Origin of the sequence: Pseudoalteromonas sp. SR43-5, from assembly GCF_014163835.1 — a bacterium.
GTDB lineage: Bacteria > Pseudomonadota > Gammaproteobacteria > Enterobacterales > Alteromonadaceae > Pseudoalteromonas > Pseudoalteromonas distincta.
Window position 1 is genome coordinate 115344 of the sequence record NZ_JACJEA010000005.1, and the last position, 51370, is coordinate 166713.

A 51370-nucleotide genomic window follows, 5' to 3' on the forward strand; every position below is an offset into this window, starting at 1 on the left:
AAGCATGGGAAAAAAATAATTTTATTACCAATTGGATATGCTTCAGGGCATGACGATTATCAGTATTTATCTAAATTAAGTAGAGAACTAAACTGTGATCATAAGCTTTTATATAATCTAAACATTTGGGAAATTATGTTTGTGATTAAAGAATCATCATTATTTATTGGGACTAGCTTACATGGTGTAATTACTGCAATGGCATTTGCAAGACCTCATATAGGTTTAAATCCTAAAATTAGAAAGTTAGATAGTTTTATTAAAGATTGGAGTATAAAGCCGTTTAATAAATGTCAAGATATAAGCTCAGCAGATAATATTTTAAGAAATGTCGACAAGAGCACTTTTACATTGTTAGAAGAAAATAGAAATAGAATCAATAAAATGATATTAGAAAACAATAATAAAATAATTGATGTAATTGTCTGTAAATAAGGCCTAAAATAAAGACTTAGCCAAAATGAAGATCAATCTGTGGTTGATGCTTTCATTAAATTATATGTGATAATCTATTTATTGATTATCCCATATGGCTAGTTTTCGTATTTTTAGCTTTTAAAGTTCAGAAGTAATTGTAGCGATAGTTTATCTAGCCCGTAATAATTCAGTCTGTTCGCAGCAATTCTTGAGGTTTTGTATATCTATATTTCTTTCACTGGTGGTGTTTTTTATCCCAGGTTGTTTAGAAGGTAAGAGTAAACGATATACACAACAAAAAACTGCCACTCATATGTAATGAGTGGCTCAATTTTTCCTCGGGTGAATGTGCAAACCAGTATCTTTGTTTGAGTCATTGGTTGTTATGCTTGCTTATCCTGCAGTTGTGAACTCTTATCAGGCTGTAATAACAATAATGTATTTAAATAATATATTTTTAGCTTGGATAAATTAAAACCTATTTCTGATATTCATTCTATCCTAGACTTCTTGAAAAGTGGTACATTTAGCTATTGTCCCAACAACCTCTACTAGCCCATTTTCGCTGGAATCTGATACGGAATAACATTTGCTATATACTTATCTCTCTGCAAAGAAACCCATAATAAATTCCAAGTGCATCTTATACCAATTCCATTAATTAGTTGGTCATATTAATCCATGATCTTGAACAGAGTGAAATGACTCTATTAATATCATTTCTAAAATTGTTCCAAGCGATTGAGAACTTTTCTTCAATATCTTCATAGTTTGCGAAAGCACGGTTGGCAATTTCATTTTGTCTCATCCAAGACCATACTTGCTCAATTGGATTTAACTCTGGCGAATAAGGCGGAATATGAGTAATACTGATATTCGGAAATTCTTTATCTAAGTACTCTTGATGCCAATTTGCACCATCCATTACCACTACAGCATGACGCCCTGCCGCTGTTGCTTTTGAAATGAGTGCTAAGTGCTCTTTCATTACTTCCATGTTACTAAAGGGAGCAATAATCGCTTCAGTTTTACCATTAGTTGGGCAAACCGCCCCAAAGAGATACGCATAAGTATATTGTTGTTGCTTTACAACACGTGGCCTTGAGCCTTTTTCAGCCCAAATTTTAGTGGTGGTATTTTGCTGACCAAAACGCGCTTCATCTTGAAACCATACGTCGATACGGTCTAAAGCAACATGACCAGGGATCTTAAGGAGCGTTTTTATTTGGAATTTTTTTAAAATCTTCTTGCGCTTCAACTGACTGTTTAGGGTGCTTCGAACGGGTTGTTATCCAACTTAAATTTAATGCATGCAAAATAATGTAGATATTTGATTTTTTATATTGAATACCAAACTCAGTAAGAATATATAATGCTACATCTTTCCCCTGAAGCCTTCCACCATCAGGCTTTACAGAAGAATCCATGATAAATTCTTTTAGTTGTTGTAGCTGCCTATCACTCAATGCTTTTCTGCGGCAAGTGTGCTTTTTTTCTTTTAGTCCTGAAATACCGTTATTTAAATAAGCTTGAACCCACTTATTAACACTTGTCCGACTTACCTTTAAGTATTCAGATATTTTGGCTCTACTTTTCCCACCTAAGAAATGAGAAATAGCTAATAAACGAAGTCTCAATCGGGCATCTGATGTTGAAGTAATCATTTTATCTAAGTCTTGTGTCATATTTCACTACCTATAAATAGAAACTTACTAGATCACAAAATTAATGGAATTGGTATTATTATCTACAACCTTAATAAAAGTAATATTAAAGTAAGAAACTTGACTCGGTTTGGTACTGTAAATTGTTGTTCTTGTATATTTTTATCGGTGTGTACTCGTGAGTGGTCTTTATATTGATGATCAAAAAAATGAACGTTTTTTAACTTTTATTTTTCTTCAACAAGTGAGTTGGCATTAATCTTCTCGCTTAAGAAATACCACATATGGTTCTAGCATCCGGAGAACCTTTACCTTCTTCGTAAATGATTTTACTACAGGCAATATTTCAACCTTTCTTGGCTTAATACTCGTATTTACTTTGTCCAATTCTCTCCACTTAAAATGCATTTTTTAAGCTCAAAAATCTCTAGTTTTTCTGGCTCGATCAATTTTTTTTACTTGTCACGTCATTACGTTAATCATTTAACTGAGGCAAGCCCTTTATCTAACGAGGACTTCCCGATATTCGTGTCTCTGCCGTTTCTCGTATTGACTGTTTTTCACCGACTACTATAGTTTGCACTCAATTTTTAAATTGTATATAAAACTGGGGCTTCTTCTTTTAGTCAAAATTGCATCTAACTCCAATAAATTCCAAGATAGTAACTGGGCAAATGAACTATAGTATTACAATTGTTTACTTTTGTTTGAGCGAATTAAATTATATAAGATCGATATTTAAGTATAAAAATCGTAAAAATATTAATAGCCTCTAGTAATTTATATTTAAATTCTTCTAAATGACAAGATAATGTTTCAGGGGATAATTAATTTAATACTTAGATAATTGCAAAAATTGCTTTTCCGGGTCAGCATATTTTAACCCCAACTTATTAGCTGCGTATTTTGCACTAGATCTCGGGGTAGTGAGTTTTTGATCTTATCCTTTTTCATTCCTGCCGCCTACGAGGGTAACTATACCGCGTTAAAGCCATCTTACTATTTAGTCATAAACGACAAGTTCTCCTACTTAATGAGGAATATAATTATAATTCAGAGAGTAATATCTTCCATAGTTTATGATGAAACTAGTCTAATAATGTTTATTCAGTTTTTCCTCAGCCTTAACTATTCCTTTTCTGAGCTTTGATTTATTCCTAATTGTTCATGAATACTTCATCAAATACAGGCGAAATAATTTTAGTCCCATACAAATTTAAATGATCATCGTCGAAATAGAGTGGTTTTCCATCAATGTCTCCATGGCAAAACTCTGAGTCACATAAAAACGGGATTGGGTTTAATATTTTAGCTCCGCATTTTTGAACCGCTTTATTTTGCATCTCATACGCTGTTTCTTGACGAGTGTCATACTCTAATTTAGGAAGTTTTACTCTTTCCATTTGGTTTTGAGTTAGCGTTGATCTAAACATAGATCTAGGTACATTAATTTTTAACTCAGGTACTGGCCTCAATAAATATACAGGATTATTTTCTGATAACTCACAAATAGTATCGACCATGTGCGATACCAAATTTTCTCTATAAGCAACACTTCTTGTTTGGAACCTTTTATCAACAAAACTGTCTGGGGGAGTACTGATTTTATCTTCGTTACGACCGATTAAGTTTAATGATGTTCTATTAATAATTATTATGGGTATACCGGTAAACTCATTACCAGCACGTATGATTAATTTACTAATTAGTTTACCGCAAGAGTCATCTATAACGTTACCTAGCCTGTCTGTAGTATAAAGCCCCTTTATGGTATTACAGGCGCTCAATCCCCAATCGATCACAGAACCATTATGTAGTTTTGCTTTAACACCAATACCCTCAATTAAGGCTTGTGCATGGCTATCACCTAAAACGATAGCCTTAACTTCACCGTCACCATATCTACAAGACGGAGAATCTCCATCGATAAGTGAACCACAATAATGCTCTCGGTTATTTCTATGCATACCATTAGTAACTATCAATTGTTCAGAGGTTAGCCTAACCTCACTATCAAAACCGTTATTTGAAATAACTATGTATCCAGCTATTCCAACAGTTAATGCTAAATATAGCGGTTTACACTTTAAATAATCTAAACGTTTATTAAAATCACTTTTGAACTTAATTTTTTCAATATATTTGTTACTTAAAAATCCAAGTAGTACTGACAATGCAATGCCGATATAAATATAATTATCATTTAAAGAAAAATAATAAATGATTACAACTAGAGGCCAATGCCATAAATAAATCGAATACGACCATGCACCTAGTTTTTTAAAGACAATATTACTTGTGACGATACTATTGTTGCGTTGTGCTTGAATAACAAGAAATGCACCTAAAACAGGGAAAAAAGCAAAGTAACCAGGCCAAGGTGTATCTTTTGAAATTAAAAAGTAAGAGCCTAAAATAAGTACAATACCGGTCCATTCAACTAACTTTTTTTGTTTGTCTTTAATGCTAAATGGGTACAGGTATGCAACCCCACCTAGCAACATTTCCCACACTCTTGTGGGTAATAAAAAGTAAGCGCCTTTGGACCATTTATAAGTGACCAGAACACAAAATACAAAGCCTAAAATAGTGCTAAATAACACTACCTTTTTCATCATGTCTATAGATATAAATTTATATAGTGCAACAAGGACTAATGGGTAAATAAGATAAAATTGCCATTCAACAGATAATGACCACGTATGTAATAACCATTTTTCGCTTGCTAAGGCATCAAAGTAGCCTGATTCTAGCCAGTATGTTACGTTTGATACAAATGTTACACTGCTAGCGGCATGTTTTCCTAATGCTTTATAGTCTTGAGGGGTAAGGTAAAACCAACCTAAAATTAATAATATAATGCAGAGAATGGCGAGCGCTAGAATAATCCTATTTGCACGTGCAACATAGAACCTTAAAATAGAAAATTTTGTTGTTCTAATCCTTTAAATATTATCCCTGTCATTAAAAAACCGGAGATAACAAAAAATACATCTACGCCTGCAAATCCACCAGGCATCCAAGATGAGTTAAAATGAAATAAAACAACAGCAATAACTGCTATGGCCCTTAAGCCATTAATATCTTCCCTGAACTGCAAACTATTATTCCTTATTTGATATACATTCTTTGTAAATGAGACCTATTAATAACGCTAGTAAATTAATCATCATTAATTTTATGTACTGGCCCAGCTACGTACAAAGTTCATTTAAATGCTTTACTATTATATGGTTAATATATTGTAAAGTATATCGATTAAACCCAGCTTATTAACTGTGTATTTTGCACTAGATCTCGTGGTAGTGAGTTTTTAATCTTATTTTTTTGCCATTTGCCTAGCCCGATAGGGCAACCACACAGTGTTAATACTACTTCACCAATTGTTTGAGTTGCTTCAGTTAAGCGTATATCTTTACCTTGAAAATAATCATTGGCTTGCTCGTTATTTAACGCGTAAATATTAGTTTTACACTCATTGCCAAATACGGTTGCATACTCGTGCGTTAGTCTCACGCCATTTTTATGAATAATGCCAATTTGAATACCTAAACGTGCGTACTTAATCTTATTTTGTATGGCTTCAAATCCTTCAGGAAATAACCACAGCTCTTTATCGCGCTGCATTAAGCTGCCAGGTAGGTTAGTTAACCCAAAGTGCTTTTTAAGCGATTGCATAAACGCGGCACTTTGTTTTTTATCAAACTCGTTAAATGGGAATGCACCTTTTTTAACAGTTTGATTTGGATTATTACAGCTGGTGTGCTTTTTAAATTTAGCAATAAAAAAGCCTTCGCTATCGAATGTTTGCGGCCAAACATGTAAATAGCCCTCATTAGTTGTGGCTTTACTTGCACCTTCAAATAAATCACTTAGTGACTCAGGCGTTATATAGTCGCCAAATTCACTGAGTAAATAATCGCACACTTGCTGGTTTTCGAGTGGAGTAAGTGTGCAGGTTGAATACACTAATGTGCCACCTGGCTTTAATGCGTAAAATGCGCTTTTAATTAAGTCTTTTTGTACTTGGGCTATTTGTATGTTTGATTCTATTGACCAATTTTTTAGTGCGTCGGCGTCTTTACGTACCGTGCCTTCGCCAGAGCAGGGCGCGTCTAGCAATATGCTATCAAAGCATTCAAACATGTAGTTGCCAAATATAACGCCATCAAAATGCGAGAGCGCACAGTTGCCAACTCCCATGCGTTTTAATGTAGCGCTAAGTACTTTTAGGCGCGATGACGAAAGCTCGTTTGCAACAAGCACACCTTGGTTATCCATAAGTGCTGCAAGTTGCGATGTTTTAGAACCCGGTGCTGATGCCATATCAAGCACGGTGTTATTTTGAGAGTCTGCGAGTTCAATACTTTGTTTTAAGGCAATAGGCGGCAGCATTGAACTTGCCTCTTGCACGTACATAGCACCGCTTAGATGTAAGTCGGTATTACCTAGGGCTAGGTTTTGCTCTTCATCGCATGGGCGTTCTAACCAAAAGCCTTCACTGCACCATGGGATTGGGGTTAGCAGCCAATTTTTTTCAGTGGCACGTTTTACAAATTCTTCAATGCTAATTTTTAATGTATTAACGCGGATAGATTTTCTGAGGGGCCTACGACACGCATTTAAAAAGTCATCTAAGTTTAGATGCCCTGGTAAATAGGTTTTAACGTCATCAATAAAGTGCTCAGGAATAAAAGTGTTGGCGTTCACGCGTTAGCTCATACTATAAAAATAAAGCGTGATAATAGCATTTATATAACGCATTTTCAGTGCTTAAAAACGTAACATCCAATTTATTGCTATGTCGACACTTTATTGGTTTGGCCTATTTTAAAGCGTATTTTATACGACGTTAGATTAATAGTGTCGACAATGAGTGTGTTTTTTAGCCGTTTTGATAGGTTTAAGGGTTGACATGATTTTTTAATAAGCCCATAGTAACCACATTAATTGTCGACAATCTAAAAAATAACTTATGACACACACATTTATAAACGAAGCGCCTATAACTACCGCATCAGATCAAGTATTTGTAGATATGCGCCGTGAGATTGTTGAAGGAAGCATAGTTCAAGGCAGTAAAATATCAGAGCCTGAGCTTGCCAAACGTTATGGTGTAAGCCGTGCAACGCTTAGAGAGGCATTGAATCGCCTAGAAAGTTGCTACCTTGTTGAGCGTAAAGCTAACGTAGGTTGCCGAGTAGTTGCCCTTACCGCTGAGCGTTTGATTGAAGTTTATCAAGTTCGCAGCTCACTTGAAGGCTTGGCATGTAGGCTTGCTGCCGACAATATGGAACCCGAAGAAGTAAAAGGCTTAAAGCAATTACTTAATCAACACCTACAAACACAACGTGTTAAAGAAGGCGAATCTTATTATCAAGAAGCCGGCGATTTAGATTTTCATTACCGTATTATTCAAGGCAGTAAAAACGCGCATTTAATTCATTTACTGTGTAATGAGCTTTATCAATTAATACGCATGTACCGTGTACAAATGGGCATGGTGGGGCCGCGTGTATCAAAAGCGTTTGATGAGCATTTAGCGATTATTAACGCCATTGAAAACCACGACGGTGAACTGGCCGAAATGCTCATGAAGCGCCATATCAGTGCATCGCAAGCAAATATTCAAACCAAATTTGATGTATACCAATCAATATGAGTATTCGAACAATTTAACGGATTAAATCGCTCCGTAACGTCGTTAAAAATTTTTTGTTTAGAACCACTAAACATAAAAATTATTGCCTAGTTACAGAACGATTTTCTTATCGTTAAATAGACCTTATACGCATACAGATTGATATTAGTCGCAAAAAACAGAAGCTGCTAAAAGCTAAAAGTTAAAATCTAGCAAGAGCAGTTAAACAGTCACAATTACAGATTAAAACTACAAGTTACTCCACGTAGCAACCGTTCAAAGTGAGGAGAAAGTAATGTCAGCAGGATTAAAGTTTAAACACGCTATTGCCAATAACCGCCCGTTACAAGTGGTAGGTACTATTAACGCCTACACAGCGATGATGGCTGAAAAAATGGGTCACCAAGCTATTTACCTCTCAGGTGCCGGTGTTGCAAACGCCTCGTTTGGTATGCCTGATTTAGGTATGACAAGCCTTGATAACGTGCTTGAAGATATTCGTCGTATTACAGGTGCTAGCGACTTACCATTACTTGTTGATGCCGATACCGGTTGGGGTGGGGCGTTTAACATTGCACGCACAGTAAAAGAAATGACTAAAGCGGGTGCGGCGGGTTTTCATATAGAAGACCAAGTAGCGCAAAAACGCTGTGGTCATCGCCCTAATAAAGAAATTGTAAGCCAAGGTGAAATGGTTGACCGCATTAAAGCGGCGGTTGATGCAAAAACCGATAGCGATTTTTACATTATGGCGCGTACTGATGCATTTCAAAAAGAAGGTTTAAACGCCGCGATAGACCGTGCAGCTGCCTGTGTTGAAGCCGGTGCTGACGCTATTTTTGCAGAAGCCGTACACGACCTTGCTGATTACCAAGCGTTTGCAAAAGCGATTAACGTTCCAATTTTGGCAAACATTACTGAGTTTGGCCAAACACCTATTTACACAAAAGAGCAGTTAAGCAATGTAGGTGTTGAAATGGTGCTTTACCCACTCAGTGCATTTAGAGCCATGAACAAAGCAGCACTAAACGTGTATTCAGCAATTTTAAATGAAGGTTCGCAACAAAGCCAAATTGAAAATATGCAAACGCGCTCTGAACTTTACGACTTTTTAGATTACCACACGTACGAGAACACACTCGACACACTTTTTTCATCAAAATCTGACAAATAATAAAATCACACACAAATTTAAGATAGGAGAAGATCATGGTAGATAAAGCATTAGGCGGCGCGGGTTTACGCGGACAAGTGGCTGGTCAAACAGCATTGTGTACTGTTGGACAAAGTGGTTCTGGTTTAACGTATTGTGGTTACGATATTAGCGAACTTGCCGAAAAAGCGCAGTTTGAAGAAGTGTCTTTTTTACTTTCACGTGGTGAGTTACCAACCACAAGCGAATTGGCAGAATATAAAGCAAAGCTAAAAAGCTTACGCGGCTTACCAGATGCACTTAAAACCGTGCTTGAAAATATTCCTAAAGACGCGCATCCAATGGATGTAATGCGCACGGGCTGCTCAATGTTAGGTAACCTTGAAATGGAGCTTGATTTTAGCCAAGCTAATGATGCAATTGATCGTATGGTTGCTGTGTTCCCAAGTATTATTTGTTACTGGTACCGCTTCACACACGACGGCGTACGCATTGAAACACAAACAGATGACGACTCTGTTGGCGCACATTTTTTAACGCTGTTACACGACAAAGCACCTAGTGAATTGTTTGCACAGGTAATGAATGTATCACTAATTTTGTACGCAGAGCACGAGTTTAACGCCTCTACCTTTACAGGGCGTGTGTGTGCATCAACGCTTTCTGATATTCATTCTTGCGTAACGGGTGCGATTGGTACGCTGCGTGGTCCATTACATGGTGGTGCTAACGAAGCGGCAATGGATATGATTCAAGGTTTTACAAGCGCTGAACATGCTGAGCAAGAAATTATGGGCATGCTTGAACGTAAAGACAAAATAATGGGCTTTGGTCATGCGATTTATCGCGAGTCTGATCCGCGTAATGTAATTATTAAAAAGTGGTCTGAAAAACTAGCGGCAGAGGTGGGCGATACCGTGCTTTACCCTGTGTCTGTTCGTTGTGAAGAAATTATGTGGCGCGAGAAAAAACTGTTTTGTAATGCCGATTTTTTCCATGCATCTGCTTATCACTTTATGGATATTCCAACTAAATTATTTACGCCAATATTTGTAATGAGCCGTGTTACGGGTTGGACTGCCCATGTAAAAGAGCAGCGCGCTAACAACCGTATTATTCGCCCAAGTGCCGATTACACAGGGCCTGATGCACGCAGTTACACACCAATAGAGTCACGTTAAAAATGGGTGAGCACGCATGTGCTCACTTTTTTATTGCACATAGCCACTAGCGAGTAGTTTTTCTCAAACTTTTTATTAAACACGCTAGCTGTGAGCAAACACCGTCACCAAATTAGCGAATCCTTACCATGACCATAATTAATAACACCCAATACCGTAAACCTTTACCTGGCTCAAACGTCGACTATTACGATACGCAAGAAGCCGTAGATGCAATTAAGCCAGGTGCATACGCCACACTACCTTATACATCGCGTGTATTTGCCGAAAACCTAGTACGCCGATGCGACCCTGCTATGTTAACCGATGCACTTAACCAGCTAATTGAGCGAAAGCAAGATTTAGATTTTCCGTGGTATCCGGCGCGCGTAGTGTGCCACGATATTTTAGGCCAAACAGCGCTTGTTGATTTAGCTGGGCTTCGTGATGCAATTGCAGCTAAAGGCGGCGATCCGGCTAAAGTGAATCCGGTAGTACCTACGCAGTTAATAGTGGATCATTCACTGGCGGTAGAGCATGCCGGTTTTGATCCTGACGCATTTGAAAAAAACCGCGCCATCGAAGACAGACGCAATGATGACCGTTTTCATTTTATAAACTGGACTAAAACTGCGTTTAAAAATATTGATGTTATTCCACCGGGTAACGGCATTATGCATCAAATTAACCTTGAAAAAATGTCGCCGGTTATTCAAAACCGAGATGGCATTGCATTCCCAGATACTTTAGTTGGCACCGACAGCCACACGCCTCATGTTGATGCACTGGGCGTTATTGCCGTGGGTGTAGGTGGGCTTGAAGCTGAAAGCGTTATGCTTGGCCGTGCTTCATATATTCGCTTGCCTGATATTGTTGGTGTTGAGCTAACAGGTAAGCGCCAACCAGGTATTACCGCTACCGATATTGTGTTGGCCATTACTGAATTTTTACGCGAACAACGTGTTGTATCTACTTATTTAGAGTTTTACGGTGAAGGTGCCGACGCGCTTACACTTGGCGACAGAGCAACCATTTCAAACATGACGCCTGAATTTGGCGCAACTGCCGCCATGTTTTATATCGATGATAGAACAATAGATTATTTGCGTTTAACAGGGCGTGAAGAAGAACAAATTGCCCTTGTAGAAAACTACGCAAAAACAGCAGGCCTTTGGAGCGATAGCTTAAAAACCGCAAAATACGAACGTGTACTTAAGTTTGATTTATCAAGCGTGGGGCGCAATATTGCAGGTCCATCTAATCCGCACCGCCGTGTATCGACAAGCGATTTAGCTAAAGAAGGTATTTCGGGTGTTGTTGAAAATGAAGAAGGCTTAATGCCAGACGGCGCATGTATTATTGCCGCGATTACTAGTTGTACCAATACCAGTAACCCACGTAATGTAATTGCCGCTGCACTACTTGCCCGTAACGCAAATGCTAAGGGTTTAATGCGCAAACCTTGGGTTAAAACTTCATTAGCACCGGGCTCAAAAGCGGTGCAATCGTACCTTGAAGATGCAAACCTACTAACAGAGCTTGAGCAACTTGGCTTTGGCATTGTTGGTTTTGCGTGTACAACGTGCAACGGTATGAGCGGGGCGCTTGACCCTGTTATTCAAAAAGAAGTAATTGATCGCGATTTATACACTACAGCGGTGCTTTCGGGCAATCGCAACTTTGACGGGCGTATTCACCCTTATGCTAAGCAAGCATTTTTAGCGTCACCTCCTTTGGTTGTTGCGTACGCCATTGCAGGTACTATTCGCTTTGATATTGAAAAAGGGGTACTTGGGCAAGATCAACAAGGCAACGACATTACGCTTAAAGATTTATGGCCATCAGATGAAGAAATTGACGCAGTAATTAAGCACAGTGTTAAGCCAGAGCAATTTAGAAAAGTATACGAGCCTATGTTTAATTTAACCGTAGATTACGGTGAAGATAACGACCCACTTTACGACTGGCGCCCAGAAAGCACCTACATTCGTCGCCCTCCTTATTGGGAAGGTGCACTTGCGGGTGAGCGCACTATGACCGGTATGCGCGCGCTTGCAGTACTTGGCGATAACATTACAACGGATCATTTATCGCCATCAAACGCAATTATGGCAAGTAGTGCTGCTGGCGAATACCTGACCAAAATGAACGTGCCAGAGGAAGACTACAACTCGTATGCAACGCACCGGGGCGATCATTTAACAGCGCAGCGCGCAACATTTGCAAACCCAAAACTACTTAATGAAATGGTACTGGACGAAAACGGCGACGTTAAACAAGGTTCTTACGCTCGCCTAGAGCCACAAGGCACTAATACCCGTATGTGGGAAGCAATCGAAGCCTACATGGAGCGTAAACAGCCGCTTATTATCGTAGCCGGTGCCGATTACGGTCAAGGTTCGTCGCGCGATTGGGCTGCAAAAGGCGTAAGGCTTGCAGGCGTTGAAGTAATCGCAGCAGAGGGCTTTGAGCGTATTCACCGTACTAACTTAATTGGTATGGGGGTTTTACCGCTTGAGTTTAAAGCAGGCACAACGCGTAAAACTCTAAAGCTGGATGGCAGTGAAACGTACGATGTAACGGGTGATTTAAAACCAGGTGCCACCGTTAATTTAAGTATTACCCGTAAAGATGGTGAAGTGCTTACTGTGCCTATGAAGTGCCGTATAGATACCCAAGAAGAGCTTTCTATTTACGCAGCTGGTGGTGTGTTACAACGCTTTGCTCAAGACTTTTTAGAAGCAACGCAATCTGCATAAGGGCAAACACTATGTTTAAACCGCAAATTAAAGTGCCTGCAACTTATATGCGTGGCGGCACCAGTAAAGGTGTATTTTTTAATTTAACTGATTTGCCAAAGCCTGCTCAAGTAGCAGGCGAGGCGCGCGACAATTTATTACTGCGTGTTATTGGCAGCCCCGATCCGTATACCAAACAAACGGATGGAATGGGCGGCGCTACATCAAGCACCAGTAAAACCGTAATCCTAAGTAAAAGTGAGCAAGCTGATCACGATGTTGATTACTTGTTTGGTCAAGTGGCTATAGATAAACCTTTTGTAGATTGGAGCGGTAACTGCGGCAACTTAACGTCAGCAGTGGGGGCTTTTGCTATTAGTAATGGTTTGGTTGATAAAAGCAGAGTACCTAATAACGGTGTTGCTATTGTGCGTGTGTGGCAGGCTAATATTAATAAAAGCATATTAGTGCATGTCCCTATGACCAATGGCGAAGTACAAGAAACCGGCGACTTTGAGCTCGATGGCGTTACATTTGCTGCAGCTGAAGTAAAACTTGAATTTATAGACCCGGCTGATGGCGATGGCGCGTTATTTCCAACAGGTAACGTAGTTGATGACTTAGAGGTTCCAGGTGTTGGTACTCTAAAAGCAACCATGATAAATGCAGGTATTCCTACTGTATTTATTAACGCCGCTGATATTAATTATACCGGCACAGAGCTGCAAGACGATATAAATAACGATGTTGCAGCGCTTGAAAAGCTTGAAACCATTCGCGCTTATGGCGCCGTTAAAATGGGCTTAATCACTAATATTAGTGAAGCGCAAGCTCGCCAACATACACCAAAGGTTGCGTTTGTTGCAGCGCCTTTAGATTACGCTGCATCTAGCGGTAAATTTATTGAGGCTGCCAACATTAACTTACTCGTGCGCGCAATGTCGATGGGTAAACTGCATCATGCCATGATGGGCACAGCCGCTGTAGCTATTGGCACTGCCGCAGCAATTGAAGGCACACTCGTAAATATAGCCGCTGGTGGCGGTGCATTGAGTGAAGTTAACTTTGGTCACCCGTCGGGCACGCTAAAAGTAGGTGCTGAGGCTAAAAATAATGCTGGCAACTGGCTAGTTACCAAAGCAAGTATGAGCCGAAGTGCACGTGTATTAATGGAAGGGGTTGTAAGAGTCCCTTACTAATCACTGGTGAAGTTAAGCGCAACTAAACATTTATTTTAGTTAAGCAAACAAATTTTATAAACGTTTGCTTAGCTAAAGTAAAACCTACTCACACTCGTTAGAAATAATCCTTTTTCATTAATTTTTCGAATTATCGTCTTTTTTCGCTCTCATCCACCGCATTTACTTGAAGAATATAATTAACAAACTAGATTATATGTAATATTCATTTAATAAAGTGAATATATTGTATCAATATGTGCTGGTTCTTTATGAGTGTCTATAGGTTATTGAATAATAGAGATGCTGATAAAGAAGTAGCTCATAGAATAAAGATAAATACTTCTATAAAACGTATAAATATGTAGCATAACTATATAGCTTAATGGTATTTTTAATGTTCTAGTAACAAAAGTTATGATTGTGTACTTTTTTGATGCTTTTTGAATAAAAAAGCTTACATAAATCACTATCAACTAAACTAATTTCTGATACTCATTCCAGGCTATCAAGGAGAAATAAATGGTAAAGCGTACGATCAAATTTACACCTATTGCAGCTTCAGTTGCACTTACATTAGGCTTAACAGCATGTGGTTCTGATAACGACAGAAATATTCCTGTTACACCTGTAGAATCTTTCACTGCAACGGGCGATGCACAATTTAACATTGAAGTAACAGGTAAAGCAGTTAAAGGTTCAATGAAAAGTGCAGTAGTAACTGTAATGACTTTAGATGCATCTGGTCAAAGCGTTCCTGTTGCATTTCGCTCAGCTGCTTCAGCAGAGGCTGAGTCTTTTTCTGAAGAAGCACTATCACAAGATGCTGCAGATGCAGCGGTAGAAGCAAGTAAAATTGCCGCTAACCCTGAAGTGCTAACTGATGAAAACGGTCGTTACAGCATCTACCTAGATGATGATTTTACTGGACCTGTTTACATTACAGTTAAAACGTCTGAAGAAGGCGATGATAGCTTTTTACGTTGTGATGCTTACGTAGGTTGTGGCACTTACGATGAAGCGCCAGAAGTTGACGACGAAAATGATGGCGATACTGATATTGAGTTTGGCGAATGGTACAAAACTGACCTAGAGCTTTCTGTTGTTAAGTTTATTCCAGCTGTTGAAGCAGATACATCTGGAGCTAGCGGTGCAGCTGGCGATGCCAATGTTTTAGGTTCTTATAAAGCTAATGTTACTTTTTTAACATCGTTAGTGGCGGGTCTTCTTCTTGACTCAGGTTCAAGTGTAGATGAAGACGCTATTGCTACAGCTAGCTTAAACACTGTTGTACAAGTAATGGGTCAAGACGCAGCACTTTTACTTTCTGCTATTATTGGCGATTTATCTAACGGCGGCGCTGTAGATTTAAGTAATGTTGATGGCGAAGAAGAACTTACTGACGGTATTTTAGCAATTGCACAGCTTTCATCTTCAATTCAAGGTTTACCTTCAATTGGTGATGTAATGAGCAGCATTAAAGCTGGTATTAAATCAGGCCAGTTTAAAGGTAATACTGACGCTGGCATTGCTGCAATAGCTACAATGTTACAAACAGCAATTACAAATACTGCAAACATTTTTGTTGCTGTAGCAACGGGTGATGAAACTGCAATTGAAAACGCTTTAAAAACGGCATTCTCTATTAACAACCCTAATGCAACACAAGCACAAATTGATGCGTTTGCCGCTAATTCAGTAGGTATTGCTAAAAAAGCAAAAGCAGCTAAAGACAAAGCTGTTAAAAATGGTGCAGCAACTGATGCCGGCCTTGCAGCCGCTGCAGTAAAAGTTAAAAAAGCACTAGAAGTAATTGGTTGTACTGGTGCAGAGTGTACAGTTGGAGATGATTTTTATACAGCTCTAGCAGCTGCTTTAACAATAGAAGTTACAGCTTCACAGACTGCACTTACTGCATTAGAAATGGATATTGAAACAGCTCAAAGTTCACTTGCTGATGTTCAAGCAATGGGTGGCGATGCTCTTACGGCTGATAACGCAGCTGCATTTGTAAGCGCTGTAACATTACTGAAAAATGAAGCTGCTACTGCTGGTTTAACAGCTAAAGCGGGTTCTATTTTTGTTAAATCACAAGGTTATGTAACTGCTGCAAAAGCGTTAGTTACTCAAAGCTCTGATTACCAACAGATTCTTGATTCTGCAACGTCTTTACAAACAGACGCAGGTGTTGCTGTAACTGACACCGTTGCATACGACGCTGCATTAGCTGCACTAGTAGCGGAAGCAGAAGCAGCGATTGAAACGTTTGATATTGCTCTTGCTGCTGCAAAACTAGTTGCTGAAGACACTGCAGACGTTGCTGATGAGAAAAAATCAGCAGCAGACACAGCTGAAGCAGCTTCTACAAGCGCACTTGCTAACGCAGAAGGTGCAATGGTAGATACAGCCGCAAACGCAACTGAAGCTCTTGAGCTTGCTATGACTGCTGTTACTGCTGCGTCTGATTTTGCTGCTGCTGTTGATGCACTTGAAATTGCTATTGAGCAAGCACTTGTTGCTGCTAATGCTTACCTAGACCTTGAAGGCGAAGGCGCACAAGCAATGATTGATGCGCTTACAGCTATGCAAACAGCTGCTGTAGCTCAAGGTGACCTAGCTAGCGAGCAATTTGTAACAGCTTATAACCTACAACTTGTTGCTGAAGCGGCGGTTGCTAAACTTGAAGTACTAACTTCTGTTAAAGCTACATCAGAGTCATTATCGACTATGACTGTGCTTACTAACACTGGCGGTCAAGCGGTTATCGATGCAGCAGACGTTCTTGCTGACGTAATTGATGAACTAGCTGAAATGGGTAACTCAGGTGAAGGTACTTCTACTCGTCAACCTGATTGGTCATATAACTATGACTTAGATGCGTTAGTTTTAGAATTAGAGAACGAAACTACCGGTGAAATGATCAGTGCTTCAGCTTCATACCAAGGCGAGCAATTAGTTGTTGCTTGGGGCGCTACATTAATGGGTGAAAATGACGCAACTGTTTCACTTGTTACGGGTGAAAGTCGTACTGCAGCTCTAGAAGAGTGTGAACTGTTTGCTGACGGTACGATTATTGATCCTACGCAAATTGATTCATGTTTAATATTCACATTTGATGGTGCAGTAAATGCTGACACAGTTGATGACGCTGAAATTGTTAACACTGAAGCTTGGAACCACGTTGAAATTATGGACGGTGATTCTGGTTTCACTGGTATGCTAAACATTACTGCAACTGAAGAATCAGATTCTTCAAGTATTACACTTGAAGGTATGTCTGGCGACTTAGACTTTAAAGTAATGGGTATGGTTGACAGTAGTGGTGATGAAGATGAAAGTACATTAGAAGTTATGGTTAAAGGTGACGCAGCAATGGGTTACACATTATCTCTAACTGGTATGGAATCTACAGGTTACACTGGTGATGTTAAAGCTATGTACAATGGCGAAATGATGTCATTTGGTACTGCTTCTAAAGTTACTAACGGTGTATCTATCACTTACATCGATGGTGATGTAGTGCCTTACACTGATGTTGATTTAATTGATTCATCTAAGTAATATTTAAACTATAAAAGGGGAAAGCAGCGCTTTTCCCTTTTTTTATAGAAAGCGATTAAATTATGAAAAAAAAAATTCTCTTGTTAGGATTTTCAACAGCTTTTATTTCTCCTCTTGCTTCCGCAGATAACCAATTTCAAATATTTACTCATTTTGACGCAGAAATTTATACTGAAGCACAACCAGTACAAGCCTTTGTAGATGATTTTGATGCACCATTAAAATCGGGTGACAGTGCATTTACCTATAATATTTTTGAAGTGGGTGTTGGCTACGGTAATTTTAAAGTGGGTTTACAAAGTCGTTATGACTATGTTATTAACTTTGATCCTGATACAGCTAAATATACTCATACCGAAAAGAATGATTTAGAGTTTGAAGATAGATTTTATACCTATTACCTCGATGCTAAACAAGCAACGTCTAATGGTGTATTCGTATCTTATGATTTTAAATTTTTAGATAAAAATGCATTAACAATAACACCTAAGCTTTCTGTTTTTGCCAGCTCACACTATCAAGATGCCACTGTAAATGGTGAGATTTTTAGTGATGAAGTTGAAGGTGCTGTAACTGTCGATTACAACTTTTCAAAAGATATTTTATTTAAAGAATTTACACCTTCACAAAAGCCTGAAGGGCTAGGCTATAGCCTAGATATTTTTGCCGATTGGCAAGTAAATGATGAGCTTAAAGTTGGTTTTAGCGTAAAAGATTTGCTGTATAAAACAGAGTACGAAGACAGCGGCTCTGTAAAGGGTCAAACGACTGAAATTCCATTTAGCGAAGATGATAACGGCGATATTATTACTCAGCCAACAGTTTCATTAAAAACATCTGCATTTGGAAATACGGTATCTCATGATTTCGAAATGGAAATGCGACTACAAGCATTTGCCGATTACAGAATAAACGACCGATTTTCGACTCAGTTAACTTTAAAACGTTACGATAAAGACACGTTTAGCCAATTAAAAGGCCGTATTCACTTTTGGGATCATTGGCGAGTACAAGCAGGCTACGAAACAAAAAGCGAAGCATTTTTAGTTGGTATAGAAAACGAATATTTTGGTCTTAATTTACAAACAGATAGCCTAGATTTAGATAAAGCCTATTATGCGAATGTGAATTGGTACGTGAACATTAAGTTTTAAGGAATGAAGATGTTAAAACAAATTATACCTTTAGGGGTCGCTATTGCATTGGCAGGTTGTGGTTCTTCATCAGACAGTGACAGTTCAGAATCTGTTGCAGTGAGTGAAATTGCTACATCTTCTTCTGTGAGTTTTTATGTATCTAATTGGCAATCACCACAGGGCACGCTTAATGTTTTAGATAGCGATGGGGTGGTGCAAGAATCAATTGAAGTCGAAAACATCAATACTGCGAGTGTAAGTGTAACTCCACTTACTTTTAATAGTTTTGAGTTTATACCTAGCGATACAGCTCTACCTTGTCCGCGATTTACAGGGTGTGGCAGAACTGTGCGTGGTGATGTAAATGACTTAAACGCAAACCGGTTAATCGACTACCAAGAATTGACAACCGTTACCCTTAATTACAAAGCGGATGCATTTAGTGCACCGGGAGTAAATAAGGTTTATTTATCACCATTGAGCAAAGCAATTACAGAAGAAGGCTTTAGTGCTACACAGGCGAGTTTATCAGCCACGCCTTTTTATCATTTAACGCACAGTAATTTAAATGCAAGTGTTGAAGCAGAAATGGTGACAAATGCCTTCACCTACGCGGCAATTTTAGCTGGTGTTGCTGATAGTTCGTTTAGTGTTGAAAGTGCTTTTAATGCATTTACTAACTTGGAGACTGACCAGCAAGCTTGGCAAGATTACAGCGACTTAGCAGCGCAGTATGTTACAGACAACTTATTTAGCGACCAAGGTAATGCTTTGTTGAAAAATGTAGCTGGTCAAGTTAAGCAAACGATTGCAAGTGTAACTACATTTACAAATTGGCAGGCTCGCTCAGCAGAAGTGCAAAGCTTAGACTCAAGAGAGTTACTTGTTGATACGCGAAATATAATTGGTGTTGCAAGACTTCAAGAAAAAAGCTATTCAGATGAATTAGACGCAAAATTTACTGAGCTTGAAGGTGCGTTTGATGAAGATACACAAAGAACCCTTGATGCACTTAGTAATGCTTTAAACGAAGTTATCACAAATTATTCACCACTAGCTGATGGCTCTACACCATCAGGGCAATATAAGCTTCGTGATTTAGATATTGATTACAGCCAATCACCTTATACTTGGGCTATTACTGGCACATATGATGAGTTACCTATAACCATTGATTTATCAATTCCAACTTTCAGAGTAAGTGGTGTATTAGGTAATAAAATCGAAGGTGTAATGAGCGCAACGGTCACAAATGGTACTACGGTATTAAGTGTGGATGTAAGTGAGTTGCTGATTGAGTTTGATGGCATAGATGCTCAAAGTGAATTAAACCCAGAAGCCGATACGGGTATTACACAGGTAACGACCAACGTAATTATCAATAAAGCAGCGGGTAAACTCGAAGGTGATTTATCAGTAAACTTAAATCGTTTTGTTAATTCACTAGGTGAGGAGTCAACCACGTTATCTACTTTTGATTTTAATGGTGATTACGTAAGTGACATTCAAAGCACTGCATTTCATATCACAGCAGTAGAGGCTTCGCCTTTTGTTGGTGAAGATAATGACGATTTAGCATTTACTTTTGAATTAGATTTTCCATTGAGTGGTGCAAGCGATTTTAAATTTGCGTACGTAGGCGACGTGGAAAACTTATCAGAACTTACTTCTACAGATATATTTGTTAGCATACAAAATCGCGCGTTAGATTTACGTATTCGTGATGTTAGTGGCAACATTAATCTAATAGCGAAAGGCGAAAATGGACGTTGGTTAGATGTTAAGCAGAAGGGCCGTAATTACAGTGGCGGTTTATATTTTGGTGATACTAAACTAGCTGATGTTACTGCGGTACGTGGTATTCCTGGTGTTTTATTTCCAAATGGTGAGTTTGAGTCGTTATTTTAACCATTAGTTAAGTGGTTTTAGAAATATTCAAAATCCGATATTAGTTTTCTAGTATCGGATTTTTTAATGTTTGTTATATTAGTTAAATGCGCCTGAATCGAGGTAGCTGCCAATCCCGAGTGTAAACATCCATAGCCCCCATAAGCTGTGTTCAATAACACACACGACCGTTGAGCGGCTTTGTGCGTAGGTATACGCAAACAGTAAACCGCCCAAAAAGGCTAAGGCTACTGCAATCCAATTTGCATACACAATATGCGCCAGCGCAAATACACTCGCACTGACTACAATACGCACTGCTTTTTTTGGCATGATGCGTTTATAACGATGAAAAAAATACGTTCGGAATATTAATTCTTGAGGAATAACCGACAGTATTGGATACAGCACCAACAGTAAAAGCCAATCATTAAACGAGTTACGGGGAAGGGTAAACCAGTTGCCTTGATGAATAATCCCGTAAAACATGCCTGAGAACAGCGCACCTAAAAAAAAGAAGCTAAACACACGCCTTTTAACAGCAGAAAATTGCCCAAGGCTTGTGAGTCTAAACCGTTTAAAATGGGGATCGCCCAGTAGCAACATACAACACACACTCATAAGTATAATAAGCGCAGGGATAAGCCAATTAGCTAAATGCTCGCGTAATCCAAAACCCAACAAGGGCAGCAATATAAAAATGAGGGTAAATTCAAACCAGCGGTATTGGTTAGCGTTCAAGGTCGTCTCAACTTGCTTTTTTTAATAAGCTAACAAGCTAAGACGACACTTTTATGACGAGGGGGCTTACTTTGCTGTTTCCTCTTCATCAGGGAGGTACTTGTACAAGGCAATAATGGTGGCAAAAATGCTTACAAAAGTAATACCCATTAAACCAAACACTTTAAAGTTAACCCAAAAGTCGAGCGAAAAATTATATGCAATATAAATGTTTAGTGCTGCGATGCCAGCAGTAATTACAACCCACATTAAATTAAGCTTATCCCATAACGGTTCTGGGACAACAATGGCTTGCTTTGTATCATTAGCGTTTTCGAGGATTGAGCTAAGCGCTTTTTTAACGAGATTTTTATTAAGTACATAACGGCTAACAAGTAACGTTAAACTTAAACCTGCATATATCAGTGTTGCTTTCCATTTAATGTATTGCTCATCATGAAGTACCAGCGTTAGCGTACCAAACACGGCAGCAATGCCAAAAAATATCCAATGACGAGTAGGTACATTGCCATGTTTAAAGTAGCTATAAGCAACTTGAATAAGCGTAGTGGCCATTAATAAACCGGTAGCCCAATAAATATCGACGAGTTTAAACACTGCAAAAAACAGTATGAGTGGAATGTATTCAATTAATGCGTGCATATACTACCTAAATTATACAAAAAAGAGTCAAAGGCTTTTTACCACATAAAGCTTAGCAACTACAAGGTTGACTTGTTGCCCTGTAACCCTTAGCCTGCGTGGCTTTATTACCAATTTGGTTTGGTATTTTTCATATCATCATATTCCCACGCTTAACCAACACTGATTTGGCGTGTATTTAGGAGCCTAAAATGAATAAAGCAGAACTCGTTGCTGCCATTGCACACAAAAGTGAATTAACAAAAAAAGATTCTCAAGCGGCACTTTCAAGCTTGCAAAAAGTCATTACTAAATCGCTTTCTGAGGGCGATCAAGTTCAAATTAATGGCTTTGGTACCTTTGCACTAAGTTATTATCCAGCGCGTACTGGGCGTAACCCACAAACAGGGGCTGCAATTGAAATAGAAGGCGCAAATAAAGCGGTTTTTAAACCAGCTAAGGCGTTAAAAGACCTGCTTTAAATAGCATTACTTAGCTTGGTCGTTGATTGAGCTTTGCGTGGAGTTATTAAACATAAAATTATGGGCTTTGCCCATCACGCCAACAAGTTGTGCGTCTACAAAATAAACATAATGCCGAGCGTTAGTTGTAGGCGTTGAGCTTGCTCACGCGAGAAGCGAAGCTTCTGTATTTAAATCACCAAGTAGCAAAGCTATGTCTGATCTATGTAGTTTTTTCATCCCTTCTAAATGATTTACATGGCATTATAAATCCTACTTAAATTAACTCCTTTATTTTCAATTGCTTGTTATCGGCACGCATCGTGCTTTTTTGATTGTGTATTTTAAATATACCTTTTAAGAAAATAAGGAGATCTCAATGAGTACATTACAAACAAGCACACGTTTACAAGGCAAAAAAATCGCAATTTTAGCCACTGATGGATTTGAGCAAAGTGAGCTTTTATCTCCACGCAGCGCATTACTTGATGCTGGTGCAAACATCGAAATAGTATCAATTAAAGAAGGCCAAATTACTGGCTGGGATGAAGACAAGTGGGGCGATAAAGTAACAGTAGATAAACTAGTTACAAACGCGGATTCTGCTGATTACGACGCGCTTATGCTTCCTGGTGGTTTATTTAATCCAGACAGTTTACGCCAAGATAAAGATGCTAAAGCATTTATTGATGGATTTTTTGGTGCAGAAAAAAACAAACCCGTTGCTGCTATTTGCCACGCACCGTGGTTGTTAGCTGAAATTAATAAATTGCGCGACCGCACTATTACTTCTTTTCCTAGTATTAAAAGCGATTTAATTAATGCAGGTGCTAATTGGGTTGACCAAGAAGTATGTGTAGACCAAGGTTTGGTAACAAGCCGAAGCCCAGCTGATTTAGAAGCATTTAATGCTAAATTTATTGAAGAGATTTTAGAGGGTAAACACCAAGCTCACTAATTTGCTTTTAAAAAACAAAAAAGGGCATTTAATTGCCCTTTTTTAATGCGTAAATTTACACTTTTTATAATGCGGTTGCGGCTTTCATTTCACTAACAAATGCTTTTAACTGCGTTGTCATTGCGTCTAAATCGTTAAGGTTAGCTTCAATAATTTTAACTACAGCAGAGCCTGAAATAGCACCTGCTGCGCCTGCATTAAGAGCCGCTTTTACATCATCTGGCGTTGAAATACCAAATCCTAAAAGAGCAGGAGCTGCATGGTATTCTTTTAATTTAGTAACAATATTACCCGCTGGCATTTGTGCTTTAGTATCGGTACCGGTAACACCTGCGCGCGATAGTAAATACGTATAACCACGACCGTAAGAGGCGCATTGGCGAAGTGTGTCATCATCTGCATTAGGTGTTGCTATAAAAATTGGGTCTACACCGTTATCCATTGCCGATTTTCTAAATATTTTAGATTCATGCAGAGGCACGTCAGCCACTAAAATAGAGTCTACACCTACCGCTTTTGCATCTTTATAAAATGCTTCTATGCCGCGCTTAAAAACTAGGTTTGAGTAAAGCAATAATCCAATTGGAATATCGGCGTTATACTCGCGTATCTCTTTAATAACATCAAAGCAATCTTGCGTGTTAATGTGCACATCAAGTGCGCGAATATTAGCTTTTTGAATTACAGGACCATCCGCAATCGGATCAGAAAACGGAATACCAAGCTCAAGTGCATCAGCGCCGCCGTCAATTAGGCTTTTAATAATCGCAACACTTTGCTCTTTACCTGGGTCGCCAATTGTTACAAATGGTACAAACGCACCTTGTTTTTTCTCGTTAAGCGCTGCAAACATTTTGCCGTAACGATCCGTTTTTACTTGGCTCATAGCTGACCTCTTTCAGATAGTACATTGTGAACGTGTGCTAAATCTTTATCGCCACGACCACTTAAATTAATAACTAAAACGCTTTCCTCGGTTTGCTCTTCTGCATACTTAAGTGCATAAGCAAGCGCATGGCTTGATTCAAGCGCCGGAATGATCCCTTCGTTTTTAGCAAGTGATTGAAACGCATCAAGCGCTTCTGTATCTGTGATACCCACGTATTGCGCTCGACCGGTTTCGTGTAAAAATGCGTGCTGAGGACCAACCGCAGGGTAATCAAGACCCGCTGATACAGAGTAAGACTCTTCAATTTGGCCATCGTCGTTTTGCATAATGTACGTGTAAGTACCGTGTAATATACCTTTAGTGCCTTTACAAATTGTTGCACCGTGCTCATTTGTATCAAGCCCTTTCCCAGCAGGCTCAACACCAATTAATTTAACGCCTGGCTCGTCAATAAAGTCGGTGAACATACCAATTGCGTTTGAACCACCACCAACACAGGCAATTACAGCGTCAGGTAAACGACCTTCGGCTTTAAGTACTTGTTGTTTAGCTTCTTCACCAATAACTTTTTGATACTCACGAACAATTGTTGGGAATGGGTGAGGACCAGCAGCTGTGCCTAGTAGGTAGTGCGCGTCTTGATAATTAGCTGACCAGTCACGCAGGGCTTCATTTACTGCATCTTTTAATGTGCCAGAACCCGCTGTTACCGGAATAACCTCTGCGCCCATTAACTTCATTCTAAATACGTTTGGTTGCTGACGTTCAACGTCTTTTGCGCCCATATAAATTCGACATTTTAAACCCAGTAATGCACATGCAAGCGCGGTTGCAACGCCGTGTTGGCCTGCGCCTGTTTCAGCAATTACTTGTTTTTTACCCATGCGCTTAGTAAGTAACGCTTGGCCAAGTACTTGGTTGGTTTTATGTGCGCCGCCGTGTAATAAGTCTTCACGCTTTAGATACAGTTTTACTTTTGGGTTTTTAACTAAATTGCGCGTTAAAGTAAGTGGGGTAGGACGACCCGCATACTCGTTTAATAATTTACTTAGCTCAGCCTGAAACTCAGGATCTTTTTGTGCTTTGTTAAATTCGTTTTCTAACTGCTTAAGCGCAGGGACAAGTAACTCGGGTACAAACATACCGCCAAACTCGCCAAAATAAGCTGGATTTTGCATTTTAACCTCAATAATTTCTGATGCTTGTAAAAGCATTATGTAATTTGTTAGGGCACTTTTTACCCGCAGATTCTTCAACGCCTGAGTTTAAATCAAGGCCTAAGGCACCTTTAAAAAGCGCATCTTTAATATTGTCTGGATTTAAGCCTCCAGCGAGCATAAACGGAGTGGTTGCATCATGAAGCACCGACCAATCAAATGCTTTACCTGTACCGCCAGCTTGTGTATCGCTGTGTGTATCGTAAAGGTGTCGGTCAACGCCATTTACAGGCGTTGGCAATGCATCTTTTATTGCTTGGGCTTTCCAAATCTCGCAGCCGGTAGGTAACTGTGTACGCAACTGAGCGATGTAATCGTCACTTTCTTGACCATGTAATTGAACTGCCGCCAATTTTAGCACACTTGCGTATTGAGCAACTTGATCAATTGGGGCATCTACAAACACACCCACAAAATTAAGCGGGGCACTTTGGCTAAGCTCTTTTGCGCAATCTAAATCAACATAGCGTGGCGATTTAGGATGAAAAATTAAACCCCCGTAAATAGCACCGTTTTGATATGCCGCTTGTGCATCTTTGGTACGTGTTAAACCACATACTTTATTGTCACCTAAAATAACACGGCGACATGCTTGCTCTAAATCACGCTCGCCCATAAGTGAGCTGCCAATTAAAAAACCATCGCATAATGGAGCTAAACGTTTTACGTCTTGATGGGTGTAAATACCCGATTCCGAAATAACCACTTTATCAGCCGGAATAAGTTTGCGTAGCTTTTCGGTAGTGGCTAAATCGGTGCTTAAATCGCGTAAATCACGGTTATTAATACCAATAATTTGTGCATCAAGCGCAAGTGCACGGTGTACTTCTTCTTCATTACTTACTTCGGTGAGTACCGACATATTCAGAGAATCGGCAACTGCGTGCAGTGCTTTATAGCTTTCGTCATCGAGTACTGAAAGCATCAGTAATATAGCGTCACCGCCATAAATACGCGCCATATACACTTGGTACTCATCTATAAAAAAGTCTTTACAGATAAGCGGTTGTTCTACTTGGCTGCGCACAAATTCAAGATAGTCAAAACTGCCTTGAAAATATTTAGCATCAGTTAACACGCTCATGCAGGTAGCGTATTTTTTATAAACCGATGTGATTTCGGTTAAATCAAATGGCTCTCTAATTAGCCCTTTTGAAGGCGATGCTTTTTTACACTCTAAAATAAACTGTGTGCCTGGGGCGGCTAATGCTTTGTAAAAACTACGGCTTGTAGGCACTGCAAGGTGTTTAAAGCTTTCAAGCGGGCGTGCGGCTTTACGCTCAATTAGTTCTAATTTTTTATCAGCAACAATTTTGTCTAATACATTAGCCATTACTTACCTCAATAATTGCATTTAGTGTGTTCATGGCTTGCCCTGAACTTAATAATGTTTGTACTTGCTTTGCCCCTTCTTTTAACGTTTCTGCTTTACCTGTTAGGTATAAAAGGGCAGCTACGTTAACCACAATGGCAGCATTATGTGCATCTGTGCCTTTGCCTTGTAAGATGGCAAGGCTAGCCTTTGCGTTGTATTGTGGGCCTTCACCAGCGAGTTGTTCAAGTGAATAGTTTGCAAGGTCAAAGTCGCTTGGGTTTAGTGTGTACTGTGTAAGCTCGCCATTATTCAGCTCAACTACCGTTGTTGGACCGTGTAGAGCTATTTCGTCAGTGCCCGAGCCGTGAACAATCATAGCGCGCTTTGTGCCAAGGGTTTTAAGTGTTTGTGCCATTGGCATACATAACGCTTCGTTGTACACACCTAACAATTGCACATCAGGTGCTGCTGGGTTAGCAAGCGGGCCTAAAATATTAAAAATAGTGCGTGTTTTAAGCGCTGTACGCACGCCCATCGCATGGCGTACGCCACTGTGATAGTGCGGTGCAAACAAAAAGGTAAAATTGGTTTGCTCAAGGCATTTTGCTGCCTGCTCTGGGCTCATATCTATATTAATGCCCAGCGCTTTTAGTAAGTCGGCAGAGCCTGAATTACTCGATACACTGCGATTACCATGTTTTACCATGTTAATGTCGGCAGCAGCGGCAACTATGGCTGCTGTTGTGCTTATATTTATTGTGTTTGAACCATCGCCGCCAGTGCCACAGCTATCGGCAAGTTGTGTACTGCTGGTAGTAAAAGCAACAGCGTTTTCGCGCATTGAGGCTGCAGCACCTGCTATTTCATCGCTTACTTCGCCTTTAATTTTAAGGCTTATTAGTAGGGCGGTTAGCTCAATCTCGCTCATGTTACCTTGCATTATTTCATCAAACAGTGCTTTGGCGTCTGCGTAGCTTAATGATTGCCCTGTAATTAGTTGTTCAATAGCGTGTTGAACATTTATGGGTTGTTCTGGTTGTGTACTCATAATGTCCTCTATTATTTGGCACGTGTTAAGTAAGCGACACTTTGCTGAAGTAGCATTGCGCCGTTTGGCGTCAGTATTGATTCTGGATGAAATTGATAACCCAATGCATTGTCATCATGATGATAAATAGCCATAGGGATATCTTCATACTGGGCAATAACCTTTATATTACCAGGCACTTTTGTTGCCATTAATGAATGGTAACGTGCTACAGGCATTGTATTGCCCATACCATCAAATACAGGATGTTCGCCTAAATTAATAATTGAAGACTTACCATGTACGGTTTCACCCGCGTGACCGATTACTCCGCCATAGCTTTGTGTTAACGCTTGTTGGCCTAAACAAATGCCTAGCATTGGGAAGTGGCCTTTAGAGAGCTCAATAAGCTCCATTAAACAGCCTGCATCGCTTGGTGTGCCAGGACCTGGGGAAAGTACTAATAGTACTTGTCCTTGCTCTTGGCGCATTTTATTAAAAATAACCTCAGCGCTAATGTTGTTTCTGTATACAACAAGTTCGCAGCCAAGCATCGTAAGCTCATCAACTAAGTTATATGTAAATGAGTCAAAGTTATCTAAAAAATAGATTTTAATAGGATTCGTTTTACTCATTTTATACCGCCTTATACGTAGATTTTATGGCGGCGATAACCGCTTGTGCTTTAGCGCGAGTTTCGTTTGCTTCTGAAATAGGATCTGAGTCAAACACTACACCTGCACCTGCTTGCACGTAGGCTATGTTATTTTTAACAAAAGCAGAGCGAATAACAATACAACTATCCATTGCGCCATCACCGGTTAAGTAACCTACAGCGCCGCCATAACTGCCACGGCGTTTCCCTTCTGTTTGACGAACAAGCTCAGCAGCGCGTACTTTTGGTGCACCAACAAGGGTGCCCATGTTCATACACGCTTGGTAAGCGTGCAGTGCATCAAGTTCTGGTTTTAATGTGCCAACAACGCGTGAAACTAAATGCATTACCTGTGAATAGCGGTCTACTTTTAATAACTCTTTGGCAAAACGAGTTCCTGCAACACTAATGCGGGCTACGTCGTTACGCGCTAAATCAACAAGCATTAAATGCTCGGCGCGCTCTTTTTGATCGTTTCTTAGTTCCAGCTCAATGCGGCTGTCTAGGTCTGGGTTTATTTGCCCGTTAGCAAATTTGCCACGTGGGCGAGTGCCAGCAATTGGGTAAACTTCTACTTGCTGATTACTTACGTCGTACTTAAGGGCCGACTCAGGAGACGCGCCAAATAATGCAAAGTCTTCATCGCGCATATAAAACATGTAAGGGCTTGGGTTTTGCTTTTTAAGCTGGCTATACGCATGTAAAGAATCAGGGCAAGGTAGTGAAAATGTACGCGACGGCACTACCTGAAAAATATCGCCATCTACAATGTTCTTTTTAAGCTTAACAACTTGCTCGCAATACGTTTCGTCGCTTATATCAACGCTTACTTCACATTCGCCACTTTGCATATCCGCACTAAATTCTGCTGCGTTATCGCACAGCGTATTTAACCGCTCAAGCTCTTTACCTACTTCAAAGCAGTTAGCGTGTACGTCTGGGCCATTAAATACATTGCCAATGAGTTCGGTTGTTTGCTTTTGATGATCAATAACAACTAACGTTTCAGCTAAATAAAATACGTAATCTGGGCAGGTGTTTTCGCCATCAGGTACATCACTTAATTGCTCAAAGTTTGCCACCATGTCGTAGGCAAACACACCGCCTAAAAATACCGAAAACGGATTTTCGGTAGTGCTTTGAATACTGTTAATACAGGTACGAAGAGCGCTGAAAGCGTTATCGGCAACAAGCTTACTTGCTTCGTCTATATCGCTGCTGGTGTCTTGGTAGTTAAGTGTAAGCGTTGTGTCGTTTAATTGTGAATCACAGCTCTTAACATTTGCTTGTAAGTAGCTTAATAATTGCTTGCCGTTATTAGATTGTGCGCTAACAGTTACCGTTTTACCCTTACAGACAATGCGCAGGGCGCTATCAACTAAAATTAAGCTTTTTACACTGTCTTTAGAATCAATCTCAGCCGATTCAAGCAGTAGTGAGTTAGGCTTATCAAGTGCCGCGTATAATGCAAGAGGGCTACTAATATAGTCGCGTACTTGCGTAATGCTTGTTACTTCGCCTGGTGTGGTAGTTATATGACTAAAAATCAAACCTCATTCCCTCAAAAAATTAAACCCCGCAGTGCTTTTGCAATGCGGGGTTTGAATAACGATATCTAAATTACAAACAGATCATTACCGTCCCGCTATATCAGGCGCCACCACCAACGATGTGTAAGAGTAAGACCGTTATTCATGTTTTTCTGCCTCAAAATTTATTAAATATTGTTAACGTATATGTTTCGTAAAATTTAGTTATAAAAAAACCCGCATAGTTGCGGGTTTTGAATTTTTGCTAGACACGACAATTCATCACCCGAAAATTACGAGTGCCACCACCAAATAGTGTTTAAGTTTGAATTGATCATTATTGTTAATTCTTAATGTGTCTGAAAGTGGCTACAGTAAAACGTATCTTATGCTTTTGTGTCAAGTGTTTATTTAAAACAATTTAGTCAAAAAAGTTGTTATACTTACATAAACACCAGTAACCCTTAATTTTAAGCAGTTTTCTTTTGATAAAATACGATTTACATAGCCATACTACACATTCAGACGGGCGTTTAACGGTTGAAGAATTATTGCATCGCGCTGTTGATAAAAATATTGATGTGTTTGCTATTACCGATCATGACACTGTGGCGGCTATTAAGCCTGCGCAGCAATTTATTGAAGCCGAAAAATTACCGCTTTCATTAATTACGGGCACAGAAGTATCTACCAAATGGGAAAGTTTTGAAATTCATATTGTGGGTTTAAATATTGATATTAATAATATTGACCTTACCTCTTTATTATCAGCTCAGCAGCAAAAGCGAGAAGAGCGTGCACTAGAGATTGGCGCACGCCTTGCAAAAAATGGTTTTGATGGCATTTACGAGCAAGCTAAAGAGCTGGCAAAAGACGCGCAAATTACGCGCGCACATTTTGCACGTGCCCTTATTGAGCGCGGTGTAGCTAAAAATTTCCCGGGTGTTTTTAAAAAGTACTTAGGGCGCGGCAAAACAGGCTACGTACCTAGTTGCTGGTGCACCATGCAAACCGCTGTAGAGGCAATACATGCCGCTGGTGGTGTTGCTGTACTTGCTCACCCAAGTAGCTATCAAATGTCAAACAAGTGGCTACGCAAATTATTAGTAGAATTTAAAAGTGTAGGAGGAGACGCAATGGAAGTTGCACAACCTCAACAGGCGCCAAGCGAACGTCAATTTTTAGGTGAACTCAGCCGTGAGTACGAACTACTTTGCTCGCAAGGGTCTGATTTTCATTTTCCGACAAGCTATTTAGAGCTTGGCAAAAATTTATACTTACCGAAAGACTGCCAAGGTGTTTGGCAAGTTTGGGAAGGACAAGAAGGGGCATTAACATGAGTCAATTATTCCATATTCATCCTGATAACCCGCAACCAAGACTGATTAGTCAAGCCGTTGATATTATTAAACAAGGCGGCGTTGTTGTTTACCCAACAGATTCGGGCTATGCCATTGGCTGTAACATTGGTAATAAGCAAGCCAAAGAGCGCATAGAGCGTATTCGTGGTATTGAAAAAAACGATAATTTTACGCTAGTTTGCCGTGATTTATCGGAGCTATCTACTTATGCACGTGTAGATAACCAGCTATTTAGATTAATTAAAAATAATACGCCAGGGCCTTATACCTTTATTTTTAAAGGAACAAAAGAAGTTCCTAAGCGTTTATTAAACGACAAGAAAAAAACCATTGGCATGCGTGTAATTGAACACCCAATTGCTTGTGCGTTACTTGCCGAACTTGGCGAGCCATTAATGTCGTGTTCTTTAATTTTACCCGGGCAGCAGTTTACTGAATCTGATCCGGATGAAATATTAGAGCGATTAGATAAACACGTTGATTTAATTATTCACGGTGGCCATTTAGCCGAGCAAGCAACCACAGTAATCGACTTGTCGGAAGATGAAGTTAAAATATTGCGTGTTGGCTGTGGTGATACAAGCCCGTTTGAGTAATAACAAGTGAGCGAAAGTACTGCTGATACAAAAAGTAGTGAAAAGCCAGTGCAGCATAAGCTGCCACTGGCTTTTTTGCATGGTAAAGCGGTTGTAGATAAACCAGAAGACTTATATATTCCGCCCGATGCGCTCGAAATAATATTAGAAACCTTTGAAGGCCCGCTCGATTTACTGCTTTATTTAATTAAAAAGCATAAGCTTGATGTGCTCGATCTTTCTATTTTTAGTATTACAGAGCAGTATGTAAGTTACGTTGAAATGATGACCGAGTTTCAACTCGAACTTGCCGGTGAATATTTAGTAATGGCTGCGTTACTTGCACAAATTAAGTCGCGCTTATTACTCCCTGTTCACGAAGAGCTTGAAGAGGAAGAAGACCCTCGCGCTGAGCTTATTAAACGCCTGCAAGAATATGAGTTATTTAAAAAAGCCGCCGAAAACCTCGATGATATCCCCCGTGTTGGGCGTGATATTTTTATAGCGCATGCCGCTATGCCAATAAATGAAGACACAAGTCATAACCTCCCTGATATTGAACTTAAAGACTTAATGCTGGCGTTGAGTGATGTTATGGCGCGAGCAAAAACGTTTGAACATCATCAAATTACTGCTGAAGTACTCTCAACCCGAGAGAGAATGAGCCAAATATTACAACAGCTATCGAAAGCAAATTCAGCAGTGGTATTTAATGCGCTTTTTACGCCTGATGAAGGGCGTAGTGGTGTTGTGGTTAGTTTTATAGCCATGCTAGAGCTCATTAAAGAAGGACTTGTTACTTGTTTGCAAGTAAGCCCAGAGAGCTTAATTTATGTCAGCTTGAGCGAGCAATCCACCCTATAAACTTATCTGTTTAATCCTCAACTTTTAAAAACTGACTTTAATTATCAAAGTTCTGTGCGTATACGCACGTAAAGTGTTTGTAAATGTTATTTTCATTTACGGCTATGCACTATATTGTAACGTAATAGCATTATAGGATGTTACACATGTTTAAAAATACACCTTCATCTTACGGACTTGTCGCCATTATTTTACATTGGCTCATGGCGTTGACTATTTTTGGCCTGTTTGGTTTAGGTTTATATATGGTTGAGCTTACTTATTATGATAGCTGGTATAAAGGCTCGCTCGATTTACATAAAAGCATTGGTATTACACTTGTGGCCGTATTTTTATTTAGAATTTTATGGCGTGCTTTATCTACACAACCTAAACCATTAGGTGAAAGTAAAGGCATGAACCAATTAGCACATACTGCGCATATTGCTATGTATATTATTTTGGCCGTTATAGTTGTTGCAGGGTATTTAATATCAACCGCAGACGGACGTCCAATAGAAGTGTTTACCTTATTTAACGTATCAGCGCTTGATTTTGCATTTGATGACCAAGCCGATATTGCAGGAAAAGTACATTATTATGGCGCGTGCACATTAATCGGGTTTGCAGTATTGCATGCACTAGGGGCGTTAAAACATCACTTTATCGATAAAGATAAAACCTTAATCAGAATGATCAAACCATTAAAGGATGATTAAAATGAAAAAATTATTAGTAAGCACAGCCGTTTCGGCTGCAATGATGTTATCGGCAACAGCCGCTAATGCAGCTGATTATGTAATTGATACGAAAGGCGGGCACGCATCTGTTAACTTTAAAATTAAACACTTAGGTTACAGCTGGTTATATGGTCGTTTTAATACTTTTGACGGCACATTTAGTTACGATGCTAAAAATCCTGATGCGTCAAAAATTATGGTAAATATTGACACCACAAGCCTTGATTCTAACCATGCAGAGCGTGATAAGCACCTACATGGTAAAGATTTTTTAAATGTGGATAAATACCCAAAAGCGACATTTAAAAGCACCAGCATTAAATTTGATGAAGATGGTGAAGAGGCCGACGTAACCGGCGAATTTACGCTGCATGGCGTAACTAAAACTATTACCTTTGAAATAGATAAAGTGGGTGAAGGTAAAGATCCGTGGGGTGGATACCGCGTAGGTTTTGAAGGCGAAACCAGCCTTAAACTTACCGACTACGGTATTGATTACAACTTAGGGCCTGCATCTACTCATGTTGATATTATTTTATCAATAGAAGGCGTTCGTAAGTAATACAGTTATTGAATATAAAAACGCCACTTACTGTGGCGTTTTTTTTGCTTAACAGAAACTCAAATTAAGCGACTTTGAATTTGTTTATTTTGTGCTATTAATACGTGACTTTAATAGAGGCCTTAAATCCTCAGGCAACCAGCGCATAAGTAAATCGTTATAAGCCTGCGTTTTTTTAATAACTTTAAGCTGCTCATTAAGAATAGCGATGTCTTTTGCGCCTTGCTCGTTTTTAGTACAACCAATAAAGCCATAACTGAGCGCTGGAGATTCGGTTAATGGACGCTGCGTTAAGTTTTCTTCAAAGTGCATTGATTTAGCTAAATAGTAATGCTCGCTTGGGTAACCCAGCAAAATATCAATTCGTTTTAGGTTAAGCATATATGTAAGGCTCGCTAGGCTATCGCGAGTGGGTCTAATTACTAAATCAATGTTGGGTGTACTGTTTATTAAAGTATCTATCTCTTGGCCGTAAGAGCGGCTCATAGAAACTCCAAGAGTTAGTTTTTTATCTTGTATTAAATTGAGTAGTGATACTTCTTTAGATTCCGCTATATTTAGCGCTTTGGCGAGCTTTTTATGCATTGCTATTGAAGGCGAGAGGCCCGTTGTTGAGCTTTCGTCTGTGAAATAAATATGCTCTTTTCTGTAATCATTTTTATAAAGCGATAACGCACAAACATTATTTGAAGTATTGGACAGCTCTTGAATTACTTTACCTGAGGGGATAAGCATGCGGTTAAAGGTGATATTAGGAAGTTGTTTTTCAAGTAAAGAAATTATGCTTTCGTCACGGCCTTGGTGTTGATATTGACCATTTAAAATATAATAGGGTGCAAAATCGTGCGCTAGCCAGTTTATGGTTCTAGCATTGCTTATTGAGCTCAGACAGAAAAAAAGTAAGAAAGTTAAAAATATACGGAGCATTACAACAGCTACCAGTAATTATTATTGTAAAACTATTGTAACCAATAAAGGGCTAAAAAGTAAAATGCCAGCAACAAGGCTGGCATAATATCTTATCAATAATTGCAATAATAGAATGGCAATTAAAGTTATATGTTGCTTAGTTAGCTTTTAGCCACTTAACAAACTGGCGTGCATCACTCGCTTTTTGAAATAATGCATTTTTTAAACCTTGTGTATCACTGAAGATTACACGATGTTTGTTTACTGAAATTGATTGCACTGGATGTGCTATTTGGATCATAGACCCGTTATATTTATAAGACATAATAAAACTCACTTTATTCTTGTTATTTATTCTGCGCTATATTTGTATAGCAAATTGCAGTCAATAAATTAACGATGTTGTGTTTAGCTTCATTACAGTGTTGACGATCTTTATGACACTTTTGCGATGATAGTAAAAAATCATCTCGGTATTATTCAAGGGGTTCTCGCCGTACAATAACTTAGCTTTCAAATATACGTTTTGCGGGGCTTACTGGATCAGGGTAAATGGTTAACCGCGGCGGTTTCTTTAAACCAGAGAGGGAAGGTAACTTATATATAAATTGTGTGCAAGCTATTTATTATAAAAATATTTATAATAAATCTTATCAACTGCTTACAAAGCCCATTTTTAGTTACCAAAGGATAAGTATGAATTACCTAATAGTGAGTGATATTTATGGTTTAACCCCTGCTTTGAGTAAGTTATCACAGGCAATTAGTTCAAATTTAGTGATTGTTGACCCATACAATAACAAGATTCAAGCTATTGAAAGTGAACAAGATAGTTATAATAATTTTATACAGCAGTGTGGCCATGACAAATACACGGACAAACTTCTAGAATGCTTTGAGAGTTTAAAAGTGCCGACCACATGTATTGCGTTTAGCGCAGGGGCAAGTGCAGCATGGCGGGCACAGTTATTAACAGGCAATACACACCTTAAAAAGTTAATTGGCTTTTATCCGTCGCAAATTCGTAATTATTTAGCGTTAGATGCAAATGTACCCTGTGAATTCATATTCCCAGAAAGTGAGAGTCACTTTAATGTTGATGAAGTTATTAAAGCTTTAAGCACCAAAGCGGGTGTTAAGTGCTATAAAACCAATTTTTTGCATGGTTTTATGAACGAGTACTCAACCAATTTTAATGCGCAAGGGCTGGTTGAATATAGTAGCTATATAAAACAGAGCAGCCGTTAAAGCGTGTTTAGCTGCTTTTTATTAATATCAGGAAAATCAGTACGGGTATTATATTTTGCATACAGCGTTGTAAAAATGCTGCTGCCGGATAACTTATCTAACTCTTTTATAAAGGTTTTAGCACTAGAACGAGCGGGTCTACAGCATGTTTGATACTGTTTTATTATACCCGCGACAGATAAACCTTGTTTTTGTAGCTTAAGGTCGGCCTGTGCAAAAAAAGCCGCACCCGTCCAATAAACACGTTGCTGGGCGCGTTGTTTCCACATATCGGCAGAGAGCTTATTAAGTGGCTGTGTTTTAGTTTTGGTTTGCAGGCGGGCACGATCAAATCCTGCATTTAAACGTTGTACAAACTGTGGCTGGGTGATTATACCGCTGTCACGCATTATTACGTTTTGCATATAACTGGCAAAACCCTCGCTTAGCCAAAAACCGGAGTAGGGAAGTAGCGGCAAATATAAATGCGAAAGTTCATGGTATAGCGTCCAATCTTTAGTGAATGCATTTAAACTGGCGTAGCGATCTATATGTAGTTCAATCCCATCGGGGTTATTGCGCTTAACTGTAGCCCAAGGTACAGGCTCAAAAGCAAAGTATTGCGGTTTTAAATATATAGGCAAAGTGGTTTGCTTTAAAGGCCCCAGTGTATTTTGTGTTTTTTCAACACTTTGATTAACCCATGTAGACACCGTATTTTGAGCATTACTTGAGAGCGAGCTAAGGTTATGTATGACTACTTCAGCGGCTAATAAGTTAAAAGAGCTGATTGATAGTAGCAGTACAAAAAAGTATTTCATTAAAATGCTCCACTGTAATTTAATAACTGGTACGCCAGGCTTAATATACAAGACCAACTAAATGGATAAATAATCACGCCTAATTCTTTATTTTTTAAAATGATAGTAACTATAAAAGTACAAATACAGACACCTCTAGCTAAGCATGGTTTAATCAATTAATCGTTATTTTAAGTTAGGTTTTAGCCATGACGTATCAGCATATTCAAGTTCCTGAGCACGGCCAAAATATCACTATTGATGCACAAGGACATTGGCAAATACCGTTAGAACCAATCATTGCTTTTATTGATGGCGATGGCGTGGGGCTGGATGTTATGCCGGTGATGCGCCACGTTGTTGATAGTGCAATTGAGCATTGTTATAAAAGTGCACGGAAAATTCATTGGATGCAAGTTTATAATGGCGAGCAGGCCGCAAAGCTGTATGACGGTGACTGGTTTCCACAAGAAACAATTAACGCGGTACGTGCCTGCAAAATTGCCATAAAAGGGCCGTTAACCACACCACTGGGTGGTGGCTTTAGATCGCTTAATGTTGCACTCAGGCAAGAAATGGATTTGTTTGTAAATATGCGAACTATAAAAGGCTTTAGCGCACTTCCTTCTCCTTTAAAAAATCCTTTTTTAACAAACATAACAGTGCTTCGTGATAGCAGCGAAGACGTGTACTCAGGTATTGAGTGGCAAGCAGGGAGTGTAGAAAGCGAAAAAATGCTCGATTTTTTATGTGAGGAAATGGGCGTAACCCGCTTAAGGTTTTCACAAGAATGCGGTATTGGTATTAAAAATATATCTAAAGAAGGCTCTGAGCGACTAATGCGCTTTGCCATTAACTATGCACTTAAAAACGATAGTGAATCATTAACGCTAGTGCATAAAGGCAATGTACTTAAATTTACCGATGGGGCATTTAAGCGTTGGGGGTATGCACTTGCACAAAGCGAATTTAATGCCACTGCACATGAAAATGGGCGTTGGCTGCAAATAGAGCGAGTAAATCAAGCACCTCTAATTATTAAAGAAGTTATAGCCGACAACATGCTGCAGCAATGTTTAATGCACCCAGAGCAATTTGATGTAGTGGTGACGACTAATCAAAATGGTGACTTTTTAGCGGATATGCTGAGCGCACAAGTTGGCGGTGTTGGCATAATGCCTGCTGCAAATTTGAATAACGATGTCGCATTTTTTGAGCCTACACACGGCACGTTTGAACGTATAGCAGGGCAAAATAAAGCAAACCCCAGCAGTAGTATTTTAAGTGCGGTATTAATGCTTAAATTTATGGGATGGGACGAGGCCGCATTACTAATAGAAAATGCGTTAGAGCAAACATTTAAAAGCGGTGAAGTAACCTTTGATTTAGCGCAAGAGCAGAGCGATAACTCAAGTATTCATAACTCGACAACCTTAACTTGTACTGGCTTTGCAAAGAAGGTTATCGAGCACTTTTAAACACATTCATTATTAAGCTGCTGAGGCAGTTTTTACTCTGTGCATGCAAGGGCGGTTGGTTAACTGCGCTGCACGATGGTAAATCTCATGTGCTTGAGGTTCATCGCACTGCGTACCACTAAGCGTATCCATTAACGCAACAACAATAATTGCAGGAACCTGGCAGCAATATTCGTCTAAAACGGCTTCTGTCGTTTGTGCATCAACATGGCAAAGTGGGTGGTTTTTAAGTTGGTATGCGTTTAGCAATGTATCCACTTCTAATACATCATTTGGTTGGTGCTTTGTTTTACGGCATTTACAACCAAACTCATCAACTAAAGTAGCTAATGCTTGGTAAGTTTCAGTGGTGTTAGTTTTTGCGCATAACTGCTCTTCAATAAACTGATGTAAGTTAGCATCAATAAATAACCCGTCTTGTTGTGTGAAGCTTGATGTTGTCATAATTATTACTCTTAGTTTGTTGGCTTAACTTCACTCTAGCGTTAAGTGTATTATTAATGAAATTGTTGTTTTCAATAACTGACATTGATTTCATCAATAGTAAGTTTTAAAACTAAATAAAAAATAGAAAACATACCTAAATTATACTAATTAATTTGGTGCAGAGCGGTAAAAACGTGCACAAAACTGGAACAAGGGGATTAGTCGATGAGTTAAGGTGGATGCTTAGTTAATTGTTTTTATTGAATTTTAATTGTTTTATGAAGTTGGTACTAAGCTTGCTAATATTACACTGTAGGTAGACTCCTATATCGACGATTTCCAAAAGCGCCATGGTATTTTCCCAAAGTTGAATACCACGGCGCTTTTTTATTTTCTCGTGTATTTTATTTAGCCGTAACAATAGTAATATTAAATTTTAATAAAGTAGGGAATAGCCACTAAAATAGCGCCTACAATCAACAGCATGCTAACACTGCTCATAAAATACGGAAATACCAATAGCGACAAACCAATACAAAGCGGTACTACGGCTTTTTTTCTTCGCCCGTAAGTAAGGTAGCCAATACCTATGCCTCCAAACAAAACACTCCACGCAATTATTGATGCACTATCCATTTGTAAATTACCTATTTTGAAATACTGATTTAAATTACGACCGACATAGCCAGCTTTTCAATACCATGTGAAGGGATCCATCTTTTAAATTCCACGAAGCCATGCTTTTTATATAAATTTATTGCAGGAGTATTAGCAACCGCAGTCTCCACTATTGCATGAGAAAAATCATCCATTGCTAAAACATAACTTATTAGCTTACTTGCGATACCTTTTTTAAAATGACTAGGATCAACGGTTAAACTGCAAATATCTAAATACTCGTTGTTTGTATCTACTTCTATAACGGCTGCTAAACATTCATTTTCGCTGTAGCCATAAAAGGTTGTTTCTGATTTTTTTATACCTTTAATATTACGCGCTAAAGGAGGAAAGTTATGCGCGCCGATCAGTTTAGCCTCTATAGCGTAGGACTTTTGAAAGACAGCAAAAATTATATTTGCAATATCGTTATTCTTATTATTAAGTTTGTTTATCATTATATTCTTCTAATGAAAGTAAAGCTTGGACAGTATGCGCGATAGTAAAATACCTGGTGCTTGATGTGATGAAAATAATAATTTATCTATCTGCAATCGTTTTAGCAAACGCTAATAACTCACGCCTTAACCATTGGTGCGCCGTTGCATGGTGCAGCAGTGGGCTCCATATCATTTTTACTTCAATAGGCACTATTTGAAATGGTACAGGGCTGATTACCAAATCAGTATGAGAGGTTAATAACTTAGCTTGCCTGCGCGGTAGGGTGGCAATAAGTTGCTCTGATTGGCAAAGCAGGCTTGCGACCATGTAGTGGCGAGTAAAAACACGTATTGTACGGGTTTGTTCTAGTTGCCAAAGCGCTTCATCTACCCAGCCTAATTTTTGCTTTCCTGATTTATTAGTAACAGCGGCTTCAGGCCCCCAGCCGGCACGATTTACCCAAATATGCTCTTTTTTTAAGTAGTCGTCTAACCCTGATTGTTGTAAAAATGTATTTTTAGGATGGGTTAAACAACAGTAATTATCGCGCCATACACTGGCTTGATGAAACGAGCGTGGCAAACCATTAAAGCGATTTATTGCTAAATCTATAGTGCCTTTTTCCATGTCTTGCAGGTTTATGTCGCTTGGACTTAATACATCAAAATTAATACCGGGATTTTTACTAAGCTGCGCAGTTATAAAAGGGGCTATTAAGGTCGACTCTATGTAGTCATTTGCCATTATTCTAAAGGTAACTTCAGCGGTTGCAGGGTTAAATTGCTCACTAGGCTGCGTAATAGCTTCGGCCATTTTTAAGAGCGCCTCAACTTCAGGCTTTAACGCAAGTGCCTTTGCCGTTGGCGTCATAGAGCCTGCGGCACGCACAAGTAGCGGGTCGTCAAATAAATCGCGCAAACGTTTTAATGCGTTACTCATAGCCGGTTGCGTAAGCGCGAGTTTATTTGCAGCTTTCGACACACTTTTTTCATCTATTAACACATTTAAATAAACGAGAAGGTTAAGATCGACATTTCTTATATTCATATGGGCGTGTTGGCCTTTCAGGGTTGAAATTTGTTCAATCTAGGGGCGATTTAATCGCGGCGCGAGGTTTGCCACCTAGTGGGCTAAGTAAAAATCGAGCAACAAAGAGTTAATCGTCCCTAGAAAGAACCCTATGGGCAGTGTGTATTTGGCCTTTATGCAGCGTTAAAGTACATTTATGGGGAGCCACCACACTACATGTACTTTGCCTTGCTTATAAACCAAATACACGGCTGCAAAATTAACCTCGAAAGGTCAATACGCCCAATAAATTCTATTTATATGGTTTATTAATTATCTAAATTAAAGCCTGCTTGCTAAGGTGTAAACAATTAATAAAAATAACCGCCATAACTGGCATCAATATAAGTGCTGTATTTATGCAAAATAGGCTAACACATCAATCTAATAATACGCTGCAAAACGTTATTGCCAGTAAGCTTGCACGATCTGTTTTTGCTGGATTTGAGGCGATGTTTTCGCAATTTTTAAATATTACACTGGGTGCACAAAGCCGTTTTGAACAACGACAGTACCATAGTGTGCAAAGTGCTATGCGTGAACGTTTACAAGTGTATGAGCGCGAAGTGAAAAACGTGAGTGAAGCCGTGAGAGTTATTGCTTATGCTGAGCTTACTTGCCCGCAAACGTGGCAGTTAGCTAAAAATATTTACGGCGATATGGTACAAAATCACGAAAACAAACCTATTGCGCATACTTTTTTTAATTCAACGTTTGGGGCAATTTGGGACGATAAAAAAATTCGTACTGTGCATTTGTTTGTATTAAAAGCAAAGTATCGTAGTGAGCCGCGCTCTTATGAAAGCTTAGTGAGCAGGGTATCGCTACATAATGGGTTTAATAACGCCGTTAAAACGCTTATCACTAATCAAGTATTTAGAGTGCCGTTTAGTCATTTAGAACTTGATGTAGCCACATTACAAAGTACGTTAATGCAAGGCGCTAAGCAGCAATGCAAACAGGTGTACGAACTTATAAATTTAAACGACGGTTATATTGAATACGCCAACTCATTATTTTTTAGAAACAAAGCCTGTTATTTAATTGGGCGCTGCATTGCTAAAAATGGCGACAATATGCCTTTTGCTATCGCTATTTTAAATACCGATGAGGGACTAAAGCTTGATGCTGTAATGATGGGCGCCGATCAATTAAGTTTATTATTTGGCTTTGCACGCACCTATTTTATGGTTGATACCGATAAGCCCGCTCGTTATGTAGATTACTTAAGTGTGTTAATGCCACACAAACAACGCTTTGAGTTATTTAACGCCATTGGTTTTATAAAGCACGCCAAAACTGAGTTTTATCGGTATAAGGTCGATACGACTAAAAATAGCCCAGCCAACTTCAAGTATGTCACAGCACCAGGGACGCCAGGTATGGTAATGCTGGTATTTACTATTGAAGGGCTAGATTACGTTTATAAAGTAATTAAAGACAAATTTAGTGCGCCAAAAACAGCCACCAAAGCACAAGTGATAGACAAGTATAACTTTGTAAAACAAGCCGATAGGGTTGGGCGTTTGGTAGACACACACGAATTTAGATATTTAGCGTTTGATTTAAGCCGTTTTAGCGACGAGCTGCTTGAGCAGATGAAAAGCCAAATTGGCAGCAGCATAGTTATATCTGGCAAGGCACTCATTTTAAAGCACGTTTATGTTGAGCGTAAAATGACCCCGCTTAATTTATATATTAACCAATGCGATAACAAAACCCTAGAACGAGTAATGCATGACTACGGTAAAGCAATTAAAGAGTTAGCGGGCGCTAATATATTTCCGGGCGACATGCTAATGAAAAACTTTGGCGTAACGCGATGGGGGCGAGTGGTGTTTTACGACTTTGACGAAATTTGCCCGCTTACCGATTGCAACTTTAGAGAGGTTCCACAAACCCAAAATGCACTTGAAGAGCTAAGTAGTAACTCGTATTTTGATATAGCTGAAAACGATATATTTCCGAGCCAATTTAAGGTGTTTTTTAGTGCCAACGAGGTTGCGTTTAATTATTTTAATAATGAGCACAGTAACTTGTTTTTAGCGACGTTCTGGCAGGATTGTCAGCAACAAGTACATAATGGTTATCTACCCGATGTTTATCCTTATAAACAAAGTTGGCGCTTTTGAGGTTGTTTGAATCTGTGTTCATCCCCATCTATATGTTATTACAGTTTTTAAACTTGGAGCAACAATGAAATATATTTCTCATGAAGATGGCAACCTTGCATTTAGTGAAACCGAAAAGCCGGTTTTAAAGAGCCATGAAGTACTTGTTAAAGTTGCAGCAATAGGTGTAAACCGTGCAGACAGTATGCAGCGCCAAGGTAAATACCCGGCCCCTGCGGGAGATAGCCCTATTTTAGGTTTAGAATGTGCGGGTACAGTTACTGAGCTTGGAAAAGATGTAGATAAAAGCCGGCTAAACAAGCGTATTTTTACATTGTGCTCTGGTGGTGCTTATAGCGAATATGTAGCAGTTGATGCAAAACAGCTTATGGAATTACCCGATGATGTAACAATGGCTGAAGGCGCTGCAATAAGCGAAGTGTATTTAACGGCATTTGGCGCGTTATTTGAGCTTGGTAAATTACAAAAAGGGCAAACAGCGCTTATTCATGCAGGTGCTAGTGGTGTGGGCGGTGCAGCAATTCAAATGGCTAAAAGCGCAGGTGCTACCGTAGTTATTACCGCTGGTACGGATGATAAATGCCAACACGCAAAAGAACTCGGTGCCGATCATGCAATTAACTACAAAACCACCGACTTTGTAGAATATATGAAAGCAAATGAGTTAACAGCAAATGCAATTGTAGATCCTGTTTCGGGTAGTTACTTAAATAAAAATGCCGCTATTGCAGCCATGGATTGCCAAATTGTGATGCTTGCATTTTTAGATGGACGTTTTGCAGAGGTTGATTTTGCGGCGCTTTTACAAAAGCGTATTTCGTTTCATGCCTCAACGCTTAGAAATCGTAGTATTGAGTTTAAACGTCAGGTGCGCGACGACTTTGTAGCGCGTTTTTACAATGATATTGCCACTAAAAAGTACGACTTTAACTTGTATAAAACATTGCCTTGGAGCGACGCAAACGAAGCCCATGCTATTTTAGAGCGTAATGAAAACGCAGGAAAAGTGGTTTTACTTGTAGAGTAACTCTTTAATTTTAGGGTTTAGCCCATATACTAAGCCCTATAAAAAACACTTAAGGTTTAATAATGAATCCAATACTAGCAATACTTAAAGAGCACAATGTAAGCGACGAAAAAGTAAAAGCATTGTTTGAAGCGTTTACTCAAAACCCAATGATGGCAATGGCGCTTGTTCAAGAGCTTGGTATTCCGCCAGAAAAGCTACAGCAACTAATGGCAGTCGTGATGACTCAACCGCATCTTATTAAAGAAGCGACTGACGAACTTGGTTTAGATTTTGAAAAAGTAAAAGAAGCGAAAGAAAAACTAAATCAATAATTTGTTATGTCATGAAATAAAATAAATAAAAAAGCATAAGTATTTACTTATGCTTTTTTAGTTGGTTTATTCTTTTATGACTACTCTTTTGGAAGTAGTACGGTGTCGATAACATGAATTACGCCGTTGCTTGCTTTTACATCAGCTTTTACAACTTTAGCGTCATTTATCATTACGCCCATGCTGTCGGCTTTAACCATAACTGATTGGCCTTGTAGTGTTTTCGCACTATCTACCTTCATTACATCGGCTGCCATCACTTTTCCAGACACTACGTGATAAGTTAATACCGCCGTTAGCTTATCTTTGTTTTCAGGCTTGAGTAACATTTCTACAGTGCCTTCAGGTAATTTAGAAAATGCAGCATCTGTTGGTGCAAAAATAGTAAAGGGCCCTTTACCTTGCAGTGTTTCAACTAAACCTGCGGCTTTAACAGCAGCAACAAGAGTAGTGAACGAACCATTTTCAACGGCTACTTCAACAACGTCTTTTTTCATACCATGATGATCAGCATAAGCCATTGTAGTAAATCCAAGGCTTGCAGTTGTAAACAATAATGCAGTAGTAATTTTCTTAAACATTTTATTTTTCCTTTAAGTTAATACCCGTTGGTTTCGTTAAATGTTACGACGCTCTAAATTTAATCGATCAATTAAAATTAGTAGTCAACATGTTTTGTTACATCATTGATTGAACTGCAGCTAAATAGCAAAGTCATATAAACAGTTACTTAATTAAAGACTTGTTCAATTGAAGGGAATAGGCATGAAATTAGTTTATAAGTTTTGGAAAAACAACCGCTCTCTTATCGTATTTATTGCACTAATGAGCGTATTTAGAAGCGCTGTAGCCGATTGGTACGAAGTGCCAACAGGCTCTATGAAGCCAACAATTCAAGAAGGTGACAGAATACTTACCGATAAAATGGCCTACGATATTCGTGTCCCATTTACGCATATAAAACTACTTAAACTAGCGGACCCACAAACCGGTGATATTATTGTTTTTGACTCACAAGCTGCCGATAACCGTTTAATTAAACGTGTAATTGGTGTGCCAGGAGACACCGTTGCGCTTGAAAATAATGAGCTCATTATTAATGGTAAAAAACTTAATTATGCAGATCAGCAAAGCAACATAGACTCGCTTGATAAAATCGAAGATTTAAACGGGTTAGCGCATTCGATAAGAGTGGCAAATATTCCTTCACGTTTATCGGGCTTTGATGCAATTACAATTCCTGATGATTATTATTTAGCAATGGGAGATAACCGCGACAATAGCGCTGACTCGCGTGTAATAGGTTTAATTCCGCGTAATGAGTTATTAGGAAAAGCAGAGCGCGTTATAGTGTCTCTTGATTACGATAACTATTACCTACCAAGAAAAGACCGCGTATTGAAAAAGCTCAATTAAATAAGATAATTAATTTTAGAGTTAAAATATAACTGCCTATTTAGGCAGTTTACTTATATATTTTTTTACAAGCTTGGTAAGAACACTACGCTCGTGTTCGGTATTTAATATACGACTAAACATTACTTTAGCCCATAAAAAAACCGCTGACATATCAGCGGTTTTTTTATTGTATGAGTAATATTACATTACGCGCATACCAGGCTCTGAGCCGTCATCTGGGTTAAGAATATAAATTTCTTTTCCGCCAGGGCCTGCTGCCAATACCATGCCTTCAGACATACCAAAGCGCATTTTACGAGGCTTAAGGTTAGCAACCATAACGGTTAGCTTGCCTTCGATATCCTCAGGTGCATAAGCCGATTTAATACCCGCAAACACTTGGCGAGTTTCGCCGCCTAAATCAAGTGTTAGCTTAAGTAGTTTATCTGCGCCTTCTACGTGCTCTGCTTTAGCAATTTTAGCTACGCGTAGGTCTACTTTTGCAAAATCATCGAACTCAATCTCGTCGCTAATTGGCTCTTTTGCAAGTGGGCTGTTAGGGTCAATTGTTACTTTTGGTGCTAAGCTTTCTTTAGATTCTTCAACCATTTTGTTCACTTTATCCATTTCAACACGTTGCATTAACGGTTTAAATTTATTGATAGGGTGGCTTACTAGTGCATTTTGAACGCCGTCCCATGCAAGGTCGTCATTTAAAAACGCTTGTACGTTGTCTGCCATTCCTGGTAGCACGGGTTTTAAGTAAGTAATTAAAACGCGGAACAAGTTAAGACCAAGAGAACACACTTCGTGTGCTTCTAGTTGCTTAGTTTCGTCTTTAATTAATACCCAAGGTGCTGCGCCATCAATAAATTGGTTTGCTTTGTCGGCAAGCGCCATTATTTCGCGAATTGCGCGGCTGTAATCGCGGTTCTCGTAGTGTGTTGTAATGCTCGGTGCAGCAGCTTGAAACTCTGCTAACAGCTCTGGTTGCATAATAGTGTTGCTTAGCTTGCCATCAAACTTTTTAGTAATAAAGCCAGCACAACGGCTCGCTATGTTGACTACTTTACCTACTAGGTCTGAATTTACGCGCTGTGCAAAGTCTTCTAGGTTTAAATCCAGATCAACAATACCGCTGCTTAATTTTGCTGCGTAGTAGTAACGTAAGTATTCTGGGTTTAAGTTATCTAAATAAGTACGCGCTTTAATAAACGTACCCTTTGATTTAGACATTTTTTCGCCATTCACAGTTACAAAACCATGAGCGAATACGTTAGTTGGCTTTCTAAAATTAGCGCCTTCTAGCATTGCTGGCCAAAATAAGCTGTGGAAGTAGATAATGTCTTTACCAATAAAGTGATAAAGCTCTGCGTCTGAACCTTCAGCCCAAAACGCATCAAAGTCGAGGCCTTTTTCGTCACATAGGTTTTTAAAACTCGCCATGTAACCAATAGGTGCATCTAACCAAACGTAAAAATATTTGCCTGGTGCATTTGGGATTTCAAAACCAAAATAAGGTGCGTCACGGCTAATATCCCACTGTTGCAAGCCATCGGTAAACCATTCGTCTAGCTTGTTAGCCATTTCTTGTTGAATAGTTCCCGAGTGTAACCACTCTTTTAGCATGCCTTCAAATGCTGGCAGGTCAAAAAAGTAATGCTCAGAATCTTTAAGTACAGGCTCAGCACCTGACATTACAGAACGCGGGTTAATAAGTTCGGTAGGGCTGTATGTAGCACCACACGAATCACAGCTATCGCCGTTTTGGTTTTCAGACTTACACGTCGGGCAAGTACCTGTTACAAAGCGGTCTGGTAAGAAAATACCTTTTTCTGGATCAAATAATTGCGAAATAGTGTGCTTTTTAATATGACCGGCATCGTTTAGGCGGTTATAAATAAGTTCGCTTAATTCTTTGTTTTCTTGGCTGTGGGTGCTGTGGTAGTTATCAAATTTGATATTAAAGTCAGCAAAGTCGCGTTGGCGCTCTATGCTCACTTGTTTTACCATTTCTTCAGGCGTGATCCCTTGCTTTTGCGCATTAAGCATAATTGGCGTGCCGTGGGCATCGTCTGCGCAAACATAATAAGCTTCGTGGCCTTGTAGTTTTTGAAAACGTGACCAAATATCAGTTTGAATATATTCCAATAAATGACCTAGGTGAGTAGGGCCATTTGCATAAGGTAATGCGCTGGTAATCAGGATCTTTCGCTGCGTCATAATCATTCCGAATTGAGGATAAAACGCCGTTTTTATTATACAAACGGCAATTATCATTAATTTATCTACAAGCTATCTGCTTAGAGTGCGCACAGCTTATGGATTTTTATTAATTGACTGGTGTTAATGCCCTGAATGTTACATAATTCCGTGGCACTTTTCATCAAAGAAACGCTATTTAATTGCTATGTTTGGACTGTCGAAACTATTCTCTTCTAAATCGGTGCAAAAACAACCGATTATAACTGCCTTAGCGGCATATCGTAGTGCGGCTTTTGCCGTCGGTATTGACGAAAGCTTCATTGATACTATTACTCAAAATGACGATAAATCACTACACATTAAATTAACTCTGCCATTTGCTGGGCAATCAGAAATGCCTTTAGTTGAGCAACACGTAAGTGAAAGCTTAAATGTGCCTGTAACAATTAGCGCCAAGGTTATCATTAGAGAGGCGGCTAAGTTTAAGACGATTAAACATATTGTACTTATTGCCTCAGGCAAAGGTGGGGTAGGTAAGTCGACTACTGCTGTTAACTTGGCAGGCGCGCTTAAAAATGAAGGCGCAAAGGTGGGTATTTTAGATGCTGACATTTATGGCCCATCTATCCCAATGCTTTTAGGATTAGTGGGCGCAGAGCCCGTCACTAAAGATAACAAACAGCTACAGCCTTTTGATGCAAATGGCATTAAAGCGCAGTCAATTGGCTTTTTAGTTCCAAGCGATGATGCCACGGTATGGCGCGGGCCAATGGCGTCAGGCGCGCTGAGCCAGTTACTTAACGAAACCGATTGGGGCGAGCTTGACTACTTAATTGTTGATATGCCACCGGGCACCGGTGATATTCAGCTTACAATGAGCCAAAAAGTACCCGCTAGCGGCACTGTTATTGTCACTACACCGCAAGATTTAGCGCTAGCCGATGCGCAAAAAGGCATTGCTATGTTTAATAAAGTAAACGTACCGGTGCTTGGCTTAATAGAAAATATGAGCCACTACATTTGCACTCACTGTGGTGAAGCTAACCACGTTTTTGGTAAAGACGGTGCACAAAAACTGGCGCATAAGCACGGCGTGCCTGTACTTAGCCATATTCCACTTGCAATAGATATACGCGAGTATTCTGAGCAAGGTAAACTTATTGCAAGCGATAACGATGCCGCAATAAGCAAAACATACAGCGCAGCAGCAAGGCTAATAGCCAGCACGCTTTATTATCAACAGCATCACAATGCAATTGAAATTGTGATTACGGAAGATTAATAAATAATGAGACTTTCAGACACACATATTAAAGAATACTTAAGCGATGGCCGCATTGTTATTGAGCCTGCGCCAACGAGCGAGATGATTTCAGGCGTGACTGCCGATTTACGTTTGGGAAATAAATTTAGAACGTTTAATGCGCATAACGCCGCATACGTCGATTTAAGTGGTCCAAAAGATCAGCTAAATAAGGCCATGGAATCGATCATGAGTGAAGAAATAGTGCTTGATGAAGGTGAAGCATTCTTTTTACACCCAGGTGAACTTGCACTAGCTATTACCCATGAAAAAGTAACTCTACCAGCAGATATAGTAGGTTGGTTAGATGGACGCTCATCGCTTGCGCGTTTGGGTTTAATGGTGCATGTAACCGCGCATCGAATAGACCCAGGCTGGAGCGGCAATATTGTTTTAGAGTTTTACAACTCAGGTAAATTACCACTGGCACTACGCCCACTGATGAAAATTGGTGCTATGAGCTTTGAAATGTTATCGGGCCCGTGTGAAAACCCATACAATATTCGTAAAGATGCAAAATATAAAGATCAAAGCAGCGCAGTAGCAAGTCGTATTAGTGACGATAAATAATCACCAAATATAGGCATTATTCGTCCATTTTATGAAGCGCATAACCCAGTAGTTCAAAGTACTGGTTAAGCGCTTCATTTGCTTTATTAACAGAGCGTATCATGTTTTGTACGCTTGATAAGTTAACAATCCGCATAAACGCTTGAATACAGCTACGCCATATACAATAGAAAAACCTTTCTTCAGAATCCCGCATATTTAATTGATTAACGCAGAACAACGGCTCTTTTACTCAGTACAACCTCTACTCTATATCTATATGCACAAGAACGACTTCGTAAATCAGCTGATTGTGTCTAAACCTATGGACGTAAGTAGGCATAATACCAATTTTGAATACGACAGTTTTAGCATGTTAATACAACAAATTACTCTAGTAGTAAAAACTGAAAGTTTAGGTATTTATACGCTAATTAATAAATTAGAAAATTCGGCCACCTTATAAGCACGGAGATAAGGTGTTTTTTTTAAGCTATAGCTTTAGAGACTAAAGGTGAACTTGGTGCTTCCATGTATATGGAAAAAGAGTTTTCAGACCCTCCTCCTCCAGCAAAAATGGAAATGGGCTTTGGCCCGGTTCCAGGAGTCGATCAGATATGGGCTAAGCGAGATGAAAATGACAAAGTCATAGAGTACTTTGTTGTTGAAGCTAAAGGCCCTGGTGCTAAATTGTTAACTGGTGCAAAAAAAGGCGACCAGATGACAGACCCTTGGGTTAATAAAAGCTTAGAATCGATGGAGAACTCTAAAAAATACAAAGAAAAGAATCAATTGGGCGAAGATATTTTAGATGCTATTGAAAACGAAGAGCCAAAAGTGACCAAACTTGTTATTGAAGCTGTCGAGGTTGACGGCAACATTACTGGCGGTAAACTTCAAACTCTTCCAAAGGAAAAAAAGAATGTTAAGACTTAATAATTATGATTTTAAATTTGAAAAACTTTTTAAAAAAGCACCTATTACGATAGAAATCAGGCTTAAACATATTAAAGATTCAACAGTAGATTATGAAGTAAAAGTAAATGCAGCACGGATCCTTTCTTATAAATATCAAGATCTAGCTTATGCTCATTACGTCTTAGAAAACTATAATGAAACAAAGCTTTATTTAAAAAAAGCAGCGCAATTCGCGTATTTAACAGGCTTTGATCCTGAATTAAAAGGACACAACAACGAATGGACAATTCAAGGTGAGTTAAATGTTGCTTTGTTGTTTGGTGATGACTCAATAATAAGTAAATTACGTGAATATGCAGATGGTTTTACAACCAGCAGCGTGACTAAAAAAGCTATTTTTTTATATGATCACTTACTAATTAAAATAGGCACAGGTAAAGTACTGCCGGAAGAAGAAATTGAAAATGCGCTTACTGAGGCTAAATCAAC

General features: G+C 39.2%; 47 protein-coding genes (1 of these 47 running past the window's edge). 26 read left to right on the forward strand and 21 right to left on the reverse strand.

Annotation, left to right across the window (positions count from 1 at the left end; all coding sequences use genetic code 11):
- Positions 1–435, forward strand: the end of a protein-coding gene (locus H5090_RS04640; protein WP_182695136.1) for a polysaccharide pyruvyl transferase family protein. It extends 756 nt beyond the left edge of the window; 435 of the gene's 1191 nt are visible here — the last part of the coding sequence; its start codon lies beyond the left edge, outside the window; it ends in the stop codon at positions 433–435.
- Between the two features lie 643 nt (positions 436–1078).
- Here the strand turns inward: H5090_RS04640 and H5090_RS04645 are convergent.
- From H5090_RS04645 to rsmF, 4 genes are all read right to left on the reverse strand, one after another.
- Positions 1079–2102 (reverse strand): IS630 family transposase gene (locus tag H5090_RS04645; protein WP_404936422.1). Its coding sequence is split into 2 segments (ribosomal slippage): positions 1079–1654 and positions 1656–2102, totalling 1023 coding nucleotides; the frame shifts between segments, so codons are not numbered across the junction.
- A gap of 1136 nt (positions 2103–3238) precedes the next feature.
- Positions 3239–5023, reverse strand: a complete 1785-nt coding sequence (locus H5090_RS21000; protein WP_310736305.1) for an acyltransferase family protein — start codon at positions 5021–5023, stop codon at positions 3239–3241.
- Positions 4996–5181, reverse strand: a complete 186-nt coding sequence (locus H5090_RS20800) for an acyltransferase (protein WP_259395048.1) — start codon at positions 5179–5181, stop codon at positions 4996–4998. The genes H5090_RS21000 and H5090_RS20800 overlap by 28 nt, the downstream gene beginning before the upstream one ends.
- A 158-nt stretch (positions 5182–5339) precedes the next feature.
- A complete protein-coding gene (rsmF, locus tag H5090_RS04655; protein ID WP_182695138.1) occupies positions 5340–6791 on the reverse strand; it encodes a 16S rRNA (cytosine(1407)-C(5))-methyltransferase RsmF in 1452 nt (483 codons plus the stop codon).
- Between the two features lie 265 nt (positions 6792–7056).
- Here rsmF and H5090_RS04660 point away from each other — a divergent pair, with 265 nt between their 5' ends.
- The 8 genes from H5090_RS04660 to H5090_RS04695 all read left to right on the forward strand — a co-directional run bounded on the left by H5090_RS04660 (position 7057) and on the right by H5090_RS04695 (position 20556).
- Positions 7057–7743, forward strand: coding sequence for a GntR family transcriptional regulator (locus H5090_RS04660; protein WP_182692966.1), 687 nt, complete (start codon positions 7057–7059; stop codon positions 7741–7743).
- Positions 7744–8017: 274 nt separating this feature from the next.
- Entirely contained in the window at positions 8018–8896 is an 879-nt protein-coding gene (prpB, locus tag H5090_RS04665; RefSeq protein ID WP_039489991.1) for a methylisocitrate lyase, read from the forward strand.
- Positions 8897–8931: 35 nt separating this feature from the next.
- The gene (prpC, locus tag H5090_RS04670; protein ID WP_182695139.1) at positions 8932–10056 is read left to right on the forward strand and encodes a 2-methylcitrate synthase; all 1125 of its coding nucleotides are present in this window, start codon (positions 8932–8934) and stop codon (positions 10054–10056) included.
- A 128-nt stretch (positions 10057–10184) separates the two neighbouring features.
- On the forward strand, positions 10185–12794 hold the full coding sequence (gene acnD, locus H5090_RS04675) for a Fe/S-dependent 2-methylisocitrate dehydratase AcnD (protein WP_182695140.1): 2610 nt from the start codon (positions 10185–10187) through the stop codon (positions 12792–12794).
- 11 nt (positions 12795–12805) lie between these two features.
- Positions 12806–13972, forward strand: coding sequence for a 2-methylaconitate cis-trans isomerase PrpF (prpF, locus tag H5090_RS04680; RefSeq protein ID WP_182695141.1), 1167 nt, complete (start codon positions 12806–12808; stop codon positions 13970–13972).
- A gap of 501 nt (positions 13973–14473) precedes the next feature.
- Positions 14474–17512, forward strand: a complete 3039-nt coding sequence (locus H5090_RS04685; protein ID WP_182695142.1) for a hypothetical protein — start codon at positions 14474–14476, stop codon at positions 17510–17512.
- Between the two features lie 62 nt (positions 17513–17574).
- Positions 17575–18666 (forward strand): hypothetical protein, encoded by a 1092-nt coding sequence (locus H5090_RS04690; RefSeq protein ID WP_182695143.1) that lies wholly within the window; start codon positions 17575–17577, stop codon positions 18664–18666.
- 9 nt (positions 18667–18675) lie between these two features.
- Complete coding sequence (locus tag H5090_RS04695) at positions 18676–20556, forward strand: hypothetical protein (protein WP_182695144.1); 1881 nt, start codon at positions 18676–18678, stop codon at positions 20554–20556.
- 78 nt (positions 20557–20634) lie between these two features.
- On the opposite strand, the gene H5090_RS04700 is transcribed toward H5090_RS04695, so the two are convergent.
- Positions 20635–21276, reverse strand: a complete 642-nt coding sequence (locus H5090_RS04700) for a CPBP family intramembrane glutamic endopeptidase (RefSeq protein WP_002961594.1) — start codon at positions 21274–21276, stop codon at positions 20635–20637.
- A 66-nt stretch (positions 21277–21342) separates the two neighbouring features.
- A complete protein-coding gene (locus H5090_RS04705; protein WP_033028426.1) occupies positions 21343–21918 on the reverse strand; it encodes an inner membrane-spanning protein YciB in 576 nt (191 codons plus the stop codon).
- Between the two features lie 191 nt (positions 21919–22109).
- On the opposite strand from H5090_RS04705, the gene H5090_RS04710 reads away from it, so the two are divergent.
- Both H5090_RS04710 and H5090_RS04715 read left to right on the forward strand, forming a co-directional pair.
- Positions 22110–22379, forward strand: coding sequence for an HU family DNA-binding protein (locus H5090_RS04710; protein WP_007375441.1), 270 nt, complete (start codon positions 22110–22112; stop codon positions 22377–22379).
- A gap of 358 nt (positions 22380–22737) precedes the next feature.
- Positions 22738–23316 (forward strand): type 1 glutamine amidotransferase domain-containing protein, encoded by a 579-nt coding sequence (locus tag H5090_RS04715; RefSeq protein WP_182695145.1) that lies wholly within the window; start codon positions 22738–22740, stop codon positions 23314–23316.
- 64 nt (positions 23317–23380) lie between these two features.
- Here H5090_RS04715 and trpA read toward each other — a convergent pair whose 3' ends face one another.
- The 6 genes from trpA to H5090_RS04745 are packed head-to-tail and all read right to left on the reverse strand — an operon-like array spanning position 23381 to position 29969.
- The gene (gene trpA, locus H5090_RS04720; protein WP_024595006.1) at positions 23381–24202 is read right to left on the reverse strand and encodes a tryptophan synthase subunit alpha; all 822 of its coding nucleotides are present in this window, start codon (positions 24200–24202) and stop codon (positions 23381–23383) included.
- Positions 24199–25383, reverse strand: a complete 1185-nt coding sequence (trpB, locus tag H5090_RS04725) for a tryptophan synthase subunit beta (RefSeq protein WP_002961582.1) — start codon at positions 25381–25383, stop codon at positions 24199–24201. The genes trpA and trpB overlap by 4 nt, the downstream gene beginning before the upstream one ends.
- Positions 25384–25390: 7 nt before the next feature.
- Entirely contained in the window at positions 25391–26755 is a 1365-nt protein-coding gene (gene trpCF, locus H5090_RS04730; protein WP_002961581.1) for a bifunctional indole-3-glycerol-phosphate synthase TrpC/phosphoribosylanthranilate isomerase TrpF, read from the reverse strand.
- Positions 26748–27785 (reverse strand): anthranilate phosphoribosyltransferase, encoded by a 1038-nt coding sequence (gene trpD / locus H5090_RS04735; protein WP_182695146.1) that lies wholly within the window; start codon positions 27783–27785, stop codon positions 26748–26750. Before trpD ends, trpCF begins: the two co-directional genes overlap by 8 nt.
- A gap of 11 nt (positions 27786–27796) precedes the next feature.
- Positions 27797–28399, reverse strand: coding sequence for an aminodeoxychorismate/anthranilate synthase component II (locus tag H5090_RS04740; protein ID WP_024594803.1), 603 nt, complete (start codon positions 28397–28399; stop codon positions 27797–27799).
- A 1-nt stretch (position 28400) separates the two neighbouring features.
- Positions 28401–29969, reverse strand: coding sequence for an anthranilate synthase component 1 (locus H5090_RS04745; RefSeq protein ID WP_182695147.1), 1569 nt, complete (start codon positions 29967–29969; stop codon positions 28401–28403).
- Between the two features lie 464 nt (positions 29970–30433).
- Here H5090_RS04745 and H5090_RS04750 point away from each other — a divergent pair, with 464 nt between their 5' ends.
- From H5090_RS04750 to H5090_RS04770, 5 genes are all read left to right on the forward strand, one after another.
- Positions 30434–31288: an RNase RNM gene (locus H5090_RS04750; protein ID WP_182695148.1), complete on the forward strand. Its 855-nt coding sequence runs from the start codon at positions 30434–30436 to the stop codon at positions 31286–31288.
- Positions 31285–31905, forward strand: a complete 621-nt coding sequence (locus H5090_RS04755; protein WP_002961576.1) for an L-threonylcarbamoyladenylate synthase — start codon at positions 31285–31287, stop codon at positions 31903–31905. Before H5090_RS04750 ends, H5090_RS04755 begins: the two co-directional genes overlap by 4 nt.
- 6 nt (positions 31906–31911) lie before the next feature.
- The gene (locus H5090_RS04760; RefSeq protein ID WP_182672249.1) at positions 31912–32748 is read left to right on the forward strand and encodes a ScpA family protein; all 837 of its coding nucleotides are present in this window, start codon (positions 31912–31914) and stop codon (positions 32746–32748) included.
- A gap of 146 nt (positions 32749–32894) precedes the next feature.
- The gene (locus tag H5090_RS04765) at positions 32895–33446 is read left to right on the forward strand and encodes a cytochrome b (protein ID WP_002961572.1); all 552 of its coding nucleotides are present in this window, start codon (positions 32895–32897) and stop codon (positions 33444–33446) included.
- 1 nt (position 33447) lies between these two features.
- Positions 33448–34029, forward strand: coding sequence for a YceI family protein (locus H5090_RS04770; protein WP_039489966.1), 582 nt, complete (start codon positions 33448–33450; stop codon positions 34027–34029).
- Between the two features lie 84 nt (positions 34030–34113).
- On the opposite strand, the gene H5090_RS04775 is transcribed toward H5090_RS04770, so the two are convergent.
- Together H5090_RS04775 and H5090_RS04780 are read right to left on the reverse strand one after the other, a co-directional pair.
- A complete protein-coding gene (locus H5090_RS04775) occupies positions 34114–34956 on the reverse strand; it encodes a transporter substrate-binding domain-containing protein (RefSeq protein WP_154903278.1) in 843 nt (280 codons plus the stop codon).
- Between the two features lie 139 nt (positions 34957–35095).
- A complete protein-coding gene (locus H5090_RS04780; protein WP_002961566.1) occupies positions 35096–35263 on the reverse strand; it encodes a hypothetical protein in 168 nt (55 codons plus the stop codon).
- A gap of 371 nt (positions 35264–35634) precedes the next feature.
- On the opposite strand from H5090_RS04780, the gene H5090_RS04785 reads away from it, so the two are divergent.
- A complete protein-coding gene (locus H5090_RS04785) occupies positions 35635–36186 on the forward strand; it encodes a hypothetical protein (protein WP_182695149.1) in 552 nt (183 codons plus the stop codon).
- On the opposite strand, the gene H5090_RS04790 is transcribed toward H5090_RS04785, so the two are convergent.
- Positions 36183–36986 carry a hypothetical protein gene (locus H5090_RS04790; RefSeq protein WP_182695150.1) on the reverse strand — a complete coding sequence of 268 codons (804 nt, stop codon included), beginning with the start codon at positions 36984–36986 and terminating at the stop codon, positions 36183–36185. The two genes, H5090_RS04785 and H5090_RS04790, sit on opposite strands and share 4 nt — an antisense overlap.
- 188 nt (positions 36987–37174) lie before the next feature.
- Between H5090_RS04790 and icd the strand changes: the two genes are divergently transcribed.
- Entirely contained in the window at positions 37175–38443 is a 1269-nt protein-coding gene (icd, locus tag H5090_RS04795) for an NADP-dependent isocitrate dehydrogenase (RefSeq protein WP_138488944.1), read from the forward strand.
- A gap of 12 nt (positions 38444–38455) precedes the next feature.
- Here icd and H5090_RS04800 read toward each other — a convergent pair whose 3' ends face one another.
- The 4 genes from H5090_RS04800 to H5090_RS04815 form a co-directional block, all read right to left on the reverse strand.
- Positions 38456–38887: a hypothetical protein gene (locus tag H5090_RS04800; protein WP_002961558.1), complete on the reverse strand. Its 432-nt coding sequence runs from the start codon at positions 38885–38887 to the stop codon at positions 38456–38458.
- Positions 38888–39298: 411 nt separating this feature from the next.
- Positions 39299–39505: a hypothetical protein gene (locus H5090_RS04805; protein WP_007375422.1), complete on the reverse strand. Its 207-nt coding sequence runs from the start codon at positions 39503–39505 to the stop codon at positions 39299–39301.
- 29 nt (positions 39506–39534) lie between these two features.
- Entirely contained in the window at positions 39535–39984 is a 450-nt protein-coding gene (locus tag H5090_RS04810) for an N-acetyltransferase (protein ID WP_182695151.1), read from the reverse strand.
- Positions 39985–40066: 82 nt separating this feature from the next.
- Positions 40067–41014 carry a LysR family transcriptional regulator gene (locus H5090_RS04815; protein ID WP_182695152.1) on the reverse strand — a complete coding sequence of 316 codons (948 nt, stop codon included), beginning with the start codon at positions 41012–41014 and terminating at the stop codon, positions 40067–40069.
- Between the two features lie 380 nt (positions 41015–41394).
- Here H5090_RS04815 and aceK point away from each other — a divergent pair, with 380 nt between their 5' ends.
- The 3 genes from aceK (at position 41395) to H5090_RS04830 (ending at position 44508) form a co-directional block, all read left to right on the forward strand.
- Positions 41395–43167 carry a bifunctional isocitrate dehydrogenase kinase/phosphatase gene (gene aceK, locus H5090_RS04820; RefSeq protein ID WP_182695153.1) on the forward strand — a complete coding sequence of 591 codons (1773 nt, stop codon included), beginning with the start codon at positions 41395–41397 and terminating at the stop codon, positions 43165–43167.
- 64 nt (positions 43168–43231) lie between these two features.
- Positions 43232–44194: a zinc-binding dehydrogenase gene (locus H5090_RS04825; RefSeq protein WP_182695154.1), complete on the forward strand. Its 963-nt coding sequence runs from the start codon at positions 43232–43234 to the stop codon at positions 44192–44194.
- A gap of 62 nt (positions 44195–44256) precedes the next feature.
- The gene (locus H5090_RS04830) at positions 44257–44508 is read left to right on the forward strand and encodes a DUF2999 family protein (protein ID WP_007582532.1); all 252 of its coding nucleotides are present in this window, start codon (positions 44257–44259) and stop codon (positions 44506–44508) included.
- An 80-nt stretch (positions 44509–44588) separates the two neighbouring features.
- On the opposite strand, the gene H5090_RS04835 is transcribed toward H5090_RS04830, so the two are convergent.
- Positions 44589–45089: a fasciclin domain-containing protein gene (locus H5090_RS04835; protein WP_007582534.1), complete on the reverse strand. Its 501-nt coding sequence runs from the start codon at positions 45087–45089 to the stop codon at positions 44589–44591.
- A 184-nt stretch (positions 45090–45273) separates the two neighbouring features.
- On the opposite strand from H5090_RS04835, the gene lepB reads away from it, so the two are divergent.
- Positions 45274–45924, forward strand: a complete 651-nt coding sequence (gene lepB / locus H5090_RS04840; RefSeq protein WP_024597614.1) for a signal peptidase I — start codon at positions 45274–45276, stop codon at positions 45922–45924.
- Positions 45925–46107: 183 nt separating this feature from the next.
- On the opposite strand, the gene metG is transcribed toward lepB, so the two are convergent.
- Positions 46108–48129, reverse strand: coding sequence for a methionine--tRNA ligase (gene metG, locus H5090_RS04845; protein WP_182695155.1), 2022 nt, complete (start codon positions 48127–48129; stop codon positions 46108–46110).
- A gap of 187 nt (positions 48130–48316) precedes the next feature.
- On the opposite strand from metG, the gene apbC reads away from it, so the two are divergent.
- The 4 genes from apbC to H5090_RS04865 all read left to right on the forward strand — a co-directional run.
- A complete protein-coding gene (apbC, locus tag H5090_RS04850) occupies positions 48317–49393 on the forward strand; it encodes an iron-sulfur cluster carrier protein ApbC (protein ID WP_182695156.1) in 1077 nt (358 codons plus the stop codon).
- Positions 49394–49399: 6 nt separating this feature from the next.
- Positions 49400–49984, forward strand: a complete 585-nt coding sequence (gene dcd, locus H5090_RS04855; protein ID WP_002959670.1) for a dCTP deaminase — start codon at positions 49400–49402, stop codon at positions 49982–49984.
- Between the two features lie 516 nt (positions 49985–50500).
- A complete protein-coding gene (locus tag H5090_RS20805) occupies positions 50501–50899 on the forward strand; it encodes a hypothetical protein (protein ID WP_259395049.1) in 399 nt (132 codons plus the stop codon).
- A partial coding sequence (locus H5090_RS04865) for a hypothetical protein (protein ID WP_182695157.1) occupies positions 50886–51370 on the forward strand: 485 nt, incomplete at its 3' end. The genes H5090_RS20805 and H5090_RS04865, both read left to right, overlap by 14 nt.

What these genes read in the sequence shown, in the direction of transcription:
- apbC (WP_182695156.1), top strand. Translation starts at nt 48,317, where the DNA reads ATGTTTGGACTGTCGAAACTATTCTCTTCTAAATCGGTGCAAAAACAA.
- H5090_RS04755 (WP_002961576.1), top strand. Translation starts at nt 31,285, where the DNA reads ATGAGTCAATTATTCCATATTCATCCTGATAACCCGCAACCAAGACTG.
- metG (WP_182695155.1), bottom strand. Translation starts at nt 48,129, where the DNA reads ATGACGCAGCGAAAGATCCTGATTACCAGCGCATTACCTTATGCAAAT.
- trpD (WP_182695146.1), bottom strand. Translation starts at nt 27,785, where the DNA reads ATGAGTACACAACCAGAACAACCCATAAATGTTCAACACGCTATTGAA.
- H5090_RS04695 (WP_182695144.1), top strand. Translation starts at nt 18,676, where the DNA reads ATGTTAAAACAAATTATACCTTTAGGGGTCGCTATTGCATTGGCAGGT.
- H5090_RS04715 (WP_182695145.1), top strand. Translation starts at nt 22,738, where the DNA reads ATGAGTACATTACAAACAAGCACACGTTTACAAGGCAAAAAAATCGCA.
- aceK (WP_182695153.1), top strand. Translation starts at nt 41,395, where the DNA reads ATGCAAAATAGGCTAACACATCAATCTAATAATACGCTGCAAAACGTT.
- H5090_RS04770 (WP_039489966.1), top strand. Translation starts at nt 33,448, where the DNA reads ATGAAAAAATTATTAGTAAGCACAGCCGTTTCGGCTGCAATGATGTTA.
- H5090_RS04765 (WP_002961572.1), top strand. Translation starts at nt 32,895, where the DNA reads ATGTTTAAAAATACACCTTCATCTTACGGACTTGTCGCCATTATTTTA.
- prpC (WP_182695139.1), top strand. Translation starts at nt 8,932, where the DNA reads ATGGTAGATAAAGCATTAGGCGGCGCGGGTTTACGCGGACAAGTGGCT.
- prpF (WP_182695141.1), top strand. Translation starts at nt 12,806, where the DNA reads ATGTTTAAACCGCAAATTAAAGTGCCTGCAACTTATATGCGTGGCGGC.
- H5090_RS04790 (WP_182695150.1), bottom strand. Translation starts at nt 36,986, where the DNA reads ATGAAATACTTTTTTGTACTGCTACTATCAATCAGCTCTTTTAACTTA.
- H5090_RS04815 (WP_182695152.1), bottom strand. Translation starts at nt 41,014, where the DNA reads ATGAATATAAGAAATGTCGATCTTAACCTTCTCGTTTATTTAAATGTG.
- H5090_RS04805 (WP_007375422.1), bottom strand. Translation starts at nt 39,505, where the DNA reads ATGGATAGTGCATCAATAATTGCGTGGAGTGTTTTGTTTGGAGGCATA.
- dcd (WP_002959670.1), top strand. Translation starts at nt 49,400, where the DNA reads ATGAGACTTTCAGACACACATATTAAAGAATACTTAAGCGATGGCCGC.
- H5090_RS04705 (WP_033028426.1), bottom strand. Translation starts at nt 21,918, where the DNA reads ATGCACGCATTAATTGAATACATTCCACTCATACTGTTTTTTGCAGTG.
- H5090_RS04660 (WP_182692966.1), top strand. Translation starts at nt 7,057, where the DNA reads ATGACACACACATTTATAAACGAAGCGCCTATAACTACCGCATCAGAT.
- H5090_RS04800 (WP_002961558.1), bottom strand. Translation starts at nt 38,887, where the DNA reads ATGACAACATCAAGCTTCACACAACAAGACGGGTTATTTATTGATGCT.
- H5090_RS04740 (WP_024594803.1), bottom strand. Translation starts at nt 28,399, where the DNA reads ATGAGTAAAACGAATCCTATTAAAATCTATTTTTTAGATAACTTTGAC.
- H5090_RS04835 (WP_007582534.1), bottom strand. Translation starts at nt 45,089, where the DNA reads ATGTTTAAGAAAATTACTACTGCATTATTGTTTACAACTGCAAGCCTT.
- H5090_RS04785 (WP_182695149.1), top strand. Translation starts at nt 35,635, where the DNA reads ATGAATTACCTAATAGTGAGTGATATTTATGGTTTAACCCCTGCTTTG.
- H5090_RS04780 (WP_002961566.1), bottom strand. Translation starts at nt 35,263, where the DNA reads ATGTCTTATAAATATAACGGGTCTATGATCCAAATAGCACATCCAGTG.
- icd (WP_138488944.1), top strand. Translation starts at nt 37,175, where the DNA reads ATGACGTATCAGCATATTCAAGTTCCTGAGCACGGCCAAAATATCACT.
- trpB (WP_002961582.1), bottom strand. Translation starts at nt 25,383, where the DNA reads ATGCAAAATCCAGCTTATTTTGGCGAGTTTGGCGGTATGTTTGTACCC.
- H5090_RS20805 (WP_259395049.1), top strand. Translation starts at nt 50,501, where the DNA reads ATGGAAAAAGAGTTTTCAGACCCTCCTCCTCCAGCAAAAATGGAAATG.
- H5090_RS04830 (WP_007582532.1), top strand. Translation starts at nt 44,257, where the DNA reads ATGAATCCAATACTAGCAATACTTAAAGAGCACAATGTAAGCGACGAA.
- lepB (WP_024597614.1), top strand. Translation starts at nt 45,274, where the DNA reads ATGAAATTAGTTTATAAGTTTTGGAAAAACAACCGCTCTCTTATCGTA.
- H5090_RS04690 (WP_182695143.1), top strand. Translation starts at nt 17,575, where the DNA reads ATGAAAAAAAAAATTCTCTTGTTAGGATTTTCAACAGCTTTTATTTCT.
- H5090_RS04810 (WP_182695151.1), bottom strand. Translation starts at nt 39,984, where the DNA reads ATGATAAACAAACTTAATAATAAGAATAACGATATTGCAAATATAATT.
- H5090_RS04775 (WP_154903278.1), bottom strand. Translation starts at nt 34,956, where the DNA reads ATGCTCCGTATATTTTTAACTTTCTTACTTTTTTTCTGTCTGAGCTCA.
- H5090_RS04710 (WP_007375441.1), top strand. Translation starts at nt 22,110, where the DNA reads ATGAATAAAGCAGAACTCGTTGCTGCCATTGCACACAAAAGTGAATTA.
- H5090_RS04825 (WP_182695154.1), top strand. Translation starts at nt 43,232, where the DNA reads ATGAAATATATTTCTCATGAAGATGGCAACCTTGCATTTAGTGAAACC.
- acnD (WP_182695140.1), top strand. Translation starts at nt 10,185, where the DNA reads ATGACCATAATTAATAACACCCAATACCGTAAACCTTTACCTGGCTCA.
- prpB (WP_039489991.1), top strand. Translation starts at nt 8,018, where the DNA reads ATGTCAGCAGGATTAAAGTTTAAACACGCTATTGCCAATAACCGCCCG.
- trpA (WP_024595006.1), bottom strand. Translation starts at nt 24,202, where the DNA reads ATGAGCCAAGTAAAAACGGATCGTTACGGCAAAATGTTTGCAGCGCTT.
- trpCF (WP_002961581.1), bottom strand. Translation starts at nt 26,755, where the DNA reads ATGGCTAATGTATTAGACAAAATTGTTGCTGATAAAAAATTAGAACTA.
- H5090_RS04685 (WP_182695142.1), top strand. Translation starts at nt 14,474, where the DNA reads ATGGTAAAGCGTACGATCAAATTTACACCTATTGCAGCTTCAGTTGCA.